Here is a 55,574-nt window from a genome sequence, read left to right as displayed (position 1 = left end):
CGTTTTTCACGCTGTTGGTCGGCTATCCGATTGCGTATGGAATGGCCCGGGCGCCGCAAGAATGGCGGCCGACATTGATGATGCTGGTGATTCTACCTTTTTGGACATCATTTCTGATCCGGGTTTATGCGTGGATGGGTATTCTCAGCAACGAAGGCTACCTGAACCAGTTGCTGCTTTGGACCGGTATCATCTCGACCCCATTGACCATTTTGAACACCAATACCGCGGTATATATCGGGATCGTCTACACCTATCTTCCATTTATGATCCTACCAATTTACTCGGCGCTCGAAAGGTTGGATGGGTCGTTGATCGAGGCTGCCGAAGATTTGGGGTGCTCTCGCATACAGGCGTTCTGGCTTATCACCGTGCCGCTTTCGCGACCCGGAATTATTGCAGGATGCTTTTTGGTGATGATCCCAGTCATTGGTGAATTTGTTATCCCGTCGCTGTTGGGTGGGTCCGGCACGCTGATGATAGGCAAAGTTTTATGGGAGGAGTTCTTCTCGAATCGAGACTGGCCAGTAGCCAGTGCTGTAGCAGTCGTCCTTCTGCTAATTCTGGTTATTCCGATCGTGTTGTTCCAGCGAAACCAGCAAAAGCAGACGGAGGCAGAACAATGACCAAGTTAAGCTGGTTCAATACTGTATCCCTGACGCTGGGGTTTGCTTTCTTATACATTCCGATGATCATCCTGATTATCTTCAGCTTCAACGAAAGTAAGTTGGTGACGGTTTGGGCTGGGTTCTCGACTAAATGGTACCGGGAACTGGCTCAGAACGAGGCTTTTTTGGATGCCGCTTGGGTCACTTTGCGAGTCGCGGTATTTTCCTCGACCTTGGCGACAGCCCTTGGCACAGCCGCAGCATACGTCCTGGTGCGCGGGGGTCGATTTTTTGGTCGCACCTTGTTTTCAGGTATGATCTACGCGCCATTGGTGATGCCCGAAGTGATAACTGGCCTTTCGCTTTTGCTGCTTTTTATCGGCATTGGTTTGGATCGGGGTATCTTGACCATTGTACTAGCACATACGACATTTTCGATGTGTTTTGTTTCCGTGGTCGTATCTTCGCGATTGGTTACATTCGATCGCTCGTTGGAAGAGGCAGCTTTGGATCTGGGGTGTTCACCCGCTCAGGCTTTTCGGCTGGTTACGCTTCCAATCATAGCGCCAGCGGTGATATCGGGATGGTTGCTTGCCTTTACGCTTTCGCTGGACGATTTGGTGATCGCTTCATTCACTTCGGGCCCGTCAGCAACGACGCTTCCAATTAAAATATTCTCGGCAGTACGCCTCGGTGTAAGCCCCGAGATCAACGCGCTTTCAACGCTTATGATTGCCGTTGTCACTATTGGGGTAGTTACAGCTTCACTTGTGACGAAACGTGCGATGATGCGGCAACGGCAGGATGAATTGGCTGCCGCGCGTGTGGAATGAAGCGCATCTTCCCAAACTATAGCTATGGTCCTGGACCAAGACAAAACTGTTGGTGGGATGAGACGACTCAAGCACCGGATTGGCCCATCCAAAGTGGCGAATTAGACGCTGAAGTCGCAGTCATCGGCGGCGGATTCACAGGTCTGTCCGCAGCCTTGCATCTGGCCGAAGAAGGCAAATCCGTTGTTGTGCTTGAGGCCGAGACACCCGGTTGGGGCGCCTCCGGTCGAAATGGAGGGTTTTGTTGTCTGGGGGGGTCCAAGCTGAAGCCCGAGACTTTGGTAAAACGGTACGGAGAGGTTGCGGCGCAGGCATATGAGCAGGCGGAAGTCGATGCAGTCGACCTGGTTGCCGAGTTGCTGGCGCGGTATCGGATTGAAGCCGACACCCATTCCAAAGGTGAAACGGTGCTTGCCCATTCTGCGAAGGCAATGAAAAAGCTGCGGCAGAAAGGTGAAGCAGGCGGTGTATTGCATGAAGCAGACGATTTGCCGGCGCTAGGGCTGGGTGGCACTTTTTTTGGGGGGTATACCACTCCGGTCGGGTTTGGGCTGAACCCCAGAAAGTACCTTTTTGGTTTGGCGGCGGCGGCGCGTGATCAGGGTGCGGAACTATTTCAACGCAGTGCTGCGTTGGACGTTCGAAAGACTGCCGTCGGGTATCAACTTTCCACACCATTGGGCAGCGTGCGTGCGGAGAAGGTTTTGTTTTGCACAAACGGTTATTCCAGTGAAGACTTTCCACTTTGGATGGCGGGCCGATACATGCCTGCGCAATCAACGGTTCTCGTAACGCGTCCTCTGACGGACGTTGAATTACAGGCACAGGGCTGGTCTTCGAACCAGATATGCTATGACACACGGCACCTTCTGCACTACTTTCGCCTGATGCCAGACAAACGATTTCTCTTTGGTATGCGAGGCGGGCTGATATCTTCCCCAAAGGCCGAGGCGAAAATTCGCAAAAAGGTGCTCCGGAATTTTCATGTTATGTTTCCGGCTTGGTCGCAGGTAGAAGTCACGAATGTCTGGTCGGGGTTCGTATGTCTTGCCTGGGACTTGTTACCATTTGTGGGCGCCGTTCCTGATCAACCCGGATGCTTTGCGGGTTTTGCTTACCACGGCAACGGCGTTGCGATGGGGTCGTATTGCGGTCAGGCACTCGCCCGATTAGCTATGCAGCAACCAGCGGAAATTCCCCTGCCGATTTCCACCCCTCCTCGGCGGTTTCCACTGGGTCGTTGGCGCCGCGCTTTGATGCCGCCAGCCTACGCGTTGATGGCGTTGGCTGATCTCTGAAAGATTAGAGTGTCGCTATTTCCAGATCGAATCCAGCCGAGTAATCCAAAGCTCCGTTTTCAATTCGCCAAAGGCAATAGGCCGCCATGCGCCAAGCAAACCAAGCACGCAGTGCGTTGTAGCGCTCGGTAATTTTTGGCTGTCCGTAAGCAGTTAGGAACCTGTCTGTTTCTGCCGTGGTTAGTGGTGCGCCACGGTAGATGTATTGCATGGCAGGGGATAAAAAAATTGCCAAATCCTCGCAAGGGTCGCCCCAGGCCGGGCATTGCCAATCGATTAGAGTCAATCCTGATGAAGATACCAGAATATTGCCCGGAACCGGATCGCCGTGAATCAAGCGAGTATCACGGGTCGGGGCAATATAAGTTTTGGGTTTGTAACGGTCCATGCGGCTTTTGGAGTTCGTTCGACATTTCGCCAAGATACGCAAAGCGTTCGCTTCAAGATCACCAGTGCCGTTACACCCTGCAGGCGCATCTAATTTTATCTTGGATTCGTGTAGTGTACGTAGAAGTTGAGCAACTTTCTGAACACCTTCTTGCCAAGGTGTACCAGGTGCATGGTCGTAGAGCACCCAATTGGAACTCTCGAATGCTCCTGTCGCCCTTATTTTGGGGACAAACCCAGTACACTTGAGTGCCTGTAAAGTTTTTGCCTCAGATTCTGCGTCGTTCCGGAAAAGTGGATTGTCAAAAGGGGCGCGGTACAGTTTCAGAACCGCATTATTGTCACCGCCCAAAACTTTCCAAACCCGATTAGTGCGTCCGCCGAAAAGTGTTTCGAATCTTACCAGCGATGAGACAAGCCCTTGTGCCTCCAATTGCGCCACCAAGTTGGCCGGGGGGAAAAGTGGATCAGTCAGGTTGGTACCAGGTCATTGGGCGAGTCGCGGATACCCAAGCAATGGACCGCCCAGACCGCCAGATCAAGCGCCCTTGCGAATGCTCGTGATCGAGTCCGCTAAAACAATCGCACCGCTGTCCAGTTTTAAAGCGACCTCGCCATCATGCATTTGTGCTTCCACTACCCTATTGTAAACCGCTGCCGGATTGTTCGAAATTTTGTCGCGACCCTTGTAGCTTTCCAACGTTGCCGAATAGACACCTTGGGGCAACTCCTCACCTTCACTGTCTTCGCCTGCCCAAGAATACTCGACATCTTCTACGGGTACAGGAACGCGAGCGACCACAACGCCGTCAGCGTCACGGAAAATCAGTTCCGCCCTGTCAGCATGTGGTTCTGCGTGCGTTTCAATTGCCACTGGTTCACCATCGTATCGAAAGGCGGTTGCTGCATGTACTTCAGTGCCGACCCAGTTGGACATCTTATCCAACTGGCTTCCACTAAGGGCGACAGCAAGCCCGGATAACAGCTCGTTAGCTTGCACCTGTTGTTCGACCATTGAAAACTGGGCCAACTGCGACGCATATTCTGCGGAATCCAATGGTTTTAATGGGTCCTGATAGCGCGCCTGAGTGGTCAACATCTTTATGAAAGTCTCGAAATCAGAGGTCAGTATCGATGCGCGCGGCTTGGAGTTGTTTTCTACAGCCGGTGTGGATTGAGACGGGAAATTTACTGATGTAGTCATGGATCAAAGCCTTAGATCAAGGCCGCGTTCAAGGCCTGCTGGTGTGGGTCGCGGTGCGGGTTCGGCCAAGTCTTCTGAATCGGCGGCATCAAAAAGAGCCTGCTGAGGTGAATCATTTGCATCTTGGTGAGAGCCCCAGGCCATGCTGAGGTCAAAGGAAAGGTCACCCAATCCCAGTTTCTGAAACTCGGCCGACAGAACGCCAATATGCCGTCGCATCAAGTCCAGCGTTTCCGGCCTTTCTGCCGAGATCATCAGATAAAAGCCGTCCTCCCGACCGCCCATGGATATCGAGACACGTCCCAACTCTTCGGGATTGAGGGCGATTTCGACGTTTCCAGAGCCGGGTTTTGTTGTCACGACAGCGGCTATTTGTCCCGCGACGGCCCGCGCCGTTTCAGGACGCGTAAATACGGTCGCAGGTAGGGTTGAGCTATCGCGGATAACCGAAGAACTTGGCCCGTCTCGAACCGTGGAAACAGTGCCGAGGTCACTGTCGAACATCGACTCGCCCAACTCTGTTGTCGGGTCCTGCGTAGGCGTAAATATCAAAGGCGTGGTGTTAACAGCAGGGGCTGAGAATGGGGCCACGTAATTGACCGCGCGGGCTTGAGGGTTCGAATTCATCGGCGCCTGATCGAGCTTTTCCGGAATGTCCGTCGGAAATTTGTCCTGTTTTGGGATTTCACCCGTCTCGCGCAAAATGGCGGCCTTGTGCGCAATCTCAATGGTGTTGATTCGATGGACATTCGGTGCGCTGTTGTTCTGAACAGGCAATTCGGCAGACCGATTAATACTTCTGAACTGAGGATCGTTGGCTCTACCGCCCGAAGCAATGGCTTCCGTCTCTGGATTATTCTCAAACAGTTCAGTCGTCTTAGACGTCACTTGTTCGATTGCGACGGCACTGTGCGTTGGTACCTTGGTGCCAGATTCTGCCGAAGGCTCCTGCGTTTCGGCCGAGGCTGTTGGACGAATCGGTTCTGCGTCGATTGCCAACGGCGCTCCGACCATCGGCACCTCGCCATCCAGATCGGGCAGCTCCGCTTCGACGTTTTCGGCTTCGATTTCTTCAGCCGTCGATGCCGAAATCTCAGTTTCGTCTTGGGTGGCTTGGTCCACCGGGGCGAACAGGTTCAATATCTCGAGGAAATCGGAACCTTCCTGTCCTTCCGGTTGGTCAGCCTGGGGTGCGCCAGCAGAAGTGCCAGCCGGGATTGAGGCCATAATGTTCATCAGCGGGTTGGGCATTTTGCTCCGGGCTCCGTTTGTATGCCGGATATCTGCCCCCAAGGAGGTTACATTTTTTTTAACCGCTTTCAGGTCTGCTTGAGAAAGTTAGAAACAAATTTCGGAGAACCCGATGAATATTCTTCCAATTGGCTCTGAGGGGCAGGTCCCTGCGAAAGCCTCACGCATTGCCGTCGTCGATTGCGCAGCTTGACCTCGACCGGCAGGTAGCCATTTTTCAGGATAGGCTATCACGGGTCACAGGTTCCGACGAAATGTCTCAATTTACGGATCCTGAAGTGGTTGCCAAACTTACTGACACATATTTGGCGCGAAATCAGATTGCGCAGATTCAAGCGACTATTTCACCAGCGCAAACTGCCCTCATTCTATTGGGTGGTTGAAATCTTGTAATTCCGCGGCGCTTTTCAATCTCAAGTGTCTAGAAAAAAACCATGTTTGGAGACGCCTGAGATTGAAATCTAGCTGCTAAGCTATCGTCTGGTTGGCTGAGCAAAATCAAGCCGCTGAGGTTCAGCGGCGTGCGATAGGGTCTTCGACGGCCTGCAATGCGTAAGCAGTTACTGGTTGCGATACGTTGTGAAGCTTGATTTGCCCTAGCGGGATCGCTTGATTGCAGACCGGCTCGATATCGTTTGAAACGACAATTTTGTGCCCCGTGGACTTGCTGAATTCGCCCAATCTGGCAGCGATATTGGCGGCCTGACCTATAACAGTGAAGTCCAGGCGTTCGCGGGATCCGACATTACCATATGTTACGCGGCCATAAGCAATGCCGATTGAGCAATCGCAGTCACCGGACATATCTGATTGGCGGTTTTCAGCTAGCTTTTCAACGATTTCAACGGCGCTGCGTTGCGCGTTCTCGCGGGCGGTGGCCGGATTGTCACTGGCCGGGAAAACAGCCAAAACAGCATCACCGATGAACTTCAGAACTTCACCGTCGTTTTGGTGCACTATGCCAGATACTGTCTCGAAGAATTCATTCAATAGGTTGATGTAGGCGCCCCGCCCAAGTTTTTCCTCAAGAATGGTCGAGTTTCGCAAGTCACAAAACATAATAGCCGCGTCGATGTCGTCACCGTCGCCGCGGCGAATCTCTCCACCCAAAACACGCGTTCCCGTCCGCTTGCCGACGTATGTTTCCAGCAGAACCTTTGCGTTTTCGCGCTGCATAAACACTTCGTAGAACCGAGCGATAACAGCTGAGCATTCAAACACTAGCCCCAGATTTTCAGTGGTAAAACCCTTGGGATGGTCGCTGGTCAATGTAAGTACATTGATGCGACCATCCGAGAATGGCAGCGGCATCGCTACGTAATCAGTACCGCCCTTGGCGCGTAAGTCTTCCATGATTGGAAAGCTGTTGTTGGGATGCTCGACATTGAGACGTTGTCGTACTCCACCCAAACCATTCGAGACATGCCGCAACGGGCTGTTAATAAACGCAGGATGGTCATGAATTTCGTATGTTGGGACATTGGTCGAAATCTCGGCCGTATCCTTTTCCCAAATATGGTGTTTGCCGGCGATCAATGGGTGCAACGACCAAACCAAGACGCTAAGTCGTTGGAGAGCGATTCCATGTTCCAACATTTTTTCCGATAAAGCTTTGGTGAACTCTTCCGCTGTTTTTATGTCGGACGCACCGCGCATTAACCAATCGATCAATGGACCGCTAATGTTTCCATCTTCCGGATCGCGCAGGGTATTGTCGCCCAAATCAATGTGTGTGTAGGCACTCGGCAGGAACCCAATATGGCCCTGTATGGCTGCGCTCTCTGGCAGGGCGTCCTCGTAAGCCCAAATCGAGTTAGTAAGCCGTTCCCCCGATAAGTTGATATCGTGATAGGTGGCAGTGCCTTTGAACGGACAAAAAGTCTGTAAATCGGTTTCAGCACTTAGTTCAACACAAAGGTCTGAGCGCGGGACATAGATCGCGGGTGGTAATCTAGTTTCGTACATTACTTTGGCATTGCTGCTTTCCGCCAGCAACACGTCTCCGCGATAGATCGCAATACGATCTGGCAGAGTTTCAACGGAAATCCCGTAGCCTTTAGTCCTTGGCGTGGCATGGACGTTCATCATCAGCCTCCACTGCTAGGGCATTATTAGGATGGGTTCTTTCAGGACCAATTCCAAGGGGCGTGACGTGGAATTTACCGTTTCAGGCAAGCTCAGATCATCTGGATCACATCTTTTTCGATCGACAGCATGTAGCCCCTCTTTGCGATGTTCTTCACCAGCAACTCGCTGACCATTTGGTTTCCCAACGCATCGCGCAGGCGTTTTATTCGTGTGGCTCCAGCGGCTTCGTCACAATCTGCAGCGTCCCGGCCTGAAATAACGGCTTCGATTTGTGCGCCGGAAAGTACTTCGTCGTCCATACGAGACTCCGCCAAAACCGAGAGCGTTTCCATCGCCGCGGGGGTAAGGCGAAAATCCATGTTGTTCAGGTAAACCGTGTTTTCCTCGCGGCTAATTAACAACGATGTCACCTGAATACCGGTGCGTTCTATCTGCGCCATGCGACGGTTCAACAGAACCAGCATAACAAGGAACACCAATGCAGTAATCAGCATGGCGCTGGCAAAGACCAACAGAACAAAAATCACCATCCGATAACTGGACAGAGTGTCCGCAAATGCGGTTCCGGACTGCGCAAGTATCTCCAATAGGCGGATTTCGGCCTGCGCAGTCAGGTCGCTTTCTACAAACAGTCGTTCAACCCGTGCGTTAAAGGCATTGGCGTCAGGTAGCGTCCAAAATAAGAAGGCTGCCGCAGTGATCAGGATTAAAACGATCGCGGCGATACCTACCCCGACCAGTCTCACACCTGACCTGCGCGCCTCAGTAACGGAGATAGTATTTTCCGGCATTTTCCTTCCTTTGATCCAAACTTTCCGCTCCGAAAACGGACATCACGTTCAGCAGGGTCCAACCAGAAGACTTGAGCCGCTTGGAAACTTCCTTTGTCGCTTGTCCCTTGTCGCACGCTGACACTTTCATAATGCCATAGTGCAGGCGCAGAGGATCGTCCTGTTTGGCTTTGTAATCCGCGTAGCAGTCGGCGGCAGAAGCCGCGGTGCTCAGCGTTACCAAGGCCAAGGCGGCCAGAGAAGAGAGGATGTGTTTCATAGGCTGCATCCTGCGCATGGGCCCGGTCGATATTCAATATCCTCAATGACTTTTAGCTACCGCTATCCGATATCAATCAGCTGTTATTGTGTGTCCAAAGGGGCCGGCCACAGAGTCAGAGCATCATTTACACGGCCCGTTGCGGGTCACTGGAACATCCGAAAGGACATGCACCATGCATCGTAAATTCATCGCTCTGATCGTCGCTACAGCCGTCATCGTCACGGGCATCTCAGCCTCCAAGGCACGGGCTGCCGACGCCAAGGATATTTTGGGTGGATTAGCAGCCATTGCCATCGTAGGAGCAGCCTTGCACCATTATTCCAAGCAGGAACGGCGGGAACGCAAACAAGCGATAACCCGCGCCCCGCGTCTTGAATACAATAAGCCCAGTAGAAGATATCCAAGTGTACGCCCATTACCGGATCGTGTGGCGCGATACGACCTACCTCGGCGCTGCTTACGCACGTATGACAATTATTCGAATTCCCGGCCTTTGCTGGGGCCAAATTGCCTGAGCAAATACTACAAGCATGCAAAAAAATTGCCGAGCCAATGCGAGGTTGGCTTCTGGAACGGGAAAAAGGTAAAACGAGCCTACGAACCCGCCTGCTTGCGCCAATACGGTTATCGCGTCGTTTATTGATTGCGAATATCGAGCAGGAGCGACACCGCAGAAGCGTCGCGTCGGGAGGGGGTGGCTGTTGTCATCCCCTCTTTCGCCTTGCAGGTTTTGTTAAAACGCGATTTGCCTAGGTGGATGATGAAACCGAATTACGAGCTGGAACAAGCACTACTGGCGGGTGGGCGTGTCAGGATCGCTGGTGTTGATGAAGTAGGTCGGGGCCCTTTGGCCGGCCCGGTTGTAGCTGCGGCCGTAATTTTGAATCCGGTGGACATCCCCGAAGGTTTGAATGATTCAAAGAAGCTGACTGCCAAGCGTCGGGCCGCATTGGACGCAGAGCTTCACAACCGTGCCCAAATTTCCATAGCCGAGGCATCTGTGACCGAGATTGATGAGTTGAACATCTTGCAAGCGTCACATCTTGCGATGGTGCGTGCTGTGAAAGCGTTGACCCCGACGCCAGATTTTCTGCTGATCGACGGAAACATGATTCCGCGTGACATTCGCGTTCCGTCTCAGGCGGTGGTTAAAGGGGATGCGCAATCACTCTCGATTGCGGCCGCTTCAATTGTCGCAAAGAACTGGCGTGACAAGCTGATGGTGGATTTGGCGCAACAGCATCCGGGTTATGGATGGGAGGCGAACGCGGGTTATCCGACAAAACAGCATCGCGAAGCGCTGCGAAATCTTGGTGCGACCCCACATCATAGAGTTTCTTTCAAGCCGGTCCACAATATATTGTATCAAGAGTAAATTGTAAGTCTCTGATTCAAAAAAGAAATTGACGGCGAATCGACTTTGACTCATCCTTGTCTCAACCAAATGAGCGCAAAAGCGCCGTGGAACTGAGGCAGTGAAATGACAACGACCAAGACAAAGGGCGCATCCGCGCTCCCTTTAAACTCGATTCTATCCGGCGACTGCATCGAAGCGATGAACAGTCTGCCCGCAGCATCGATTGACCTGATATTTGCGGACCCGCCCTATAACCTGCAACTCAAAGGTCAGTTGCATAGACCAGACAACAGCCAGGTGGATGCGGTTGACGATCATTGGGACCAATTTTCGAGCTTTGCCGTTTACGATCAATTCACGCGAGAATGGCTGAAGGCTGCTCATCGACTACTCAAACCCGACGGCGCGATCTGGGTGATCGGATCATATCACAATATTTTCCGTGTCGGTGCGGCCCTTCAAGACGCGGGGTACTGGATATTAAACGATGTCGTGTGGCGCAAATCGAATCCTATGCCCAATTTTCGAGGCAAGCGGTTTACTAACGCCCATGAAACCATGATCTGGGCTTCCAAGCGCGAGGGAGCCAAGTACACGTTCAACTATGAGGCGCTAAAAGCACTTAACGAAGGTGTGCAAATGCGTAGTGATTGGGTGTTGCCAATCTGTACTGGGCATGAGCGGCTTAAGGATGAAAATGGTGACAAGGCGCACCCAACGCAAAAGCCCGAATCTTTGTTGCACCGTGTTTTGATCGGTTCGACAAACCCGGGAGATGTTGTCCTGGACCCGTTTTTTGGAACTGGAACGACCGGAGCAGTCGCCAAGATGCTGGGCCGCGAGTTTATCGGGATCGAGCGGGAAGAAAGTTATCGTAAGGTTGCGGAAAAGCGCATCGCCAAGGTTCGCAAATTTGACCGAGAAGCGCTTGAAGTCAGCGCCAGCAAACGTGCTGAGCCACGTGTACCCTTTGGTCAACTGGTCGAACGCGGCATGCTTCGCCCGGGCGAAGAGCTTTATTCCATGAACCAGCGCCACAAGGCCAAGGTCAGGGCCGACGGCACGCTTGTTGGCGACAACGTAAAGGGTTCGATCCATCAGGTGGGCGCGCATCTGGAAAATGCGCCTTCCTGCAACGGCTGGACTTATTGGTGTTTCAAGCGAGATGGCAAAACTGTGCCGATCGATGTGTTGCGCCAACAAATCCGAGCTGAGATGCACAACTGATTTCACCAATACCGCCGGTGCCTGTGGCCTGACACATGGCACTAAGCCTTGCCCCGCCGGCTACGGCGGGGTCTTTTGTTTTTGCGCCAGTGGTGGTTGCATAGTGTAGAAACTGAAAGCCCGTATGGGAGATTAAGGCAATGACCGACATAAGCGCCCGCCAATCCCGTATCGATAGGATATTTCTTACCCAGCCAGACAAGTTTGATCTGGACAACAAATATACCGAGGCCGCGCTGGAACGGCATAAGCAGGAAGGGCTGGAACTGGCGGTGCGGGCCAGATGGATTGCAATGGGTCTGACCGGTGTTTTGCTGATCTTTCTAAACCCGCATTGGGAAGTGTTGTGGTATCACTTCATTCTTCTGTTGATTTGCGCGAATGGATGGTTGATCCGCCGCGCTGGTCGAGTTGGACAATCAAGAACAGAGTTGCTGTTGATCTTTCTGGACCTTCTGATCATGACAACGGCCATGATCGTTCCCAACCCGTTCAGCGATGATGTTCGGCCCTTGGCCATGCAGTACAGGTTCGACAATTTCCAGTACTTCTTTATAATCTTGGCGGCTGGAACGCTGGCTTATTCCTGGCGAACGGTAGTGGCCATCGGAACCTGGACTGCAGGAATGTGGACGATTGGCTGGGTCATTGCCTGGTGGGTTGCGTCGCCAATTCCTGGAATCAGCGAGCGAGTGGCCGAAGCTTTGCAAGGATATCCTGACGTGGCAGAGATGCTTGACCCCAACAGCTTTATGGTGCCGCAGCGGGTTCAACAGGTCATAGTCTTTGTGATGGTGGCCGTGACGCTGGGCGTTTCGATGCAACGTCTCAATCGGCTATTGATGAGCAATGCCGGTCTGGAACGCGAACGGGCCAACCTTTCCCGATATTTTTCACCCAACGTGGTTGATGCGCTGAGTCAGAATGACGAACCGCTAAAGCAGGTTCGGAAAGAAAACGTCGCTGTATTGTTCATCGATATCGTCGGGTTCACAAACTTTGCGGCTGGTCGCGATCCTTACGACGTGATCGAAGTTCTGCGCGGATTTCACGCAAGAATGGAGACCGAGGTTTTTCGTCACCACGGTACGTTGGACAAATATTTGGGGGATGGTTTAATGGCGACTTTCGGGACGCCGGTTCCAACGCCTTTGGATGCCAGTAACGCTCTGGCCTGTGCAAAAGCTATGGTAGGGGTCATTGATCGCTGGAACCTGGAGCGCGTCCGCGCCGGGGAGCCTGAAATTGCCGTTGGAATTGGTGTCCACTATGGCTCCGTAGTATTGGGCGATATTGGCGCAAACCGTTTGGAATTTGCTGTAATTGGCGATGCGGTCAATGTTGCAGCCAAGCTGGAGGCGATGACGCGCGAGTACAGCGCCCGTGTCGTCATAAGCGACGCGGTTAGATTGCAATCATCTAAGGAAACTCCCAGTACACAACAAACAATGTCTGGTTTTGTCGCCTTGAATCAACAAACAGTCCGTGGCGTTAGCCTGCCGATGGATATCTGGGTTTTACGATCCGCTGACAATCCATCTGGGTGAAACGGGCTTGACCTAAGTCCTAGGTGCCGGGTTTTGAGCATTGTTGTAAGGGCGCCAGTTCGTGATCTCAGGGTAATATTGTTGCCTCCAGGCTTGTACCCTGGGGTTCATGACACGTCTCCAAAGTGGTGGGATCATAGCAGCGACTGTCATGACGGGATAACCGTAAGGGAGCTGCGGTGCTGCGTCCTGTGAATGGTGTTGCAACAAAGGAAATCTGCGGTTCGGCTTGTAGTGGTGGTCAGAATGGCGCTGAAGATTGATCAGTAGCCAGTTTGAGGCTTTTTGGGAAGAATTCCAGGAATGCCGCGGGCGTACATGTTCGTACTTTCCGTCGCCCAAATATTTACGAGTTAACCCGTAATGTTCGACGTAGTTAACCAATTCCAGTTGCCAGATTGCAGTGCCAGCCTGGACCAGAAACAGGCCTAGTCCGGCCCAGCCACCGACAGCAAGCGCCAACAAAAGCATGCTGCCCTGCAGAATCCAGTATCGCCAGAATGGATTAGTCTTGTCGGTCCAAGGCAAATCTTTCCGGGCCAGTTTTTGTTGCTCGGCTCGGAACGCGGAAACAAGGCTTTGCCTCAAGACACGAGGGTAAAAGCGGTGAAACCCTTCGTTGTAACGCGCAGTTACTGGGTCGTGTGGAGTTCCAACATAGCGATGATGAACCAAAAGGTGCTCGGACCGGAAATGAGAATAGAGTACCATGGCGAGCAGAATATCCGCCAGCCATCGTTCAAGCTTGTCCGATTGATGCATCAACTCGTGGCTGTAATTGATCCCAATTGTGCCTGAAATCACGCCCATGCCGAAAAACACACCGATCTTTTCCAGCGATGACAGTGTTTGCGACCCGCTCACATACCAGATTAGCCCGTACAGAGTGATGAATTGAACAGGTGCCCAGGCGTTGGTTAAAAGGATGTACCAGCGTAGCTGACCATCAGGTGTTTCAGGGATAGCGTTATCCAGATTCAGGCCAACAAAATGGTCCAGCACGGCATAGGCCCACCAAGTGGACAGTGGAACCAAAAGAATCCACCATCCCCCAGCAATTGCCGAAATCCAGATGACAGGAATCAGAAGGAACGAGGCCCAGAAAGGCAATGCAGTTCGCCAGCGTGACAATTTGTTTGGCTCGATCATCCTGGTGCTCCGTACCTGGAGTGGGCAGTCTAGTTCGCCCCAATTAATTCGCAGTGACCTATTGCCCGCGCCAAAGGGAATGGGCTTTGCGCATCACGGTAGGAAGATCATTCGGGCGAAAATTGTGTTTGTCCAGAATGATCAAACCTTCTGGAATGGTTCCGTCAGGTAAGTTTGCGGTCCAAATGCGCAGTATCAAATGAAAGTGCGTGAAAGTGTGGCGGACCTCGCCCCTCAACTCGGTCCAATCTGCCGGAAAGGGTGGCGCAGGCACAGGGGTTTCGGACCAGTCTGATCCAGGCCATCCCAGCATGCCACCGAGCAAACCTTTTTCCGGCCTGCGTTCCAAAAGCAATGCACCATCGTTTCGCCGTGCAATGTACAGGTGGCCGTGCCGGGTCGGTTTTGGTTTTTTAGGGGACTTTTTGGGCAACTCGAATTGTGAGCCAGCAGACTGGGCACGGCACCATGTTCGAACTGGGCAAACGCCACAAGCTGGCGACTTAGGTGAGCAAATGGTGGCGCCCAAATCCATGACGGCCTGGGCATAATCACCCGGACGTTCATCCGGTGTAAGCTCGGCAGCCCTTTTCTTCAGTTTGGGCTTTGAACCTGGTAAAGGGTCATGAATGTCAAACAGCCTGGCCATAACGCGCTCAACGTTGCCATCCATTACGGTTTCAGGCCGATCAAATGCTATCGCGGCAATCGCTGCAGCGGTGTACGGGCCTATGCCCGGTAGTTTCGTCAAGGCTTCATAGCTGCTTGGAAATTTCCCGTCGTAGACAGTTGCTATTACCCGTGCGCATTTTAACAAGTTGCGGGCGCGGGCGTAGTAACCCAAACCGGCCCATTCAGCCATGACCTGATCGTCGGGAGCAGCCGCCAGAGCCTTTACGTCTGGCCAGCGCGTTGTAAAGCGGACGAAATATTCGCGAACGGCGGCAACGGTTGTCTGTTGTAGCATGACTTCGGATAGCCAGACCCGGTAAGGGTCGGGTACACATCCTGCGACACGATCCATTGGCGCAACACGCCATGGCATGGCTCTGGCATGGTAGTCGTACCACCTCAGCAAAGCGGTACTAACGTCTGATTCAGCGGGGTCACGCAAGTTTTATCTATCTTCCTGTCGAGTTTCGCTGGCGCCGTGGCCATCACCCATTACAATAGGCGCGGAAAAGTTGGAAACCAGATGCAAAGCAGACGTTCTTCTACCCGCGGGTTCAAGCGCACCGCAACCTTGCTGAACGATCAAATTCGGCGCGCTGGCGAGAGCCGCGGGTTTGCCGTTTCGCGTTTGCTTACCCATTGGGCTGAAATTGTGGGCCAAGACATTGCCGCGATCGCCCGACCGGTGAAAGTAGGGTATGGCAATGGCAATTTTGGGGCTACTCTGACCGTGCTTACGACCGGACCTCAGGGCCCGATACTGGATATGCAAAAGGAACAAATTCGAGAACGCGTGAATGCGGTCTATGGGTTTAGTGCAATAACCAATATCCGAATTACCCAGACCGCTCCGACGGGATTCGCAGATGGGCAGGCCAGCTTCGACCACAAACCGAAACAGGAAAATCCTGAAATCGCACCTGAAATCGCAGTTGAGGCTGATAAAGTGTCGCGTGACGTAAATGATGTGGATTTACGCGCGGCCCTTGAACGTCTTGGCCGGAACGTTTTATCCAAACAGAAACACTAAGAAAGGGCTTAGAATGAGCCGTATTGCAACTGTAATCTGTGCGGTCGTAGCCGTAGCCGCGGGCGGCTATTGGTTAACTTTGCCGAATTCGACACCAGCGCCCACGTTAATTGGCAGTGCTGAAGCACAAGAGGCTGATCTGGATACTTCGACTATTGTCGAAATGGTTCAGGGGGCCGCTGACGCGCCCGTCGAGATAATCGAATATGCGTCCTATACCTGTCCGCACTGCGCGAATTTCCACCAAGGGGCGTACAAGAAGCTCAAGAAGGATTTTATTGACACCGGAAAGGTCAAGTTCACTTATCGTGAGGTTTACTTCGACCGCTATGGTTTGTGGGCCTCGATGGTAGCGCGCTGTGCCGGGCCTGAAAAATTCTTTGGCATCACAGACTTGATTTACGAAGGGCAGTCGGAATGGACGCGCGCAGGTGGACCGACCGAAATCGTGGATGAGCTTCGCAAAATTGGCCGCCTAGCTGGAATCGACAACAAGCAACTTGACGCTTGTTTGCAAGACGGTACGCGCGCTCAAACGTTGGTTGCATGGTATCAGGAAAACGCTGAGCGTGATGACATTCGGGCAACGCCGTCATTCATCGTCAACGGCAAAAAAGTTGACAACCAATCCTACGAAGAATTCAAAAAGCTGATCGAAAGCGAACTGGGCAGCTGAGTTCAAAAGTGGCTGCCCTTACCTAAGGGTCGCCACCCGACCTAAGACATCGTTACGGCGGCGGTGCAACACCCAGCAACATTTCCTTAACCTGTTCGGCTTCGTCTACCTGTAGCCGGACAGGAAGCGTTACGACTTTACTGCGAAAAGCGGCGGGCAGGCGTACCGCATCTTTTTCAGTTGTCACTAATTGCGCGCCGATTTCTCGAGCGTCATTCTCCAGCCGCCCCATCAAGGCCGGAGTTAGAAGTTGATGGTCATCAAGCGCTTCGGCTCGTAACAACTGCGCACCTTGCTGGCGCAAGGTCTGAAAGAATTTCTCGGGATATCCGATACCTGCAAAGGCAAGAACAGGAGTATCGGCCCAATCCATGCCGGTTTGCAACGGAGTCAACTGTCCGGTAGCGCGTGGAACTTTCACTTTAGCGTCCCATTGAGCAGAAAACTTATCCTGAGCATTTGCCCCGCCCAACGACAGTAAGAGGTCCGCTCTTTTAAGCCCGACACTCACGGGTTCTCTCAAAGGTCCGGCGGGAAGGCACAGCCCGTTACCGAAACCACGTTCGGCGTCGACCACAATGATCGAGAAATCCTTTTTCACAGATGGGTTTTGAAAACCGTCGTCCAATACGATGACCGAAGCACCGGATTCTGCGGCTGCACGAGCGCCGGCAGCACGGTCTTTGGCGACCCAAACGTCGGCAAAGGACGCAAGCAACAGCGGCTCGTCGCCGACCTCAGCGACGCTGTGACGAGCTGGATCGACTTGAACGGGACCTTTCAATGAACCGCCGTAGCCGCGGGTGACAACATGGGGGTTGTGCCAGGCATCGCGTAATTGTTCCAGTACCCAGATCGCAGTCGGTGTCTTGCCTGTCCCGCCAGCATGCAAGTTGCCAATGCAGATTACTGGAACGCCTGGGGTTAGCCCTTGCTCAGACGCAATCCGGCGCGCTGTTGCTGCAGCATAAACTCGCCCAATTGGGGCTAGAAGACGGGCGCGCACGTCAAGCTTGTCGGGGCTGGTATTCCAAAAATTAGGTGCGCGCATCTTGGGTTCTCTGCGAGTCCAGTTCATTTTGAACGAATTCTGTCAACTGGTCGACCTGTGGCGCCCCCTCCGTTACAACCGCCCAACCGGCCAGCGCCATTTCCGCCGCACGATCCGGTGCCATTAACGCGACGATACCGTCACCCAGCTCAGAGGCAGACGCGATCTTCAAAGCTGCGCCAGCCTTGTCCAACCTGTCATAAGCATCCTGATGTCTTTCCACATGGGGCCCGTGGATGACAGTGGATCCCAGAGCGACCGAGATCAACGGATCATGTCCTCCCATGCCCCGCTCAAGCGAGTTTGCCATAAAGGTCAACGACGATATCCGATGCCACAAGCCAAGGTCTTCGGGGTCCGAAAACAGGATGACTTGCGTGCTGTCTTCGATCAATTGTCCATCATCCCAATTGGCGCAACGCAGGTCCATAGATGATAGTCTGTCCGTAAGCTGGACCATTTCGGACCCGTCGGCGACATGAAGAACCAACGCCAAACGCGGGAGCATTCGCATTGCCTGACGGTGCGCAGTGAGAACGGAGATGAATTCATTGTCTTGAACCCAAGCTGCCAGCCAAACTGGGCGACCCGCCAATGCGTGGTTGGTTTCGATTAACTCGTCTTCAGGCCATGGTCGTGGGTTCGGGTTGATCCGAAGGGGTGGTGAGACAGCGATCTTGCTGTTTTGAATACCTAGCCGGCGAATTTGCCGTGCAGTTTTTTCGGAAGTCGCCAAAATTTTTGAAAAGCAGTTGAGAGTATATCGACTGATATCCGGTAACCAGCGCCCACCCGGCGCGACTTTCACGTCCACGCTCGCCTCGACAAGGATGAGTGGGACTTCACGTTCATTGGCCTGGGTAACGATATTGGGCGTCACGCCGCCACCGATCCAGATGCCCATATCAGGACGCCAATGGTCCAAAAAGGCACGAGCAGCCCCAGTCTGATCCGTGGGTAAATTAATCGGCGAAGCTATACAATCTTCCCAAGTGGACACGTCGACGCCGGATGGAGCTGTCAGTAACAAAGATAACTCCGGCCGCAGCAACAATAACCTGCGACAAAAATCATCGACAACGCGAATCCTGCCGGGATCGTTCACGTGAACCCACAACAATTCACCATCGGGTCGAGGTGTTTGGGTCCCTGCAGTTTTAGTTGGCACACCCCAGGACAGGACACGATAGGCCGCAAGGCTGAGAGAGCGCGGTTTGCTCATCCCGGCAATCCCGGTCCCCTTGGGTCAAGATGGATGAAAATCTGACCATGCAGGTTAGGTCCCGCCGCGACTACTCCGTTTAGGCGGGGATGGGCGTTGTTGAAGCGCAGGTCTTGGCCAAGCCGGTCGGTGCAAAGGCCACCTGCTTCGCGTAGAATAAGGTCTCCGGCTGCAATATCCCACTCCCAACTTGGACGAAGGGTCAACATCCCGTCAAACCTGCCCTGAGCGACCAGTGCCATGCGATAGGCAAGCGAAGGGCGGTACGCTTTGACGAATACCGGAACGTTGCCGGATTGCCAGTGGCGTGGATCTAGATTGGGTTTCGCGGCCAGAATTTCTGCTTCATGCATAATGCCTGGGTCCGAGGTCTGTATCGGTTCCCCATTCAGGGTAGCGCCTTGACCTTTGGCTGCAGCATAAATCAGATTGCGCATTGGCAGATAAATAACGGCAGCGGTGACTTCGCCGTGCTCGGCCACGGCAATGGAATGCGCCCAGGTTCGGGAACCTTCGACGAAGTTTCGCGTGCCGTCGATTGGATCGATGATAAATACCTTTTCGCGGTTCAGTCTATCGGACGAATCCTCAGTCTCTTCACTTAACCAGCCATAGTCGGGCCGATTTGATGACAGATCGCGTTTCAGCATCTCATTCACCGCAAGATCTGCCTCGGTCACTGGCCCCGCACCTCCGGGCTTATCCCAGCGCTTCGCGCGAGGTCCGGTATATCGCGTAGCGATTTTTCCTGCTTCATACGCCGCTTCAATCAGCAAGGACAAATCAGTTGCCGGCAAGAGTCATCCCTTCGATCAGAATAGAAGGCACAACCCGCGACAGGTAGCATCGTGCATCGTTGGCCGGAATGATGCGCATTAGCATTTCCCGAAGATTACCAGCAATAGTACATTCGTTGATTGGGTGACTAATTTCCCCGTTTTCGACCCAAAAACCAGACGCACCGCGGGAGTAATCGCCTGTATTAGGGTTGATCGTCGATCCAATCATGGAGGTCACCAAAAGACCGGTTTCCATGTCTCTCATCAAATCCGATCGGCTCTGGGTTCCCTGTGTCAGATTCAGGTTCCAGTTGCTGGGCGATGGAGGTCCGGATACACCGCGTGCTGCGTTTCCCGTTGAGTCCATGCCCAGTTTGCGTGCGCTGGACAGATCAAGTGTCCAGCCCGTTAAAATGCCATTCTCAACGATGGCCCGCTGTTGGGTTGGCAATCCTTCAGCGTCGAACGGGCGCGAGCCGGAAATGCGTGGGCGGTGGGGGTCTTCGACCAGCGACAGATGTTCTGGCAGGACCTGTTGTCCCAAACAGTCTTTCAACCATGATGCCCCACGCGCAATCGCGGCACCATTGCAGGCAGCCAAAAGATGTCCGATTAGTGAAGATGAAATGCGTTCATCGAATAAAACTGGAAAGCAACCCGTTTCGGGTTTTCGCGCGCCGGTTCTTTCGACAGCCCGTTGACCAGCGGTGCGACCGATTTCGGCAGGATCGCGCAGGTCTGATTGGAAGCTTCGACTGTCACCGTCATAGTCCCGCTCCATCCCCGTGCCCTCGCCCGAGATAGCAACACAGGAGGTCGAGCGACTGCTGCGCATGTAACCACCGGAGAACCCGTTTGTAGCGGCCAGATGAACGCGGTGCGTCCCATAAGCCGCAGCGGCGTCTGATACTTGTGTCACTCCTGAAACTGCGCGAGCAGCGGCTTCGGCTGCCAATGCGTCCTTCAACAGAGATTCGGCGCTGGGTTCAGGAGTTGGATCAAACAGCTCCAGAGCGTTCAAATCCCAATTTGAAGTCAGCTGTGAAGGGTCTGCCAAGCCGGAAAACGGATCCTCGGGGGCTTCGCGGGCCATAGCCACAGCACGTTCTGCCATCGCAGCAATTGTTTCTGGACGGCTATCAGAACTGGATACAATGGCTTGTCGGTTACCCAGAAAAACCCTCAATCCCAAATCTGTGCCTTCCGAACGCTCAGCATGTTCCAACGCACCTTCGCGCACATCGACTGAAACGGAAGACCCATCAATAACAATCGCGTCCGCGGCTTCGGCTCCGGCTTTACGGGCTGCATCCAGCAGATTAATGCTGATCTCTTCTGGTGTTTGGGTCATAAGGCCTCCGGGTGTGGTGCCATTGGACCTAGCCTTGGACTGACCAGCCTGCAAGACCTGCAAGCTAATTGTAGTTGGTGTCAGTGGCAGGAACCCTTTTTGATTTGCGTCAGTGTTAGTGAAATTGGACTCCAAAGAAAAAGCCGCGCACAGGATAGGCACGGCCTGTCACGAAGGGCTGTGTTTTCAGTCCTTCCAAAGCCGAAAATCACTTGATACGCTGACCGTTAGCCAAGATTTGACCGTTTTCGGTGAATTCGATCTTTGAGTTCAGCGTATCCGGTTCCTCACCTGGAACAGCCATGAGTCCCATCATCATTCGGGCGCCCATTGCATCGCTCTCGGACACAAAGCCCATCGCGATAAGCTTATCGATCAAAGCGTTGGCGCCCACTAGTTGCAGGTTCAACTCTCCTGTCGGCGCAGGCATCCCACCGAATTCCTGGGTATTGGTGTTATCGAAGGTAAAATCCCCATCCCCGGTGAGATTTGCGCCCACCATTGAGATCAAAAGCTCTTTGATTTTCAGCGAATGCAGTTCTGCAGGCTCTAGCTGTCCTGATTCAATCTGTTCGCTGACTTCCGGGTCCATGAAGTCGATCAAAATCTTAGCAGTACCCAAGGTATTTAAGGCGATGGTCGCCGGGTCCCGTGGTAGAGCGCCGGTAGGATCAAACATGCCCCAAAGAACGTCCGACATTGTAAAATCATTCAAGTTCAGACTAAAAGCGAAAGGTTGAACTTCTTCCGTTGCCAAAACAGGTACTTCGATTACCATCGCTGTGTTGGCGGCATTGATTTCGACGGGCACAGGCAATTCCGACATGGTCATCGCGAGTTTCGTGCCTGTTTGCGACACTTCATAAGCAAGACGCTTGGCGTCTATACTGCCGGAAAAGCGACCGCCTTTCGAAGAGCTGCTCATAGAGAAGGTCTCATCTTCGGAGACACCTTCAATATCCGTACTTCCGGAGGTGTACGAAAACGCTCCATTTACCGCAAAGCCGGCCTCGTAAATGGCTTTGATGTCCGCAGCGTCGAATATTGCTGGAATTATCGTCGTTCCGTCAAATGCCAACTGCTCTAACCTGCCGTTTATGTTGATATCGTGGCCGGTTTCCGGGTCTTGTACGACAAGTTTGTAAGCCAAGCCGGCAGCAGTAATGCTTTGTACAATGTCACGATTTTCGCCGATCTGCATGCGGGCATTGCCCGATACGTCAGTGATCTCAAGGCTTGCATCGACTGAGTCCTCAGGAATATCTTCTCCCTCGAGGTCCAAGGCATTCACAACAAATCCCATACTGGCGGCAGAATAGTTGTAAGCCATGTCATCGGGCGAGCCAGAAACGACTATGTTCAGGTCCTTGTTCGTGTAAAGCAAATCACCCGAAAAACTATCGCCTTCGCCACCACCAGAGATTGTAACGGGAAAGCTCTCTGGGTAAACGATTTGAACGGTGCCATCACCATTTTCGGTTAATGTCACTTCGGGAATGGTCATTTGCACCGAATCGGAAGACTCGGGAACAGCCAAGCTGATGATGAAATCTGTGATGGTTGTGACATTACCGGAAACGCTTTGATCACCTGTCACGGTGTAGCCCATTCCGCCCAAATAAGCCTGCCAGTCGGACCAGACATCATTAGCGGTTAAATCAGCGAATGCGCTTTGGGTCGTAATGGCATAAGCCAAAGCGGCGCCGCAACTGCGGCGAAGAAAAACAGACATAGGGGGTCCTTCATTTTTTAAATTTGCTGCATGGTCGTGCCTGTAATGGGGATCGTCAAGGGGCAAGGGGTGGACCCTTTCCCCATTTGCGCGGTAGGACTTTATGCAATTTCAAAGGATTGGGATTAGACGATGCAAATGCAAGGGAAAACCGTACTTATTACCGGTGCTAGCCGAGGGATCGGAGCAGAAGCTGGACGCGTTTTTGCTGCAGCCGGAGCCAACGTGGCGCTTGTTGCGCGCAGTCACGATCAGATTGATGCTTTGGCCTCGGCTTTGGGTGACAATACCATAGCTCTGTCTTGCGATGTCAGTGACTTTTCGCAGGTGGAACAAGCCGTTGCAGATTGCGTGGACCGATTCGGGCGTCTTGACGTTCTGGTTGGAAATGCAGGTGTCATCGACCCCATATTCCATTTGTCTAACGCAGATGTCGCGGCGTGGGGACAGGCCATTGATATCAACTTAAAGGGTATCTTTTACGGAATGCGCGCAGTTTTGCCGCTTATGCGAGCTGCCGGTGGGGGTACAGTACTGACTATATCATCAGGAGCTGCTTCGAACCCGGTGGAAGCATGGAGCCACTATTGCGCATCGAAAGCTGGGGCAAAGATGTTGACGGAATGCCTTCATCTTGAAGAGTCGCAGCACGGCATCCGTGCTATGGGCTTATCGCCGGGTACTGTTGCTACGGACATGCAGCGCATAATCAAGGCAAGTGGGATCAACCCGGTCAGCCAGTTAGACTGGGATGTACACATTCCGGCGGATTGGCCGGCGCGTGCATTGCTATGGATGTGTTCCACGGACGCAGATGAATTTCTTGGAACGGAAATCTCTCTTCGGGAGGAGGAAATTCGCAAGCGGGTTGGTTTGACGTGATTGACTTGCAACAAGACGACGGGCTTTGGACCGTTACGCTGAATAACCCCGGAAAAGCGAATGCGCTGACGGGCTCAATGCTCGAAGAATTGTTGCGCATTGCCGAAGCTGCACAAGAAGCTCGTGCCCTTATCCTGACAGGAGCAGGCCGCGTCTTTAGCGCGGGAGCGGACATTGAAGAGGCGCGGGCAGGACTTACGACATCAGATTTGTGGGAACGCCTGTCCGGAACCATTGCAGACTTGCCTTGCCTGACAGTTGCAGCATTGAACGGAACTCTTGCCGGCGGGGCAAACGGCATGGTTTTAGCCTGCGATTTAAGGATAGCAGTGCCTGCAGCCAAAATCTTCTATCCGGTGATGAAGTTGGGTTTTCTGCCCCAGCCTTCGGACCCGAAGCGCATGGCTGCCCTGATCGGACCGGCTCGGACTAAGTTGATATTGATGGCCGGACAAAAAATAACGGCGGTCGAGGCATATGAATTCGGTTTGGTAGATCGGGTTGTCGACCCCGAAAACCTTTTGCCAACTGCTCGTGACCTAGTGGCCGACAGGTTAGTGGCTGACCCCATTGTCGCTTCGGGAATTGCCAGGTTGTGCCAATGAGGATTGCAGCATTGTGCCTGCGGGTGGCCGACCCGGTGAAACTGGCGGAGTTCTACCAGAATGCATTGGGCATGACCGTCAAGGCCGAGGGCGCCAATCGGCGAGTCGGCTATACCGGCCAAGACGCTGATTTATTACTGATACCCGGCGGTGGTGGATATAATCATGATAGGGGTCAAAGATACTGGAAGATTGGGATAACGGTGCCGGACGTGGACTTGGCGCAGGCTCAATTACGTGATCAGGGCTTTCAAGTTGGATCGCCACATCAGTTTCTGGACATTGGTTACATGTGCCATTTGAGCGACCCAGAAGGGTTTTCGATTGAGCTGTTGCAGCATGATTTCAAGGACAATCGACTGCAGGTGGCGGCTGATCCCTCTGCGCCTTTTGAAAAGGCGTGTATTGGTCAGGTAACTCTACGCACCGGGGATATTGGTGCTGAGGATGCATTTTGCCGGGAAATGGGAATGCGTTTGTTGTCAATTCAAGACGTGGAACCTTATGGGTTTGACCTGCATTTCTATGCCTTCTCATCTGACAACCCGCCTGAACCCGATATCTGGTCAGTAAAAAACCGCGAGTGGTTGTGGAAACGTCCGTATACAACAATCGAGTTTCAGCACATACCGGGTGTTCAGTTTTCAAATGTGCCAGATTATTTGGGCATTGAAGTCGCTGGGTTGATGCAACCGACCAAAGATGCGTTTGGTGACCCGGTTTTGCCAGGTTGATCAACGCCCCCGTCGTTTTCCAGGTACTTTTGATCGGAACCCAGGTGGGCGTTTGCGAACCCAATTCAAGAATTTCGCCAAACGTGGATGGGCACGCAATGTTTCGACCGAGCTGAAGTCGCGTGCCAGTTCACCTTCGGTCAATGTGGCGTGAATCTCTTTGTGGCAGATCACATGTAACAGAACTGTGGGCCCGCCCTTGCCACCTTTGAGTTTTGGGATCAGATGGTGCAGGCTTCCGCCTCCGTCTGGTATTGGGCGGTCGCAAAGCGGGCAGATCGGATCGCTGTCATTCATGATGGAAAAATTGCGCTGATCCGAACAGATGGCAAGAGGGTTACAATGGCGCAAACAGTGGTGATCGGGGCGGGCCCTGCTGGATTGATGGCAGCCGAGCAACTTAGTCTTGCCGGTCACAATGTTCTGGTAGCCGAGGCAATGCCGTCTGTGGGCCGTAAGTTTCTTATGGCCGGTAAGTCTGGGCTGAACCTGACCAAGGACGAGCCATTTGAGAAACTAATGGAAGCCTACGGAGATTCTGCGGCATGGCTATGGCCTGTAATTTCCGAGATGGACGCCCTGGCCGTGCAGAATTGGGCGAAAGAGTTGGGACAAGACCTGTTCACAGGTTCGACCGGGCGCGTCTTTCCCAAGGTTATGAAGGCCTCTCCCTTGCTTCGCAGCTGGCTGTCCCGATTGGACGCAGCCGGCGTTCAGATTAGAACGCGTTGCCGTTGGACGGGTTGGGACGGTGAGAATTTGATTTTCGAAACACCTAAAGGGGTTCTTTACCTAAACGCCGACGCAACGGTTCTAGCCCTAGGAGGGGCAAGTTGGTCGCGGCTGGGATCCGATGGAAAATGGACCAGCCTGCTTGCCGGAAAAGATGTCTCGCTCAACCCGTTTACCCCATCTAATTCGGCCTTGTCGGTTGATTGGAGCCACCACATGCAACCGCATTTTGGCACAGCGTTGAAATCTGTACTCTGGTCGGCAGGCGAACTGCAAAGCCGGGGTGAAGCAATACTTTCCAACAAAGGCCTTGAGGGTGGCGGCCTGTATCCGCTTACGCCAGCCTTACGAAAAGGGGCGCCGTTGCGCGTCGATCTTCTTCCCGATTTCGATCCTAACGCTATCCAAGCACGTATTTCGGTCAGCAGGTCCAAGGCGACACTGACGCATTTGTTAAAATCCAAACTGCGGTTGCCTGCTCAAAAAATCGCCCTGTTCTATGAAATGACAAAAGCGGATGCACGGCAGCCTGATCGTCTTGTTGAAAGTCTAAAAAAACTGCAAATTCATTACACTGCCCTTCGCCCAATGGACGAGGCGATCTCGACAGCAGGAGGGGTGAGTCGGGACGCAGTTAACGACGACCTAATGCTTAGGGGCCAGCCAGGGGTTTTTTGCGCAGGCGAAATGTTGGATTGGGAGGCCCCGACAGGAGGTTATCTGCTGACCGGGTGCTTGGCGACCGGACGCTGGGCAGGGCGCGCTGCTGCCGATTGGTTGAACCAGACCGACCGGAATTAACTCGAACGGGCCAGCATCGCCAGACGGATCATAGCGCGCTCGACCAGCGCCATGGCAGGTGCAGTCTGACCTGCCGATCGCAGCGACAAGTCCGTGTCCGTCAACACAGTCAAAGCCGTTTGCAACCTGGGCGCTCCCCAACCCAGCGCCTGACGTAAAATGCGATCACGCCGCTTTCCGTAAACAGGAGGACGCAATTTGCTGATACCCTGCGCAGCGCCTCCGGGGTGGGATACGCAAGCGTAAAGCGTCCTGAAATGCCGAGTCGCGCCGATGCATAGCGTCACTCCGTTTGTACCCTGTGCCTGCAATTTTCTGATAAGAGGCCCAATCTCTGCTGCCCTGCCTTCGGCAACAACGTTTAGTACGTCATCAAGTGCCGCCTCTGTGGAGCTTGGGGAACATGCTTCGATGTCTTCGATGGAAAGACTGCCATCATCACCCCGTTTATAAAGCGACAATTTTTCAACGGTTTGGGCGAAATCTCCCGGGCTGAGTGCGGCGGCAAGTTCGGACAGAACCGACATCGAATCGCGTGGGATGTTCTGCAAACCAGCCTGCATCAACACCCTCTCGACCTCTGCGCGGGACGGCGGGTCGTCATATATACCGATGGCATAGGTTTCCGGGTGTGCTTCGAACGCTTTGCGGATTTTCGAACTGGGCTTGAGCTGTCCGGCAGTGACAACAATCTGCGCGTCCCCTGCAGACCAATCTTCTAGCGCTGCGAGAATTGCGGCGGCTGCGGTATCAGTTGCGTCCTCTACAAAAACAGCGCGAACACCTGGAAAAAAGCCAACAGCTTTGACCGCATCGAGCAACATAGCTGGGTCACCACGCAGTTCTGCAGCAGGCATCCGGGTCAAACGCATTTCCTCTTCGGCACCCGGTCCTAGTAGTGCCGCCAGAACCTGCTGACGTTTCAGGGCAACCCGCATTGCATCGGCCCCATATATCAACAAACCCAGCTTATCCACGTCCGGTTTGGTGAAATAGCCGTCGGCCTCACGCGGGCTAAGCTTCATGCGGTGATATCCGGACTGGTGTACAGGCGAGTTACGATATGATCCGACAGAATCTCCATCAGCCGTTCGGTTGCATCACGCTCATCTGCCAACGTGGAAACAGTCGATCCGGCAGCTGAATAGGCAACGAAATCAATCACCTGACCAGATGCCACTACTTGGCCGGATTCTTCAGAAGTCAGAGAGTAATTTGCCCGGCCATCAATTGTGTAACGGTTGGTCTCGTTCGAGGTTGAGATAGACGCGGCACGTGTGGTTGTGGACACGCTTACAGCTAGCTTGTATTCGCTGCCGGAGGTCGCGCTGCGGCCGAGTTTCTGCTCAAGGTTCTGGACAAGCAAAAAACTTTTCACGTCGCTCGGAGCTGAGACAGCGACCCTGCCGTTTAGAGTCGCGCCAGTACCACCTGGTGCATAAACAGGCTGAAAGCCGCAAGCGGTCAGCGCAAGCGGTATAAGCAAAAAGGTTCTGCGATCAAACGACGACATTTACGATCCGGCCAGGTACGACAATGACTTTCTTCGGAACGGCGCCATCCAGCGCCCTTTGAACAGCTTCGGTGCTGAGCGCAAGTTTTTCAACCTCGACCTTGTCCAGGTCTTTCGCCACGCTGATTTCCGCGCGGCGTTTGCCGTTGATTTGAATCGGCAGGGTGATCGTATCGTCGATAAGCATCGCCTCATCCGCTTTCGGCCAGGGCGCTGTAGCGACCAAACCCTCACCACCCAGCATTTGCCACAACTCCTCGGACAAGTGCGGGGTCATTGGCGACATCAACTGGGCCAGAGTTTTGGCGGCTTCGCGTTTTGCCGCAGTGCCCGCTTTGGATTTGGACAAAGTATTGGTAAAGGCATAAAGCTTGGCGATTGAAGCATTGAAGCCAAAGGACTCGACGCCGCCGGTAACATCATGGATCGCTTTATGCATTTCGCGCAGTAGAGTTTCGTCATCCGAATTGGCCGGGACATTTGACTCCGAGATCTCGGACGCGATGCGATGCACACGGCTGAGGTGCTTGAACGCGGCCTCAGCCCCTGCCGCAGTCCATTCTACGTCGCGCTCGGGCGGCGAATCGGACAGTACGAACCAGCGCGCGGTGTCGGCGCCAAAGGCTGATATGATACTGACTGGGTCAACTACGTTTTTCTTTGATTTCGACATTTTAGCCGAAGGTATGATCTCGACCGCTTCGCCCGTTGTCTTGAGTTTGCCATCCTCGACATCCTCGGGCAGGTGATAGACTGGGCGGTCCTTTTCGTCTCGCGTCTGGTAAATTTCGTGTGTGACCATCCCCTGAGTAAACAGCGCATCGAAAGGTTCAATTGCCTTCTTCGGCAGGTGGCCGGTGATCTGCATCGCCCGAGCAAAGAACCTTGAGTAAAGCAGGTGCAGAATCGCATGTTCGATACCGCCGATATACTGGTCGACATTCATCCAGTACTCGGCCTCGGCCAGATCGGTGGGGGTGTTGGCATGTGGCGCAGTGAACCGCGCGAAGTACCATGACGAATCGACGAAGGTGTCCATCGTATCGGTTTCGCGTTTGGCTGGACCACCACAAGACGGGCATTCGCAATCACGCCAAGTCGGGTGGCGGTCCAGCGGGTTGCCAGGCTTGTCGAAAGTAACGTCGTCAGGCAAACGGATCGGCAAGTTTTCTTTCTTTTCGGGAACTACACCGCAGGAATCGCAGTGCACAACTGGGATCGGGCAACCCCAATACCGCTGACGAGACAGCCCCCAGTCGCGCAGGCGATATTTTGTAACCCCTTCGCCCCAACCTGCTTTTTCGGCGAAATCAACGGTGGCGTTGATTGCTTCTTCACCTGTTGCCTCGGTGAGACCGGCGAAGTGATTCACCCAGCGGACTTTCTCGGTTTTCGGAGGAACGAAAGCAATCTTGTCAACAGGTGTGTCATCGTCCAGCGCGAAAAAGGTATCGATAACCGGAAGGCCATATTTGCGGCAGAAATCCAGATCGCGTTGATCGTGAGCTGGGCATGCAAAAATTGCACCAGTGCCGTAATCCATAAGGATAAAGTTTGCGATCCATACAGGCAGTTTCCAGCTGGGATCCAGCGGGTGCTTGACCTTTATGCCTGTGTCATAGCCCAGCTTTTCAGCGGTCTCGATTGCTTCTTCAGTTGTTCCACCCTTGCGGCATTCTGCAACGAAATCAGCTATTTTCGGGTCTTTAGCCTCCAGCTGTTTTGCAATCGGATGGTCAGGAGAGATTCCGACGAATGATGCGCCAAGCAGGGTGTCGGGCCGCGTCGTATAGACAGTAATCGGCTCACCTTCGTCTGTTCGTTCAAATGAAAATTGCAGACCCCGTGATTTGCCAATCCAGTTTTCTTGCATCAGGCGGACTTTGGCAGGCCAGTTGTCCAGCGTATCGAGGGCATCCAGCAATTCCTCGGAATAATCTGAGATCTTGAAGAACCACTGCGTCAGTTCGCGTCGCTCAACCAAAGCGCCCGATCGCCAACCACGACCGTTCTCAACTTGTTCGTTGGCGAGCACGGTCATGTCGACCGGGTCCCAGTTCACGACTGCATTTTTCCGATAGACCAGCCCAGCTTCGAGCATATCAAGAAACAGCGCCTGCTGCTGGCCATAGTATTCCGGGTCGCAGGTTGCAAACTCACGCGACCAGTCGATGGACAAGCCCAACGGTTTCATCTGCGCGCGCATGTCAGCGATATTGCCATAGGTCCAGTCTTTGGGGTGCCCTCCTATCGCCATCGCAGCGTTTTCGGCAGGCATTCCAAATGCATCCCAGCCCATTGGGTGCAAAACGTTGTGACCGGTCGCCAGTTTATGCCGCGCAATAACGTCGCCCATCGTATAGTTGCGCACATGTCCCATATGGATGCGGCCTGATGGGTAAGGGAACATCTCGAGCACATAGTATTTCGGCCCGTCCGCCTTGTGGTTGGCATAAAAAATCCCGGCACTGTCCCAGGCTTTTTGCCACTTAGCTTCGATTTCGTTTGCCGAATAGCGCGACATGTTGCGGTCCTTCGTGAATGAAAACGCCGGGTAGGAACCCGGCGTGGTAATATTGTGATTTTCGGCGGGTTGCTAGAACTTGTTGTCTTCAATGCGCAGCTGTCGGGCGCGCGATAGAATCGCATCTTCGACTGCACGGGTGGTTGAGGCACTGACCGGAGCACCGCCGCTGGACTGTAAAGCCAACGACAATGAGCGCGCGGCCAGAGCAGGATCGCTGATGTGGACGGTGGCGCGATAGGATCGGCCTCCGCCGGGCGGTCTGCCGTAACCTGTTATTATGACACCAGTAAAAGGATCTACCTCTTGCACCGGCAGAAAACTAAGGACGTCGAGCGATGCGGCCCAGAGATAGCGATTGACGTTGGTTGTTTGTTCGGCGCTTCCCCGGTCGAACAAGTCCCAGATCGTGGAACGATCAGGGTCGTTCAGTTCGCGCTCATCCGTGGTTCCACCCACAAGATTGGGGTTGGCCGTCGAAGTGCTTTGATTCTGCCCGCATGCCGAAATGGCAGCGGTCAGCAAAATCAAAGACAAAATCCTTGGCAGGCGCATGGTAAGCGGGTCCTGTTATCACGTGTAAGGCATGTGCTGGGGCATACTCCTAGCCAAGGTCCCTGCCTGCAACAAGCCAATTCTTTCGAATTCTGCGCGTCTGGCCTGAAACTGGGGGCAAAACAGACTGTGGCATCCTTGCACCAATTTGGGCAGAATGACGGTTATTCGCCTATGCCAAGCTTGCACTTAGGGGGCAAAAAGAGCGACACGGTGTCCGTGCTGAGACGCATGTGTGCCATGTGTCGAGTAGAAAAACTTTGAAACCGAGGGAAACAAGATGAAAAAAGTTCTCTTCGCAACGGCAGCTACAATGGCGATCACCGCTGTTGCAGCTGAAGCCGCAGAAGTGAAACTGGGCGGTTATGGCCGCTTCGGTATTGGCTATTTGGAAGACCGTTCGACCGATGACAACGTAGACGACACCATCCTGGTATCGCGCTTCCGTCTGAACATCGACGGTATCACAGAAACAGACGGTGGCGTACGCTTTGAAGCTCGTGTTCGTATGCAGGCTGACGAAGATGCTTCGAACGGCGAAGCGGGATCAGCTGTCCTGAACGGACCACGCTTCTCGGTAATCTACGGCGGTCTGCGTGTTGACGCGGGTAACGTTGCGGGTGCGTTCGACAACTTGGCGAACTACTACGGTAACGAGCCTGGCCTGGAATCATTCATTGGTCAGTACTCTGGCGTTGACTATGGCTTCCTTGGCTATTCGTCGACCGGATCAGGCGCAAACGCTGTGTTCTTCCAGTATGCAGTTGGCGATTTCGCATTCGGTGCATCGTATGACACCGATGGTTTCGACGATCGTGATCGCTGGGACATCAGCGCAACGTACACCTTCAACAACATCACCGCAGCACTGGCCTATGGTCAGACTGACTCCGGCACTGACGTAGACGACGAGAGCCTTCTGGTTCTGACTCTGGGCGGTGAATGGGGTGACTTCGGTGGTACCCTGTTTGTTGCAGACGACGATGTTGATGACGATGACCTGGACGGTACTGCATATGGTCTGTCTCTGGCGTGGAACGTTGGCGCGGCAACAACCATCACCGCAGCTTACGGTGACGGTTCTGCTGACAACGATAACCAGCAGTATGGTATCGGCGCCATCTACGACCTCGGCGGCGGCGCATCGCTGCGTGGCGGTATCGGCCGCCAGAAGCGTGGTGACGAAGATGGCCAGGTCCGTGCTGACTTTGGTGCTCAGTTCAACTTCTAAGTTGGCCTGAACCACATGTTTAAGGGCAGGTCTTAGGGCCTGCCCTTTTCTTTTTGTGCAACATGGTGTTTTTCTGCGGCGAAAGCTGGATGAGAGGCCCCATGTCCCTGCAAGACATCAAAACCCGCATTGCGAACGCTGAAACCGCTGCTGGACGACCCCAGGGCTCGGTCAAGCTGATTGCAGTGTCCAAGGTGCAACCGAATGAACGGGTTGAGGCAGTTCTGCAACAAGGGCATCGCTGTTTTGGCGAAAACCGTGTGCAGGAGGCCGCTGGAAAGTGGCCTGCGTTAAAAGAACGCTATTCCGGCATCGATCTGCACTTGATCGGACCGCTTCAGACAAACAAGGCACGGCAGGCGATGGAACTGTGTAACGCCATACATTCCGTAGACCGCCCAAAGCTGGCAAAAACCTTGGCCCGGCTGACGCAAGAAATTGGAGCATGCCCAGACCTGTTCATTCAGGTGAATACTGGAGAAGAAGAGCAAAAGGCAGGTGTTTTGCCAAGCGGGGCGGACAGCTTCATTGCAGAATGCCGAGATCTGGAGCTGCCTGTACTGGGACTGATGTGCATTCCGCCCGTTGATGAGGAACCGTCGCTGCATTTCGCCCTGTTGGCTAAGATCGCCGACCGGAATGGGCTGGAAGGTCTGTCAATGGGTATGAGCGGCGACTTTGAGACGGCCGTTGCACTGGGCGCGACCCACGTTCGTGTCGGATCGGCCATTTTTGGGGAACGGGTCAAGTCGCAGGGATAATCAACCGGGTGCCCGGAACGATCTGCTGTGCAATCCAACGTAAGTGATCCCGGCGGAAGGCTACACAGCCCTCGGTCGGGTAACGTGGTCGCCGCCATTGGTGCAAGAAAATAGCGGACCCACGACCCGGTATGGCATTTGGCCAATTCCAATCGGTCACCAGCACGAGATCGTACAAGGGATCAGCGCGCCGCAACTTTTCGTGGCTGGAATTATACGGAGAGCGAACCAAGTGGTTATAAGCCTCATCGGTTTGATCGTCCGACCAAAGGTCATTGGGTCCAAGGGCCCGGGCCCAACGGGCAGGGCGCACCATGCGGTCAGGACGGTAAAACATACCTACAATGCAGTGTTCTCCGACAGGTGTCGCTCCGTCGCCTTCTCGCTTGTCGCGGCTCAGGCCGCCCTTGCCGATTGCGCAGGGAAAAACGCGACCAAGAAAACGAACGCCCTTCGGGGTTAGAACTAAATCTCCGGGAGTCACAACAAGTGGCCCGACTTGGCAGCTTTGGTCGCCAAGTACCCCCGGTTATGCGCTGTTTCACCGACTTTCAGCGGAACACGTTCCGTTACAGCTATTCCAGTGCGTTCCATCATTGCAATCTTTGCTGGGTTATTCGTCAGTAGCCGCACTGAACCAAATCCCAGCGACTTAAGAATGTCAGAACCCACGCGAAAATCGCGCTCGTCATCCTCAAAGCCCAAGCGGTGGTTGGCCTCGACGGTATCAAACCCCTGATCTTGCAGGAAATACGCACGCATCTTATTTGCTAGACCAATTCCGCGCCCTTCTTGATTTAAATAGAGAAGCACGCCCGCACCCTCGGCTCCCATCTGCGCCAGCGCCCCTCGCAGTTGTGGGCCGCAGTCACATTTGAGGCTGCCCATCAAATCTCCGGTGAAACACGCCGAATGCAATCGGGCCAACACTGGTTTGTCGCGGTCAGGGCGCCCGATTTCGATGGCATAATGCTCCTCGCCCCCATCTTCAGGGCGAAATACATGCAGCCGCCCGGCCTCGGAAACCTCCATTGGGAGGCGTGCAGCAACCACTTCGTGCAAAGTGCTGCGATCCGCCAAATGAGGCGCGGCGCGCGTGTGGTCTATGCATGTCAGGCCATGCGCAGTGGCGAACTCTCGGCCTTTGTCGATTGGGACAACAACGGCTGCCGGCAATAGTCGGGCGGATTTCGTCAATGCGATAGCGATTCGGTGCAGGTTGGCATTGCCATTGCGCTCGGTCATCAGCGGACCCTTCATCGGCGCACTTAGGTCCGACGAAGGATCGGCGACAGACTGAACCCAGCTGTGATCGGCGTCTGCCGGGATCACAACACGGGCGAGATCGCCATCATAAGCACGGGCCTTGAGCGTTTCGGCCCGACGAACAGTTACGGCAATTGCCGGGTTTGCATCTATCCCACGCAGATCGGCCAGACGCTGAGGTGTCATTGTTTCGCATGCCATAGCCAAAACGCTAGCCCCGCCATCATCGATCATAACCACGGGCAGACCCATGCGTAAATCTGCTCGCGCGCGGGCCAAAAGCTCCGTGATATCAGGAATGAGGCTCATTTATGTTACCCTATAACTTTTCGCCCTTCTCCTACTCCCATCCTGACGAAATGTGAAACATTTCCTCCGCATCAGACACGAGGGCGTGAGTCGGTTGCAGCAAATCTTGTTGATTGTAACTTTTGAACGCAAGTGATGGAAAAGGTTTAGGAGGACCGGCGATGGCTCAGCTCAAGAAAATCCTGCTTGTAGATGACGACGAGGACTTGCGCGAAGCACTAAGTGAGCAATTGGTTATGACCGAGGACTTCGATGTTTTCGAAGCTTCTGATGGCCAATCCGCAATGGAGCGTGCGCGTGAGGCTATTTATGACCTGATCATTCTGGACGTTGGGTTGCCGGATACGGATGGACGTGAGCTGTGTCGCCTGTTGCGTAAACAGGGTGTCAAAAGCCCCGTCCTGATGCTGACTGGTCATGACAGCGATGCCGATACGATTCTGGGCTTGGATGCTGGTGCGAATGATTATGTGAGTAAACCCTTCAAGTTCCCCGTTTTATTGGCCCGGATCCGCGCTCAGCTGCGTCAACATGAACAATCAGAGGATGCAGTCTTTGTTTTGGGCCCGTACACGTTCAAGCCTGCCATGAAGATGTTGATAACCGAGGATGACCGCAAGATTCGTCTCACCGAAAAAGAGACGAATATTTTGAAGTTCCTCTATAGATCGACTGATGGCGTTGTTGCCCGCGATGTATTGTTGCACGAAGTATGGGGATACAATGCGGGCGTAACCACACATACACTGGAAACCCATATTTACCGGTTGCGCCAGAAAATTGAGCCTGATCCATCCAATGCTCGCCTTTTAGTCACAGAATCTGGCGGATATCGTTTGGTTTCTTGACTCGTGCTGGATTGGTTCGGATCAAAGTGATACTCTTGATGCAAAAGTGGGTTTTTCCCAACCCGCGCATGTCCGGGTTATGACATGCACCTCCCTGTTGGACTGCCGGGCCGTTTGGCCCGGCTCTTTTTTTTCACCGCACTAATCTGAACCTTCCGCAGACCATCGAGAGCTATTGTGCCTTGCTAAATGTTCTTGTAATGTTCCTCAAGATTAAAATTGGAGTTCTTGAAATGATTGATGGAAGCTGTTGTTGCGGAGCCGTTAAGTTCAATTTGAAGACCAAACCTTCTGTAATGGGTACATGCCATTGTTCTCGTTGCCGAAAAGCCGGGGCCAGTACAATTGTTTTTGTCAAAAAAGAGGATTTGAACTGGGTTGCCGGAAAAGACAAGGTTGCGACATATCAACCGGGCGCACCTTACAAGTATGGGAGATGTTTCTGTACAATTTGCGGATCTTCCTTGGGTGAAATTCTGTCAAGCGAAGACAGTTTTCCCATAGCTGCCAACGCGCTGGACAGCGACATCAGTTTGACAGTTCAGTTTCACGAATTCGTTTCGGAAAAACCCTGTTGGTATGAAATTTGTGATGATGCGCCCCAATCCACTGGGCACCCTTCATAGAAGAGCTTTTCCGATAGCACCTGATAATCTACCGCGTTAGTCTGTGCTAACTGCGACAGAGGAATCCCCCTAATGCCTTTCACACTTGCTACCTGGAACATTAACTCCGTGCGGCTGCGCGAGCCTATCGCTTTGAAATTGTTGCAAGAAGAAGCGCCAGATGTTCTGTGTTTGCAAGAATGTAAATCTCCGGTGGAAAAGATTCCTACGGAAGGATTTGCTGCGCTAGGTTATACCCACATGATTGCCCGTGGCCAAAAGGGATACAACGGCGTTGCTATCCTGTCGCGGATTCCGATGGAAGAGGTGGGCGACAAGGATTTCGCTGGTCTTGGCCATGCGCGCCATATCGCTGGTAAATTAGAGAATGGCGTAACGATACATAATTTTTACGTTCCAGCTGGTGGTGACGTCCCGGATCGGGAAGTCAATGAGAAATTTGGCCAGAAGCTGGATTACCTGACCGACATGCGCGATTGGTTCCACGCGGAAAAGCCGGAAAAATCCATACTTGTCGGCGATCTTAATATTGCTCCGCGTGAAGATGATGTTTGGTCACACAAACAACTGCTGAAGGTCGTTTCGCATACACCAATCGAGGTGGAATATCTGGCTGAGACCCAGGATGCGGGCGGATGGGTCGACATAACCCGGCAGGACATCCCCGAGGGACAACTGTTCAGTTGGTGGTCCTACCGAGCGCGTGATTGGGATGCGGCGGACAAGGGACGACGGCTTGACCACATCTGGGCCACGCCTGACATCTCTAATTCGGGTCACTCCAGCCGCGTGCTTCGGGACGCGCGTGGATGGGACAAGCCCAGCGACCATGCACCGGTTTTTGCAACGTTTGACCTTTAGACGATCAATAATCCTGCAATTCTGCCCTTGGTTTCTAGGTCTGGCGGTTGCATATAAGGCCCAAATCGAATCCAAAGAGTGATTGCCATGGATCTTCTGAACGGCGCGGACAGTACCGCAGCAACCGACCTGATTAAGGACGGAACTGAGACCACCTTTATGGCCGATGTGGTCGAAGCTTCGCAGGAAGCTCCGGTAATTGTCGATTTCTGGGCGCCTTGGTGCGGTCCCTGCAAAACGCTGGGTCCGCTGCTTGAGGAGGCCGTAATTGCCGCCAAAGGTGCGGTGAAAATGGTCAAGATCAATGTTGATGAGGCTCAGATGATTGCCTCGCAAATGCGTGTTCAATCCATCCCAACGGTTTATGCTTTCTACAAGGGTCAGCCGGTTGACGGCTTTCAAGGTGCCGTGCCAGGGTCAGAGATCAAGGCGTTTGTAGACCGCGTTATCGAGGCCGCAGGTGGCGAAAGCCCTGGCGGACAGTTAGACGAGGCGATTCAGGCTGCAGAAGAGATGCTGACGGACGGTGCAGCGGTCGACGCGGCTCAAACATTTGCAGCAATTTTGGGTGAAGACCCAAACCATTCCGGGGCATATGGCGGATTGGTCCGCGCGCATATCGCGCTTGGTGACCTAGAACAGGCCGAGGCCATCTTGAATGGCGCGCCAGCAGAAATCTCGAGTTCACCGGAAATCGAGGCCGCGCATGCGCAACTGGAACTCGCTAAACAAGCCGCTGACGCCGGACCGGTTGGTGAACTCACCGCTGTGGTAGAAGCAGACCCGGATAACCATCAGGCCCGATTCGACTTAGCCCAGGCGCTACATGCAAGTGGTGAAGTCGAAGAAGCGGTCGCACAATTGTTGGAACTGTTTCGGCGCGATCGTGAATGGAATGATGGTGCTGCCAAATCTCAGCTATTCACCATATTTGACGCACTCAAACCCAATGACCCGATCGTGTTGAACGGCCGCCGCAAACTCAGTTCGTTGATATTTGCCTAAACGCCATTCAGAGCTAGACTCGGGTTATGATGCATCCCGCCGATTTGCCGGATACCGTTTCCATTTTTCCACTGCCCGGGGCACTCCTGCTGCCGCGGGCCAGATTGCCTTTGCATATTTTCGAACCGCGTTATCTGCAGATGCTGGACGACGCTTTGAAAACAAAGGAACGTCTGATTGGAATGGTGCAGCCGAACACCTGCCAAGGTGACGAAACCAAACTTCACCAAATCGGTTGTGCCGGACGTGTGACGCAGTTTTCTGAGACTGAAGACGGACGGTATTTAATTACCCTCACAGGCATCTCGCGGTTTCGGGTTTCTTCAGAGTTGGACAGTTTTACGCCGTACCGTCGTTGTGCTGTTTCCTGGCGCGGCTTTGATCGTGATCTTGGGAAGTCAGAAACAGACGATGGATTCGACCGGACGGCATTCTTGTCTTTGTTGGAGCGTTTTTTTTCGTCCAGACAATTATCGACGGACTGGGAGACAATGAAAGACGCAGATGACGAACTGCTGGTCAATTCCCTTTCGATGCTCTTGGACTTCGACCCGGAAGATAAGCAGGCTTTGCTTGAGGCCCCCTGTTTAAGAACGCGGCGAGAAACATTAGTTACACTGATTGAGTTCGCAATGCGCGGTGGTTCCAATGAGGAAAAGCTGCAATGACCAAACCTGAGCACGCCTTTGATCGCCATATGCTTGAAGCGTTGATTTGCCCGAAAACCCATACGACCTTGCATTATGACGCAGAAAGCCAGGAACTAGTGTCAAAAGCCGCGGGTCTTGCATTTCCAATCCGTAATGGCATCCCGGTAATGCTGGTCGACGAAGCGCGTGAGCTGGATTAAATTGCCCGGCCCTGTAACAGTTTAGGAAGATCCCCGGTCAATCCAGCAGCTTCCCGCACAAAACCACGGCGCAATCCCGGCAACGATCCCACGATACCCATGCCGATGTCGCGTCCAATTCGAAGTAACGAGTTATCGTTGGAAAACAGCCTGTTGAATGCGTCAGTCGCCATTGCCAATGTGGTTGTATCGAACCTCCGCCATTCCTGATAGCGTTCCAACACCAAGGCTGAACCGATGTCTTCACCGCGCCGCCCGGCCAAAGTCAGCACCTCGGCCAAAGCGCCAACATCGCGCAGACCCGCGTTCAAACCCTGACCGGCAATCGGATGCAGGCCGTGGGCAGCGTCGCCTACAAGTGCCAATTTTTTGTCAATAAATGAGTTGGCGACAGACAAGTTGAGCGGATAGGTGAAACGATCACCTTGCAGGCGGATATCGCCAAGAAAATCGCCAAATCGCGGGCGCAACACCTGGAGGTACTCAGCTTTAGGTAAATCGTTAATTCGTTTGGCGGTTTCCGTGCGCTCGCTCCACACAATCGAACTGCGGTTCCCAGTCAGCGGTAATATGGCCAAAGGTCCGGGCGGCATAAAAAATTGATGAGCGATGCCGTAGTGGGGCAACTCATGCTCTATGGCACATACCAACGCAGTTTGATCATAACCCCAACCCGTTCTCTTAATGCCCGCCCGAGACGCTGTTCCGCTATTGCGACCATCGCAGCCAATCAATAATTTACCTTGGATAACTGCATCATCATCCAATGTTATGGCCACGCCGGCATCTGAATGGCCTTGAGCGGTGACAGACCTGCCGCTTATCCGGGTGATTGCCGCGAACCCTTGCATGGACTCCAAAAAGGCGCGTCGCAGATGCCGGTCCTCGATCATAAAACCCATCGGGCCCTCTTCGATCTCGGCATGATCAAAATGCATAAAGAATGGCGACGGGCCGAAACCTGCTTGCCCATCTGTCACTTTGATCTCAAGCATCGGTTGGGCATTCGCGACGACTTCTTCCCAAACACCTATGGCTGCCAAAAGTCGTTGCGATGCCAAGGCCAACGCGTAGGACCGGCCATCAAAGGCGGCATTCTTGCGAGTTGTCTCGGCTAAAGAGTCTATGATGGTGACCGAGTGTCCGGTTTGAGCCAACGCGAGAGCCAGGGCAGCGCCGTTCAGTCCACCACCTACGATTAAGATATCTGATGCCTCTGTCATGATCCGCAATATGCGTGCCCTTTCGGGATTGTCCATGTGCGGTCCTGTCGCTACCGTCCCGAGAAAGCGTGATTTTGGGAGTTGCAGGATGCAAGACTGGTTAACCATGACGGCATGTGATCTGGGTCGCGGAATTGGTATGGGGCAGATTGATCCACGGGACCTGACTGAAACCTATCTGGCTGCGATTGACGATCACCCACACCGAGATGCGATCTATGCGCGGGTGACCCATGATCGGGCAAGGGCCGAAGCTAAGGCTGCAAAAGAACGCGTCAAATCCGGGTTGCGGCGATCACTTTTGGATGGTGTGCCGATCAGCTGGAAAGATCTGTTCGATACGGCCGGGACTGAAACCGAAGCCGGTTCGGCCCTCTTGAAAGGACGGGTTCCTGAAGCAGACGCGCAAGTTGTGCGCAACGCAACGGCCATGGGCACGGTCTGTCTGGGGAAAACCCATATGAGCGAGCTGGCCTTTTCGGGACTCGGATTAAACCCGATTACGGGAACGCCACCCTGCGTCCACGACGAAGATGCTGTTCCCGGCGGATCATCATCTGGGGCGGCGGCTTCGGTCGCGTGGGGCTTGGCGGCAATTGGAATCGGGTCCGACACGGGCGGGTCCGTGCGTGTTCCAGCGGCCTGGAATGATTTGGTTGGTCTAAAAACAACTTCGGGACGGTTAAGTCTCGAAGGAGTTGTACCTTTGTGTCTTCGGTTCGACACCGTAGGCCCGCTGAGCAGATCCGTCGAGGATGCCGCGCAAATGCTGGCCCTGATGGAAGGCATCAATCCGACTGACCTGCGCGGCGCGTCACTGAAGGGTCGCCGATTTGCAGATCTTCAGACGGTTGCTCAGGATGATGTACGTGAGGCTCCAAGCCGAGCATACGCGGAAGCCTTGGACAAGATAAAATCTACCGGTGCTGAAATCGTGCCCTTGGAAGTGCCCGAATTAGAGGAAGCAATGGGTCTAGCTGGCGTTTTGTATACGACGCAAGCCTACGGCTTGTGGCGCGACGTCATCGAGGCGAATCCCGACGCCATGTATCCCGAAATTCTGGAACGGTTTCGAACAGGGGCCTCTTTTTCAGGACCTGATTACATTGCGGCTTGGTCAAAGCTGAAAGCATGTCGCAGTGCTTGGGATTCGGCGACAGCCAGTTTTGACGCCGTGCTTGCGCCGACGGCGCCGATTTTGCCGCCGAATCTGGAACGGTTGATGAATGATCACGAATATTACGTTACCGAGAATCTTCTGGCACTGAGAAACGCTCGGATCGGAAATCTAATGGGGTTGGCGGCCCTTACGTTGCCTACTGGAACGGCCAGCTGTGGGCTTATGCTGTTGGGTTATCCGGGTTCCGAGGAGGCCCTGTTGAGGCTTGGCGCGGCTGCGGAATTGGTGCTGGCTTGAATGCCACAATCCCCTGATTCGGAACCTCTTTGTCTGGACGAGGGCCGGTTCGATCTGTAACCTGCTAGAAAACGGGGCGAAAATGACCCCGGCATTGAGGCACTTGGCATGAATTTCCCCGAGCGGTTTTCGAACCTACCGGCATATGCATTTCCGCGTCTTCGCGCTCTGTTGGATCATCATCAGCCGGGCGGTGAGATAATTCATATGACAATCGGTGCTCCCACCCATGATTTTCCATCTTGGGTTACCGATGTCGTGATGAAAAACGCGGCTGGTTTTCAGGGATATCCGCCGAACGAGGGATCGCCTGAGTTGCGCGAATCCATCGCTGACTGGATCGGTCGCCGCTATGGGGTGACGATGGATCCCGAGGCCAATGTGATGGCTTTGAACGGCACCCGAGAGGGCTTGTACAACGCTGCTATGGCCTTGTGTCCTGAACAAAAAAACGGTCAGCAACCTATCATTTTGTGCCCCAACCCATTTTACCAAGTCTATATGGTGGCTTCGATCTCGGTGGGTGCTCAACCATATTTCGTTTCTGCAACGGCTGCGACGGGTCATTTGCCTGACTATGCCAGCCTGCCTGAAGATGTGCTGAATCGAACCGCTGTGGCCTATATTTGTTCTCCCGCAAACCCTCAGGGTGCGGTCGCGTCGCGTGATTATTGGGCTACTCTGATCAGCCTGGCCGAGAAATACGATTTTCGCATTTTTGCAGACGAATGTTATTCTGAAATCTACCGTGACAAGGCACCAGTCGGGATTCTGACTGTCGCGCAAGAGCTGGACGCAGACCCGGAACGGATCACACTGTTCAACTCGTTGTCAAAAAGGTCAAATTTGGCTGGTTTGCGGTCTGGATTGATCGCTGGCGGCGCAGAAACGATTAAGCACGTAAAAAAATTGCGCACTTATGCCGGTGCGCCTTTGCCCTTACCCCTTCAGGCTGCCGCCGCAAAGGTGTGGGCGGATGAGGAACACGTCAGGGAAAACCGGGCTCAGTACCAGGAAAAGTACGCGATCGCGGATGAAATATTTGCAGGTGTGCAAGGCTATATGTCTCCCAAAGCCGGCTTCTTCCTATGGCTTCCGGTCGATAGCGGAGAAGAAACCGCTTTGAAGGTGTGGAAGGAAACTGGGGTCCGGGTTTTACCTGGCGCATACCTTTCACAAGGTGATCCGGGGCAAAACCCGGGCGAGTCCTTTATTCGGGTCGCATTGGTGGCCCCAAAAGCAGAGTTGCAGCGCGGGCTGACCACATTACGCGACTGCATCTATACGTGAGGTACGAGGGCAAAATGGCATCATTGAACGCGCGCAATCGCGACCCCTTATTGGACAGCACCACGCAGGCTGCGATCGAACGGCGTAGCAAGGAGTTGATCGGGATTGCCTTGGTCTTGCTGGGCATGGCCGCGGCCGCGATGATCTGGTCCTATACGCCTGATGACCCAAATTGGATGGTGTCCACCGATGCGCCGGTGCAAAATTGGATGGGCCGCATTGGTGCTTCTATCGCCGCGCCATTGTTCATGATCGTCGGATGGGGCAGCTGGGGTATTGCGTTGGTGTTGATTGGATGGGGGGTTCGCTTCACCGGTCATTTTTCCGAAGAACGCGCGATTGCCCGGCTGATATTTGCGCCGATTTGGATCGCAATCGTTTCGGTCTATGCGGCAACGCTTGTACCCGGCGATGCTTGGCGTGCAACGCATAGCTATGGGTTGGGCGGGTTGTTTGGTGACACCGTCATGGGCGCATTGCTGACACTTTTGCCGATATCGTCTCAGCTAATGGTCAAAATGATGTCCTTGGCAATGGCTATCGGAATGCTGGCGTTGGGCGTATTCGTGTTGGGTTTCACCAAAGCCGATGTCAAACGCGGTTTCCGTGCCTTTTTGCTGGGTCTGGTTATGTCCTACGACCTTTTGATGAACATGCTGGGTCGTGGGGCATCGGCTACGGCACAGGCGGCTCGCGACCGCAGAGCTCAATGGGCTGAACGCAAGACCGATCGGGTGGAACCAGCACTGGCCGATTTCGAAGATGATCTTGCTTATGCGGATCCGAGTTTTGATGAACCCATGCCTGAAACATTGGAACCCACGCGGAAAACTGGATTACTGGCCCGTATGCCCGCATTGATCCGCCGCCCGGATCCGATGCCAGAGCCAGAACTTCTGGCCCAAGAACCAGTGCAAGGTTACGAAGATATGCCAGGGGAGGACCGGATCAGGTCCAAAATTTCGGCCGCAGTGCGTAGCCGCAAAGTGGCAGCAGGAGAAATGAGGCCGGAGCCAGATCCGAGTTTGCCTTTGACAAAAGGGCGCGGTCGGGGACCTGACCCTTTGATCCTGAATGCTGAGCGCGCAGGGGACTTGCCGCCAGAACCTTCATTGACATCAACTGGGCTGCCTCCTGAGCCGCCGATGACTGGTTACACTCAAGACGACTGGCAAGACCCGCACGGTGATGAATTTGGGCACGATGAAGACGATTCAGTTTTTGAAGATGATTCTGCGGCGAACCCTTCACCACGTCAGTCTATGAAAATCCCCGTTGCCGAACCGCGCAAGCCCGTGGTGGCGCAACCGGTCCGCCGCACACCCATGCCGTCGCGCCGTGCGCAGGCCGAGGCACAACCGGCTTTGTCGTTTGAAGAAAAGCACTCTGATTTTGAGCTTCCGCCCCTGGGTTTGTTGTCCAACCCTGCCAACATTCTGCGTCACCATCTGAGTGATGAGGCATTGGAGGAAAATGCTCGGATGCTGGAAAACGTCTTGGATGATTATGGCGTCAAAGGTGAGATTGTCAGCGTTCGTCCGGGACCCGTGGTTACGATGTATGAACTCGAACCCGCCCCTGGTTTGAAGGCCAGTCGTGTGATCGGCTTGGCGGACGATATCGCCCGTTCGATGTCGGCCTTGTCTGCGCGTGTTTCGACCCTACCCGGACGATCGGTTATTGGTATCGAACTGCCCAATGAGAACCGAGAGATGGTTGTGCTCCGTGAAATCCTCTCAAGCCGCGACTTTGGTGACGGGAACCAAGCCCTGCCGTTGGCGCTGGGCAAGGACATTGGTGGCGAGGCCGTGGTGGCAAATCTCGCTAAAATGCCCCACCTCTTGATTGCAGGTACCACTGGTTCCGGTAAATCAGTCGCTATCAACACCATGATCCTGTCATTGCTGTACAAGCTGACTCCGGACGAGTGTCGCCTGATAATGATTGATCCCAAAATGCTGGAACTGTCAGTTTACGATGGTATTCCGCATCTTCTGTCACCCGTGGTGACCGACCCTAAGAAAGCGGTCGTAGCTCTGAAGTGGGTGGTAGGAGAAATGGAAGACCGTTACCGCAAGATGTCCAAGATGGGTGTTCGCAACATTGCCGGTTACAACGGTCGGGTTAAGGACGCGCTGGCAAAAGGTGAGTTGTTCAGCCGGACTGTTCAAACCGGGTTCGATGACGAAACCGGTGAGCCAGTTTTCGAAACCGAAGAATTCGCGCCTGAGGCGATGCCTTATATCGTCGTAATTGTGGACGAAATGGCCGACCTTATGATGGTTGCTGGCAAGGAAATCGAAGCTTGCATCCAGCGTCTGGCGCAGATGGCGCGGGCCTCTGGTATTCACCTGATTATGGCGACGCAGCGCCCGTCGGTTGATGTAATCACCGGTACGATCAAGGCAAACTTCCCGACCCGGATTTCATTTCAGGTGACCTCAAAGGTCGATAGCCGCACCATCCTTGGCGAAATGGGTGCCGAACAACTATTGGGTCAGGGTGACATGTTATACATGGCCGGTGGTGCCAAGATCACCCGTTGCCACGGCCCGTTTGTCTCGGACGAAGAAGTCGAGGAAATCGTCAACCACCTAAAACAATACGGTCCGCCGGATTACGTCGGTGGAGTCGTGGATGGTCCGACGGAAGAAAAGGCTGACAACATTGACGCCGTTCTTGGGCTGAATACAGGTGGAAATACGGGTGGAGAAGATGCCCTTTATGATCAAGCGGTGGCCATTGTGATCAAGGATCGCAAATGCTCGACCTCTTACATTCAGCGAAAACTCGCCATTGGTTACAACAAGGCAGCGCGGCTAGTAGAGCAAATGGAAGACGAAGGTGTTGTTTCCTCGGCAAATCATGTCGGTAAACGCGAAATCCTCGTACCCGAGCAATAAGATATTCCATATCAAGGGTAGAGCGCCTATCTGTTAGAGCATGAAACAGATAGCCTTTGCCTTAGCTTTGACGCTGGCCGCACCGACAGCCTGGGCTGCTGATAAGCTGCCGCTGTCGCAGATATCCAATTACCTGAACAGTCTGAATACCGTTCAGACGACTTTTACTCAGGTGAATGACGACGGAACGCTGAGTACCGGAAAGCTGTGGCTGCAGCGGCCAGGTAAGATGAGATTCGAGTATGATGCGCCGAACGATGCGGTTGTTCTGGCACGTTCCGGATCGGTTTTAATTTATGATGCAAAGTCCAACCAGCCGCCGGAGCAATATCCGCTGCGGCGCACTCCTTTGTCCTTAGTTTTGGCAAGGAACGTTAACCTAGGACAAGCAAACATGGTGGTCGGTCATGAATTCGATGGGACAGCCACCGTGGTGACAGCGCAAGACCCCAAAAACCCGGAAAACGGTCGAATCGAACTGATGTTTACGAGTGATCCGATTGAGCTGCGCAAATGGGTGATACACGACAATGCCGGTACCCAAACCACAGTTCTATTGGGTCCGCTTACAGAAGGTGGCAGACTGGATCAAAGCCTGTTTTCTGACAACAAAAAACGCGGATCAGACGATCGCTGATCCGCGCGAATTCAGTAGCGGCAACCTGCTAGTTGCGACTGATAGAGCTGCGCACGCGCGTCCACGTCACTTGCCACGTTCAACAACCAGGACTTCTGATTGTAGCTGCCGCGTGAAAATCCGTTGTGGCCTTCGTGGTATGCTAAGTATTGGTTACGCGTGTCGCTGGGGTGGATACCGTTCCGCTCATAGCTTTTGTTCATGTACCAGCCGATGAAATCTGAAGCATCGCGAATACGGTCACGTTTTGCGCGGCGCTTGCCAGTTTCTTGCCTGTATTCATCCCAAGTGCCGTCCAGGGCCTGACTGAAACCATAGGCACTGCTTTGACGTCCCATTGGTATGACGCCCAGTACGTATTTATGCGGTGTTCGCGCATCGTGTTTGTAGCGGCTTTCCTGATAGATCGTCGCCATCTGAACGTGAACGGGCACGCCCCATTTGCGTTCCGTTTTTTCAAATGCTTTGATATAGTCCGGCCGCTCACGTGCAATACTGCACGCGTCGTTCAATCTGCTGGGCGGCTTGTTCGACCCGCCCCCACAGGATGCCAAAAAAAGCACCCCAAAGAGTACGAAAAGAATTCTGCTCATGTGCCTCGTGCCTTTTTTCTTTATTCTAGCAAAGATTGAAGGCCGAGGAAATCACAATCGTTACAGAATAACCGCCAGAATAATAGGCAATGCCGCGACGGACAGGGCTGTCGATACCATGACCAGCCCGGCGACGGCGTCTGCGTCCGCCTTAAACCGTTCGGCGAGAAGATACGATGTCACGGCAACTGGGGTGGAGGCTTGTAAAACCAAAACACCGAACGCAATCGGTTCCAAATTGAAAACTTCGGCCAGAACCCAGCCGAGGACAAAACAAACCATCAGCTTCAAACCCGAAATCCAGATTGCTTGTCGCAACTTCTTCGTTGTCAGGCGTGCCACAGCTACGCCTAAGGTAATAAGCATTAGTGGGATCGCCATTTGCCCCAGCAGATCAAGCGTGTTCGTCAGAAATAACGGAGTTTCCCAGTCGCGCCAGAGAAACACAGCACCAAGCAGTGTGGCCCAAACCATCGGCTCGCGCACCGCTTTGCCAAAGGCACCTTGTCCCGCCACCAGATAAATTCCGTATGTGAAGGAAAGCAAAACGGTAACTGCCAGAAAAATAACCGCGTACCCCAGACCGGCTTGACCGAATGCAAATATGCACAAGGGCAGCCCAAGGTTTCCGGTGTTCCCAAAAATCAGGGGGGCGAGGTAAGTGCGTTTTTCAAGACCACTTATCCTTACAAAAACCCAAAACACAGCAGCTAATGCTACATGTATGGCGATTGAAGCGAGCGTAAACACGGTCAGATCCCCGCTGGGGATGTTTGTCTGCATCAATGCGACAAAGACAAGACTTGGTAGCGCAAGCGTAATTCCCAAGCGCGTTACAAACTCCAGACGATATTCGAATCCCAGTTTGACCCACGCAAATCCGATCCCCGCCAACAAGAAGACAGGGGCCACAATTTCGAAGACTGTAGTTAAGAGGTTCACAGACTGTTTCCCGGAAAATGTGATCAAGGATTGGCATTTCAGTTCGGAAAGTTGTAGTAAATACTTTGGGGGCTGAAACAATGTTAAAGACACAAGCTAAGTACCGCCTGGGCCAGGTGGTTCGACATCGCAGACATCCTTTTAGAGGGGTGATTTTTGACGTGGATCCGGAATTCGCGAACTCGGAGGAATGGTATGAGGCCATCCCCGAGGACAGCAGGCCTGTGAAAGATCAGCCGTTCTACCACTTGCTGGCGGAAAACGATCAATCCTTCTATGTTGCTTATGTTTCAGAACAAAATTTGATCGAAGACCAGTCCGGTGAACCTGTGGACCACCCCGATATTCCAAATATGTTTGGCCCTTTTCAGGACGGATCTTATCCGCTGCACTTTCAATTAAATTGATCTTTGAGCTTTAATGGCCGAAGGGCCTAAGCTGTCAAAATCCAAGGGCGCAACCGTCCTTTCGCGGGTCGCTTGCGCCTTCCAGAACCCCGTCGTCGCGAATTCGTATCGCCTGGGCGCCCCCAAGCGGTGTTTTGGGAACTTCAACATTGTGGCCCATGTCCGTCAATTGTAGCCGAACACTGTCAGGGTAGCCTCGCTCGACTTTCAGAATGTTTCCATCGGCAAAGGCACGCGGTGCGTCCACGCTGTGCTGAACGTCAAAGTCAAAATCGGTGAGGTTCGATAGAAAGCGCGCATGACCCGTTGGCTGGTAAGCGCCTCCCATAACACCAAAGGGCATCAAAACCTTGTCGTCGTTGCGCACCATACCGGGAATGATCGTATGCATCGGTCGCTTTCCACCGCTAAGTTCGTTTGGGTGTCCGGGTGTCAGAGTAAACCCTGCGCCTCGGTTCTGAAATAAGATACCGAATTTCTCGGATGCGATCCCCGAGCCAAAACTGTGGTAGATTGAATAGATCAGCGACACCGCCATGCGGTCCCGGTCGACCACGGTGATATAGACTGTATCTTTATGTATCGCCTCGGTAAGCAGGGCCGGGGCCGGCATGGCACGTTTGGGATCGATTAGTGCTGCCAGTCGCGCTGCAGTTTCAGGGGCCAAAAAATGCTCGATTCTCGCTGAATAGTCGGGATCGGCGATAAATCGATTACGTGCATCAAAGGCAAGTTTGGTGGCTTCAGCCTCCAGGTGCAGGCGTTCTGTGCCCCATGGGTCCATCATTGACACATCGAAGTGGCTCAGAATGTTCAACAGCAAAAGCGCTGTGGCTCCTTGACCATTCGGGGGATGTTCTAACAGTTCGAACCCACCATATTCGGTGCTGACCGGTACAGTTTCATCGCATTGAACAGAGACAAAGTCTTGGACCTGGTGTTTGCCACCTCGCGCGACTAGCGCGTCAACCATATCCTCGGCAACTTCTCCGGAATAAAACGCATCGCGCCCATCGCGGGCGATTCGGCGCAAAACCTCTGCCTGCTTTGGTGCACGAAATAACTGACCAACCTTTGGAACGACGCCGTCCAGAAGATAGTATTTGCGAGCGACGCCCTGCAAAGTTGTTTCGGCTTGGGTCCAATCGAAGGCGACGCGTGGGGCTACGGGCACGCCTGTTTCGGCGTAGTGAATGGCTGGTTGAAGGATTTCATCCAAGCCAAGCCGCCCTTCGGTCTTGGATAGGTGGCAAAATGCATCCACAGCTCCGGGGATAGTTACGGCATCGGGTTTCGACAAAGGAACCGAAGTCATTCCGCTAACCCGCAAAGTCTCAGCATTTGCACCCGCAGGTGCCCGGCCTGAACCATTTAACCCGCGTACCGTGTTTTCGCCTGCACGGTTGAACAGAACAAAGCAATCCCCACCTAGGCCAGTCATCTGCGGTTCACAGATGCCCAACAAAACGGCGCCGGCGATTGCGGCGTCCATCGCATTCCCGCCACGAGCCAGAATGTCCAATGCCACTTTGGCCGCCAACGGATGCGATGTGGCACACATCCCCTCAGTCGCCAGAACTGAGGATCGGCCCGGCAAATGCAAGTCACGCATGAAGTCATTCCCTTTCGTATCGGGCACACACTAAGACCGCGAAGAGGATTTTCCAATGATGTCGGGGGAGAGAGGTCCTCGGCGCCGTTCACTGGGTGGGGGCTGTGACGCTTGGCGCCGAGGGAAGCTATCTGAGCTACACCTTATTAATCGCGTTCGTTTGCGGCGCGACAATGGTGCGATCTGGGCGTTATTGTGACCATTTGAGGCCATTCAGGCTGATTTTGGGAAGTCGAACCAAAGGCTCAGCCGATTGTATCCTTTATGCCTTTCGTATTTGATTTTACTGGCCAGCTGGTGAATCAGGAACCAACCGAACCCACCTTCAGGCAAATCCTGCCGAATGTTCCCAATCACAGGTGGTTTTCCGTCAGGTGGTTTCAGTCCTGGCATCGGATGACCAGTGTCCTCGATACGAACCTCCAGCGTTTCCCGGCACATCATGCAATTAATATGTACTGTTTCTGGTGGCATGCCGGCATAGGCATGTTCCACTACGTTGTTAATTGCCTCTGCCAGAGCGATTTTGACATCGTCGGCGCGCGCCGCAGGCAATCCATGTGCCGTCAGTTGGTTACGTAGCTTTGCGATGCCAACACTGGCTTCGACCTCGGTCGCCGGGAAGCTTAGTTCCATGCTGTCTTGTTCGCAGTTATGCTTCACGACTCCCCACTCCTGACAGAGGTCAGTTTGAACCTGCCGACAGAGCTTCGTCCAAAGAATTAAAGAGTTTGAACACGGTATCCATGCGGGTCAATCTGAAGACTTTTTCAACAACAGGGTGCAGGCCTGCCAGATCAAGCCGACGTTCGTCACCCAATTGCTTCATCGACGCTACGATGGCCCCGAGTCCGCTGGAATCAATAAATTCCATATTGGATAAGTCCAAAATAACGCGTCGGGTGTCATTTTCGGTTTCCGCGCGCATGTCTTCTTTGAACTGGATGGCCATGGCGGCATCGATGCGGTCGCATTGGACAGTGATGATCTGCGTGCCTTCGGTCGTTCTGCTGCTGAGCCCCATGGATACCTGCCCTTTTGTTGGTAGCGGATCGTAGAAATACGCTAGACGGCAATTCTTACCATTCGGTATCCAAGAAGTGAAAATCGGAGGGAGGCATCAAATGAAAGACGTAGTGATTGCAGGAGCCGCGCGAACACCAATGGGTGGGTTTCAGGGCATGTTCGAAGGTGTCCCTGCGGCTGAACTGGGCGGGACTGCGATCCGCGCAGCGCTGGACGATGCTGGCGCACAGGTCGTTGACGAAGTTCTGATGGGTTGTGTTCTGCCTGCCGGGCAGGGTCAAGCCCCAGCTCGTCAGGCTGGGTTTGCAGCTGGTCTGACGGAAGAAGTCCCCGCGACGACACTGAATAAAATGTGTGGTTCAGGAATGAAGGCGGCCATGATCGCGTTTGACCAGATCGCGCTGGGACAGGTCAAAACGATTGTCGCCGGCGGAATGGAAAGCATGACGAATGCACCCTACCTCCTGCCCAAAATGCGCGGCGGTGCGAGGATCGGTCATGGTCAGGTCGTTGACCACATGTTTCTTGACGGACTGGAAGATGCATATGACAAGGGCCGGTTGATGGGAACCTTTGCCGAAGACTGTGCCGAGTCCTATCAGTTCACGCGCGAGGCGCAGGATGAATATGCCTTACGTTCCCTTTCAAACGCATTGGCCGCGCAAGAAAGTGGTGCCTTCGACCGTGAAATTTCCCCAGTGACCGTACGCTCAAGAAAGGGTGACGTCACGATAGATTCGGACGAACAACCCAAATCAGCACGGCCTGAGAAAATTCCCACGCTGAAGCCGGCTTTTCGCAAAGACGGAACGGTGACGGCGGCCAATTCCTCGTCAATCTCTGATGGTGCCGCAGCGTTGGTTCTAACCTCGGCGGAGACGGCAGAAACCAGTGGGCTAAGTGTTCGCGCACGTGTTCTTGGACATGCCAGCCATGCGCAGGCACCAGGTCTATTCACCACGGCACCAGTTCCGGCAGCAAAAAAACTTCTGGATCGCATTGGCTGGGACAAAGAGGACGTGGATCTATGGGAAGTCAACGAAGCCTTCGCTGTCGTCCCAATGGCCTTTATGCACGAAATGGGCCTGCCTCGTGACATAGTTAATGTGAACGGAGGTGCTTGTGCACTGGGTCACCCGATCGGAGCGTCCGGAGCCCGGATTATGGTAACCCTGCTGAATGCCTTGGAGTCGCACAACCTCAAGCGAGGCGTTGCCGCCATCTGCATCGGTGGAGGAGAGGGCACAGCAATTGCAATCGAACGCGTTTGACGCGTTAGGGGATACAAAATAATGCGGTACGATTGGCGCAGCACAATCGGAGCACTGCGTCCCGGATTTTTGAAACTGAGTGCAATATGATAGTTGACTACGACACTTTGGCTAAGACCATAGCCGCTCTGACGGATGGTGAGTCCGACCAGATCGCCTTGATGGCAACGATCTCATGCGAAGTGCATCACTCTGATGACCGTTTCGACTGGACTGGGTTCTATCGCGTCACTGAACCGGAACTGCTGAAAATCGGCCCTTATCAGGGTGGGCATGGATGTTTGGTAATACCGTTTGATCGGGGTGTCTGTGGTGCGGCGGCACGAACTGGAAAGGTGCAACTTGTAGCGGACGTAGAGGCCTTTCCGGGACACATCGCATGTGCATCGTCGACGCGATCCGAGTTGGTTATACCTGTGCAGAATTCAGAAGGGGACATCATCGCCGTGTTCGACATAGACAGCGACCAACCAGATGCTTTCACTGAGCAGGATGCCCGGTCACTGGATTTGATTCTCAAAGATGTCTTCGCAAGGTGAAATCCGGCAGCGCAATTGCCCTGCCGGTTTTCGTTTGTTTATCCCAAAATTTTGGCTTTTTGAGAGGCGAACTCTTCTTCGGTCAGGACGCCCTTTTCCTTTAACGCCGAAAGGCGTTCAAGTTCGTCGGCCGCTGAAACTGAAGCCACAGAGCGGATGTAATCCTTTTGCGCCTGTTCGATGTCATTCATTGCTTGCACATTGTGTTCATGCATCTTGTCGCCGCGTACGATCAGGTACGCCAGGACACCGAGCCACGGGATCAGAATCACAAAAGCGATCCAGACGGCCTTGGCAAATCCACTAAGGTCTTTGGAGCGAAACACATCCGCGACCACGCTTATCATTACCCAGAACCAAGCGACCATCAGGAACAGCCAGAAGATCGACCAAACTATGTCAAAAAACCCGATACCATTGTCCATTTTTCATCCACCCCTCTATTGAGCATTGAAATCCCTGAAAACACAGAGATCACGCCATTGTAACAGCCGCTGCGCGCGATGGGGAAAAATACGGCAATCAACTGATTTGGGGCACGCCCTGAGTAATTAGTAGGAAGACCGCCGCGCCTTGAAGGACAACTATCATTAACAGAATCGCGGAGAATCCGCGTTTTCGTGTTTTGTGGGAGAAAATCCAACTTCCCAACAAAGCGGCCAAACTTCCTCCGACGGCTGCCAACAATAACAAACGTTTTTCGGAAACTCGCCGTTTGCGGCGAAGGGCACGTAATTTATCAAAGCCGAAAGCTAATAATGTCAGGCAGTTGATCGCCCACAGATAGGTTATCATAATCCACATACGCGACGCTTAGCTGCGGCAACCCGCGACTGCAAATGAAAAAAAGCTTGGATTTTTCAGCATTTCGCGCCATCGTGAAATTAAGCACAGTTTTTTCATGAGATTCGGAAAGCCGGTGAATAGTCAAGCGCCTCAAAAAGCGACACTCGGGGCTGACATCCGCGCCCTGCGAAAGGCGCGTGGTTTGACGCTGACCGAGATTTCGACGCGCTTGGAACGGTCGGTTGGTTGGTTCAGTCAAGTAGAACGAGATTTGTCAGATCCTTCGATTTCGGATCTGCGCCAGATCGCGGAATGCCTAGATGTCCCAATGTCGATGCTTTTTGCCCATTCGGCTGCGCCAGCAAACGAGCAGGGTTATGTCGTTCGGTCAGGTACGCGTCGGCCAATGGGTTCGGGAAAAGAAGGACTAATCGAAGAATTGCTCTCTCCGGACCTAACTGACGATTTTGAAATGGTGCATTCTACCTTTGAGCCACATTCCAGAATGCAGACCCCGGCTGACAGGCCGACGCAGGAAGTGGGATACATGGTGTCCGGCCGTCTTGATTTGACTATCGGACAGCATCGCTTCACCGTTGGGAGCGGCGACAGTTTTCGAATAAAAAATGAACCTTATCGATGGGAAAACCCTTATGATGAGCCCGCTGTCGCAGTCTGGGTTATCGCGCCCCCGGTGTATTAATGAGTTTTGATGCCTGGACGATATTTGCGCTGTTCTGGGTGGTATTTGTTACGACCCCCGGGCCGAATGCAGTAAATTGTATATCGAATGGGATGAGCTTGCCCTTTTCAAAGGCCATGCTTGGGGTACTGGCGATCCTGACACAGGCTAGCGCGTTTTTGGTCCTGTCGGCGGTGGGTATTACCGCCCTGATTGCGGCCTCCCCAACTGGTTTTTTTATCGCCAAACTTGTTGGAGCGGGATTTTTGATCTGGGTCGGCATACGCGGTTGGATGAACGCGACTAAGCCCGCACCAGCCAGCGAACGACCCGCACGGCATGTCTATCTGCACGCGTTGGCGGTGGCGACGATAAACCCCAAAAGCGTTGCAGGATATCTTGCCGCCTTTTCGCAGTTTGTGCAGCCGGACGTCCCAATCTGGCAGCAGATGGTGGTGATCATGCCCACCGCTCTGGTCATTACAACGCTCAGCTACACGGGGTTTACTTTGCTGGGCGCTTTGATGGGCAAGGCAGCACTAGGAGCGGTGTTCAACGTCTGGGTCCGCCGGATAATGGCGGCCTGCTTTATTTCATACGGCGTGTTGCTGGGTGCCAGTTCCGCGCCAGCAACAAGGGGGTAGCTTCATGCACAATGGATCTTGCCTGTGCGGCGCGGTTGCGTTCACGATTGACGGAAATCTATCGCCACCGTCAGTTTGCCATTGTGGTCAATGCCGCAAGCAATCTGGTCATGTCTGGGCCTCGACCTGGACTGATCAAAACAACCTGAACTTTACCGCCAATGACACGCTGCAGTGGTTTTGCGCATCAGACAGCGCTAGACGCGGTTTTTGCAACGCTTGTGGCTCGTTCCTGTTTTGGCAGCACAATGACGAGGACACGATTTCAATTTCCATGGGCGCGCTTAGCGCGCCTACGGGCCTAATGCTCTCAAAGCACATCTTTGTCGCCGATAAGGGCGATTATTACGACATCACGGACGACTTGCCCCAACGGGCACATTAACAGGGATCAAAAGCAATGAGTGATTTTCCGACAAAAGCCCGCGTGGTTATCATAGGTGGCGGAGTAGTGGGGACTTCTTCGCTGTACCATCTGGCCAAGAAGGGTTGGACAGATTGCGTTCTGCTGGAAAAGAATGAGTTGACCGCAGGCTCAACCTGGCACGCGGCTGGCAATGTGCCGACTTTCTCGACCTCATGGGCGATCATGAACATGCAGCGGTATTCGACCGAGCTGTATTCACGTTTGGCTGAAGAGGTCGATTACCCTATGAACTACCACGTTTCGGGTTCGATCCGACTGGCGCACAGTAAAGAACGGATGCAAGAATTCGAGCGCGCCATGTCCATGGGCCGTTATCAGGGAATCCCAATGGAGATGTGGACGCCGGAAGAGGCCAAGGAGCGTTATCCGTTTCTTGAAACTCACGACCTTGAGGGCGTATTGTACGATCCCACCGACGGTGACATCGACCCCGCGCAGTTGACCCAGGCACTTGCCAAGGGTGCGAGGGATTTAGGCCAGAAAATTATTCGCTTTTGCCCGGCGACTGGCGTGACGCAGCATGACGATGGCACATGGACTGTTCACACGGACAAGGG

61 protein-coding genes (1 of these 61 running past the window's edge) are annotated in these 55,574 nt (G+C 53.6%); 33 read left to right on the top strand and 28 right to left on the bottom strand.

From position 1 onward, the window contains the following. The 3 genes in view from AC2FNV_RS11260 to AC2FNV_RS11250 are tightly spaced (each overlapping or abutting the next) and all read left to right on the top strand, a layout consistent with a single transcriptional unit that may run on beyond the window. Nucleotides 1–626, top strand: the 3' portion of a protein-coding gene (locus AC2FNV_RS11260) for an ABC transporter permease subunit (protein ID WP_170479309.1). The gene continues 265 nt to the left of window position 1, outside the view; the window shows 626 of its 891 coding nt (coding positions 266–891); its start codon lies beyond the left edge, outside the window; its stop codon occupies nt 624–626. Next, on the top strand, nt 623–1,441 hold the full coding sequence (locus AC2FNV_RS11255) for an ABC transporter permease (RefSeq protein WP_496773322.1): 819 nt from the start codon (nt 623–625) through the stop codon (nt 1,439–1,441). Before AC2FNV_RS11260 ends, AC2FNV_RS11255 begins: the two co-directional genes overlap by 4 nt. Then, nucleotides 1,438–2,739, top strand: a complete 1,302-nt coding sequence (locus AC2FNV_RS11250; RefSeq protein WP_170603180.1) for an NAD(P)/FAD-dependent oxidoreductase — start codon at nt 1,438–1,440, stop codon at nt 2,737–2,739. The genes AC2FNV_RS11255 and AC2FNV_RS11250 overlap by 4 nt, the downstream gene beginning before the upstream one ends. 4 nt (nt 2,740–2,743) lie before the next feature. Here AC2FNV_RS11250 and AC2FNV_RS11245 read toward each other — a convergent pair whose 3' ends face one another. From AC2FNV_RS11245 to AC2FNV_RS11235, 3 genes are all read right to left on the bottom strand, one after another. After that, nucleotides 2,744–3,568 carry a phosphotransferase family protein gene (locus AC2FNV_RS11245; RefSeq protein WP_367648128.1) on the bottom strand — a complete coding sequence of 275 codons (825 nt, stop codon included), beginning with the start codon at nt 3,566–3,568 and terminating at the stop codon, nt 2,744–2,746. A gap of 96 nt (nt 3,569–3,664) precedes the next feature. Then, nucleotides 3,665–4,330 carry a flagellar hook capping FlgD N-terminal domain-containing protein gene (locus AC2FNV_RS11240; RefSeq protein WP_170603182.1) on the bottom strand — a complete coding sequence of 222 codons (666 nt, stop codon included), beginning with the start codon at nt 4,328–4,330 and terminating at the stop codon, nt 3,665–3,667. 3 nt (nt 4,331–4,333) lie between these two features. Beyond that, entirely contained in the window at nt 4,334–5,581 is a 1,248-nt protein-coding gene (locus tag AC2FNV_RS11235; RefSeq protein WP_170603184.1) for a flagellar hook-length control protein FliK, read from the bottom strand. A 128-nt stretch (nt 5,582–5,709) separates the two neighbouring features. On the opposite strand from AC2FNV_RS11235, the gene AC2FNV_RS11230 reads away from it, so the two are divergent. Continuing rightward, the gene (locus AC2FNV_RS11230; RefSeq protein ID WP_437436815.1) at nt 5,710–5,964 is read left to right on the top strand and encodes a DUF1217 domain-containing protein; all 255 of its coding nucleotides are present in this window, start codon (nt 5,710–5,712) and stop codon (nt 5,962–5,964) included. A 130-nt stretch (nt 5,965–6,094) separates the two neighbouring features. Here AC2FNV_RS11230 and AC2FNV_RS11225 read toward each other — a convergent pair whose 3' ends face one another. The 3 genes from AC2FNV_RS11225 to AC2FNV_RS11215 all read right to left on the bottom strand — a co-directional run bounded on the left by AC2FNV_RS11225 (nt 6,095) and on the right by AC2FNV_RS11215 (nt 8,719). Further along, nucleotides 6,095–7,666, bottom strand: a complete 1,572-nt coding sequence (locus tag AC2FNV_RS11225; protein WP_170603186.1) for a DUF427 domain-containing protein — start codon at nt 7,664–7,666, stop codon at nt 6,095–6,097. A 92-nt stretch (nt 7,667–7,758) separates the two neighbouring features. Then, nucleotides 7,759–8,460: a winged helix-turn-helix domain-containing protein gene (locus tag AC2FNV_RS11220; RefSeq protein WP_170603188.1), complete on the bottom strand. Its 702-nt coding sequence runs from the start codon at nt 8,458–8,460 to the stop codon at nt 7,759–7,761. Then, nucleotides 8,432–8,719, bottom strand: a complete 288-nt coding sequence (locus AC2FNV_RS11215) for a hypothetical protein (RefSeq protein WP_496773318.1) — start codon at nt 8,717–8,719, stop codon at nt 8,432–8,434. Before AC2FNV_RS11215 ends, AC2FNV_RS11220 begins: the two co-directional genes overlap by 29 nt. 175 nt (nt 8,720–8,894) lie before the next feature. Here AC2FNV_RS11215 and AC2FNV_RS11210 point away from each other — a divergent pair, with 175 nt between their 5' ends. The 4 genes from AC2FNV_RS11210 (at nt 8,895) to AC2FNV_RS11195 (ending at nt 12,853) form a co-directional block, all read left to right on the top strand. Then, nucleotides 8,895–9,365: a hypothetical protein gene (locus AC2FNV_RS11210; RefSeq protein ID WP_170603192.1), complete on the top strand. Its 471-nt coding sequence runs from the start codon at nt 8,895–8,897 to the stop codon at nt 9,363–9,365. Further along, the gene (gene rnhB, locus AC2FNV_RS11205; protein ID WP_174823092.1) at nt 9,366–10,097 is read left to right on the top strand and encodes a ribonuclease HII; all 732 of its coding nucleotides are present in this window, start codon (nt 9,366–9,368) and stop codon (nt 10,095–10,097) included. It begins immediately after the preceding gene. 105 nt (nt 10,098–10,202) lie between these two features. Then, nucleotides 10,203–11,306, top strand: coding sequence for a site-specific DNA-methyltransferase (locus AC2FNV_RS11200; RefSeq protein WP_170479279.1), 1,104 nt, complete (start codon nt 10,203–10,205; stop codon nt 11,304–11,306). A 140-nt stretch (nt 11,307–11,446) separates the two neighbouring features. Continuing rightward, nucleotides 11,447–12,853 (top strand): adenylate/guanylate cyclase domain-containing protein, encoded by a 1,407-nt coding sequence (locus AC2FNV_RS11195; protein ID WP_170603196.1) that lies wholly within the window; start codon nt 11,447–11,449, stop codon nt 12,851–12,853. 12 nt (nt 12,854–12,865) lie between these two features. Here AC2FNV_RS11195 and AC2FNV_RS11190 read toward each other — a convergent pair whose 3' ends face one another. Continuing rightward, nucleotides 12,866–14,002, bottom strand: a complete 1,137-nt coding sequence (locus tag AC2FNV_RS11190; RefSeq protein ID WP_170603198.1) for an alkane 1-monooxygenase — start codon at nt 14,000–14,002, stop codon at nt 12,866–12,868. Nucleotides 14,003–14,060: 58 nt separating this feature from the next. Then, complete coding sequence (gene mutY, locus AC2FNV_RS11185) at nt 14,061–15,116, bottom strand: A/G-specific adenine glycosylase (protein WP_170603200.1); 1,056 nt, start codon at nt 15,114–15,116, stop codon at nt 14,061–14,063. Nucleotides 15,117–15,197: 81 nt separating this feature from the next. On the opposite strand from mutY, the gene AC2FNV_RS11180 reads away from it, so the two are divergent. Then, a complete protein-coding gene (locus AC2FNV_RS11180; RefSeq protein WP_496773315.1) occupies nt 15,198–15,704 on the top strand; it encodes a DUF721 domain-containing protein in 507 nt (168 codons plus the stop codon). Nucleotides 15,705–15,717: 13 nt separating this feature from the next. Next, nucleotides 15,718–16,380 (top strand): DsbA family protein, encoded by a 663-nt coding sequence (locus AC2FNV_RS11175; protein ID WP_170479270.1) that lies wholly within the window; start codon nt 15,718–15,720, stop codon nt 16,378–16,380. A gap of 52 nt (nt 16,381–16,432) precedes the next feature. Here the strand turns inward: AC2FNV_RS11175 and lpxK are convergent, their stop codons facing one another. From lpxK to AC2FNV_RS11150, 5 genes are all read right to left on the bottom strand, one after another. After that, nucleotides 16,433–17,431, bottom strand: coding sequence for a tetraacyldisaccharide 4'-kinase (lpxK, locus tag AC2FNV_RS11170; protein ID WP_170603206.1), 999 nt, complete (start codon nt 17,429–17,431; stop codon nt 16,433–16,435). After that, the gene (locus AC2FNV_RS11165; RefSeq protein ID WP_170479266.1) at nt 17,418–18,653 is read right to left on the bottom strand and encodes a 3-deoxy-D-manno-octulosonic acid transferase; all 1,236 of its coding nucleotides are present in this window, start codon (nt 18,651–18,653) and stop codon (nt 17,418–17,420) included. Before AC2FNV_RS11165 ends, lpxK begins: the two co-directional genes overlap by 14 nt. Further along, complete coding sequence (locus tag AC2FNV_RS11160; RefSeq protein WP_170603208.1) at nt 18,650–19,450, bottom strand: inositol monophosphatase family protein; 801 nt, start codon at nt 19,448–19,450, stop codon at nt 18,650–18,652. Before AC2FNV_RS11160 ends, AC2FNV_RS11165 begins: the two co-directional genes overlap by 4 nt. Then, nucleotides 19,437–20,783, bottom strand: a complete 1,347-nt coding sequence (locus tag AC2FNV_RS11155) for a TldD/PmbA family protein (RefSeq protein ID WP_170603210.1) — start codon at nt 20,781–20,783, stop codon at nt 19,437–19,439. Before AC2FNV_RS11155 ends, AC2FNV_RS11160 begins: the two co-directional genes overlap by 14 nt. 208 nt (nt 20,784–20,991) lie before the next feature. After that, a complete protein-coding gene (locus AC2FNV_RS11150) occupies nt 20,992–22,515 on the bottom strand; it encodes a DUF2125 domain-containing protein (RefSeq protein WP_496773311.1) in 1,524 nt (507 codons plus the stop codon). A 132-nt stretch (nt 22,516–22,647) separates the two neighbouring features. Here AC2FNV_RS11150 and AC2FNV_RS11145 point away from each other — a divergent pair, with 132 nt between their 5' ends. From AC2FNV_RS11145 to AC2FNV_RS11135, 3 genes are read left to right on the top strand one after another with little or no spacing between them, the layout of a single operon-like run. Continuing rightward, entirely contained in the window at nt 22,648–23,397 is a 750-nt protein-coding gene (locus AC2FNV_RS11145; protein WP_170603214.1) for an SDR family oxidoreductase, read from the top strand. Beyond that, nucleotides 23,394–24,002 carry an enoyl-CoA hydratase/isomerase family protein gene (locus tag AC2FNV_RS11140; RefSeq protein ID WP_170479256.1) on the top strand — a complete coding sequence of 203 codons (609 nt, stop codon included), beginning with the start codon at nt 23,394–23,396 and terminating at the stop codon, nt 24,000–24,002. The genes AC2FNV_RS11145 and AC2FNV_RS11140 overlap by 4 nt, the downstream gene beginning before the upstream one ends. Further along, on the top strand, nt 23,999–24,736 hold the full coding sequence (locus AC2FNV_RS11135; protein ID WP_170479253.1) for a VOC family protein: 738 nt from the start codon (nt 23,999–24,001) through the stop codon (nt 24,734–24,736). Before AC2FNV_RS11140 ends, AC2FNV_RS11135 begins: the two co-directional genes overlap by 4 nt. Here AC2FNV_RS11135 and AC2FNV_RS11130 read toward each other — a convergent pair whose 3' ends face one another. Further along, nucleotides 24,737–25,033, bottom strand: a complete 297-nt coding sequence (locus AC2FNV_RS11130; RefSeq protein WP_170479252.1) for an HNH endonuclease — start codon at nt 25,031–25,033, stop codon at nt 24,737–24,739. Between the two features lie 45 nt (nt 25,034–25,078). Between AC2FNV_RS11130 and AC2FNV_RS11125 the strand changes: the two genes are divergently transcribed. Next, nucleotides 25,079–26,269 (top strand): TIGR03862 family flavoprotein, encoded by a 1,191-nt coding sequence (locus AC2FNV_RS11125; RefSeq protein ID WP_496773308.1) that lies wholly within the window; start codon nt 25,079–25,081, stop codon nt 26,267–26,269. Here AC2FNV_RS11125 and holA read toward each other — a convergent pair. From holA to AC2FNV_RS11105, 4 genes are all read right to left on the bottom strand, one after another. Continuing rightward, nucleotides 26,266–27,294 carry a DNA polymerase III subunit delta gene (gene holA / locus AC2FNV_RS11120; protein WP_170603220.1) on the bottom strand — a complete coding sequence of 343 codons (1,029 nt, stop codon included), beginning with the start codon at nt 27,292–27,294 and terminating at the stop codon, nt 26,266–26,268. The genes AC2FNV_RS11125 and holA overlap by 4 nt on opposite strands. After that, nucleotides 27,291–27,782 (bottom strand): LPS assembly lipoprotein LptE, encoded by a 492-nt coding sequence (gene lptE / locus AC2FNV_RS11115; protein ID WP_170603222.1) that lies wholly within the window; start codon nt 27,780–27,782, stop codon nt 27,291–27,293. Before lptE ends, holA begins: the two co-directional genes overlap by 4 nt. Then, nucleotides 27,769–30,306 carry a leucine--tRNA ligase gene (gene leuS, locus AC2FNV_RS11110; protein WP_496773306.1) on the bottom strand — a complete coding sequence of 846 codons (2,538 nt, stop codon included), beginning with the start codon at nt 30,304–30,306 and terminating at the stop codon, nt 27,769–27,771. The genes lptE and leuS overlap by 14 nt, the downstream gene beginning before the upstream one ends. Nucleotides 30,307–30,378: 72 nt before the next feature. Further along, nucleotides 30,379–30,861, bottom strand: a complete 483-nt coding sequence (locus AC2FNV_RS11105) for a DUF3576 domain-containing protein (protein WP_170479240.1) — start codon at nt 30,859–30,861, stop codon at nt 30,379–30,381. A 280-nt stretch (nt 30,862–31,141) separates the two neighbouring features. On the opposite strand from AC2FNV_RS11105, the gene AC2FNV_RS11100 reads away from it, so the two are divergent. Together AC2FNV_RS11100 and AC2FNV_RS11095 are read left to right on the top strand one after the other, a co-directional pair. Beyond that, nucleotides 31,142–32,092, top strand: a complete 951-nt coding sequence (locus AC2FNV_RS11100) for a porin (RefSeq protein ID WP_496773304.1) — start codon at nt 31,142–31,144, stop codon at nt 32,090–32,092. A 101-nt stretch (nt 32,093–32,193) separates the two neighbouring features. Continuing rightward, nucleotides 32,194–32,853, top strand: a complete 660-nt coding sequence (locus AC2FNV_RS11095) for a YggS family pyridoxal phosphate-dependent enzyme (protein WP_170479237.1) — start codon at nt 32,194–32,196, stop codon at nt 32,851–32,853. Here AC2FNV_RS11095 and AC2FNV_RS11090 read toward each other — a convergent pair. Beyond that, complete coding sequence (locus tag AC2FNV_RS11090) at nt 32,837–33,337, bottom strand: L,D-transpeptidase family protein (RefSeq protein WP_496773302.1); 501 nt, start codon at nt 33,335–33,337, stop codon at nt 32,837–32,839. The genes AC2FNV_RS11095 and AC2FNV_RS11090 overlap by 17 nt on opposite strands. Continuing rightward, nucleotides 33,334–34,428 (bottom strand): GTP cyclohydrolase II, encoded by a 1,095-nt coding sequence (gene ribA / locus AC2FNV_RS11085; RefSeq protein WP_170603232.1) that lies wholly within the window; start codon nt 34,426–34,428, stop codon nt 33,334–33,336. Before ribA ends, AC2FNV_RS11090 begins: the two co-directional genes overlap by 4 nt. 161 nt (nt 34,429–34,589) lie before the next feature. Here ribA and AC2FNV_RS11080 point away from each other — a divergent pair, with 161 nt between their 5' ends. The 6 genes from AC2FNV_RS11080 (at nt 34,590) to AC2FNV_RS11055 (ending at nt 38,618) form a co-directional block, all read left to right on the top strand. Beyond that, nucleotides 34,590–35,276: a response regulator transcription factor gene (locus tag AC2FNV_RS11080; protein ID WP_170479230.1), complete on the top strand. Its 687-nt coding sequence runs from the start codon at nt 34,590–34,592 to the stop codon at nt 35,274–35,276. 200 nt (nt 35,277–35,476) lie between these two features. Continuing rightward, the gene (locus tag AC2FNV_RS11075; protein WP_496773299.1) at nt 35,477–35,902 is read left to right on the top strand and encodes a GFA family protein; all 426 of its coding nucleotides are present in this window, start codon (nt 35,477–35,479) and stop codon (nt 35,900–35,902) included. A 72-nt stretch (nt 35,903–35,974) separates the two neighbouring features. Beyond that, the gene (locus AC2FNV_RS11070; RefSeq protein ID WP_496773297.1) at nt 35,975–36,763 is read left to right on the top strand and encodes an exodeoxyribonuclease III; all 789 of its coding nucleotides are present in this window, start codon (nt 35,975–35,977) and stop codon (nt 36,761–36,763) included. A gap of 87 nt (nt 36,764–36,850) precedes the next feature. Next, the gene (gene trxA / locus AC2FNV_RS11065) at nt 36,851–37,768 is read left to right on the top strand and encodes a thioredoxin (protein WP_496773296.1); all 918 of its coding nucleotides are present in this window, start codon (nt 36,851–36,853) and stop codon (nt 37,766–37,768) included. 26 nt (nt 37,769–37,794) lie between these two features. Then, nucleotides 37,795–38,436 (top strand): LON peptidase substrate-binding domain-containing protein, encoded by a 642-nt coding sequence (locus tag AC2FNV_RS11060; RefSeq protein WP_170603240.1) that lies wholly within the window; start codon nt 37,795–37,797, stop codon nt 38,434–38,436. After that, the gene (locus tag AC2FNV_RS11055; RefSeq protein WP_170479214.1) at nt 38,433–38,618 is read left to right on the top strand and encodes a Trm112 family protein; all 186 of its coding nucleotides are present in this window, start codon (nt 38,433–38,435) and stop codon (nt 38,616–38,618) included. The genes AC2FNV_RS11060 and AC2FNV_RS11055 overlap by 4 nt, the downstream gene beginning before the upstream one ends. Here AC2FNV_RS11055 and AC2FNV_RS11050 read toward each other — a convergent pair. Beyond that, nucleotides 38,615–39,877: an FAD-dependent oxidoreductase gene (locus AC2FNV_RS11050; RefSeq protein ID WP_496773293.1), complete on the bottom strand. Its 1,263-nt coding sequence runs from the start codon at nt 39,875–39,877 to the stop codon at nt 38,615–38,617. The two genes, AC2FNV_RS11055 and AC2FNV_RS11050, sit on opposite strands and share 4 nt — an antisense overlap. 52 nt (nt 39,878–39,929) lie before the next feature. Between AC2FNV_RS11050 and AC2FNV_RS11045 the strand changes: the two genes are divergently transcribed. From AC2FNV_RS11045 to AC2FNV_RS11030, 4 genes are all read left to right on the top strand, one after another. Further along, nucleotides 39,930–41,258, top strand: coding sequence for an amidase (locus tag AC2FNV_RS11045; protein ID WP_170603242.1), 1,329 nt, complete (start codon nt 39,930–39,932; stop codon nt 41,256–41,258). Nucleotides 41,259–41,366: 108 nt separating this feature from the next. Next, entirely contained in the window at nt 41,367–42,548 is a 1,182-nt protein-coding gene (locus tag AC2FNV_RS11040) for an aminotransferase class I/II-fold pyridoxal phosphate-dependent enzyme (protein WP_170603244.1), read from the top strand. A gap of 14 nt (nt 42,549–42,562) precedes the next feature. Beyond that, on the top strand, nt 42,563–45,451 hold the full coding sequence (locus AC2FNV_RS11035) for a DNA translocase FtsK (RefSeq protein ID WP_496773291.1): 2,889 nt from the start codon (nt 42,563–42,565) through the stop codon (nt 45,449–45,451). 40 nt (nt 45,452–45,491) lie between these two features. Next, on the top strand, nt 45,492–46,088 hold the full coding sequence (locus tag AC2FNV_RS11030; RefSeq protein ID WP_170603251.1) for a LolA family protein: 597 nt from the start codon (nt 45,492–45,494) through the stop codon (nt 46,086–46,088). Nucleotides 46,089–46,099: 11 nt separating this feature from the next. Here the strand turns inward: AC2FNV_RS11030 and AC2FNV_RS11025 are convergent, their stop codons facing one another. Both AC2FNV_RS11025 and AC2FNV_RS11020 read right to left on the bottom strand, forming a co-directional pair. Next, a complete protein-coding gene (locus tag AC2FNV_RS11025; protein ID WP_170479204.1) occupies nt 46,100–46,681 on the bottom strand; it encodes a transglycosylase SLT domain-containing protein in 582 nt (193 codons plus the stop codon). A gap of 60 nt (nt 46,682–46,741) precedes the next feature. Beyond that, on the bottom strand, nt 46,742–47,623 hold the full coding sequence (locus tag AC2FNV_RS11020) for an AEC family transporter (RefSeq protein ID WP_170603254.1): 882 nt from the start codon (nt 47,621–47,623) through the stop codon (nt 46,742–46,744). An 80-nt stretch (nt 47,624–47,703) separates the two neighbouring features. Here AC2FNV_RS11020 and hspQ point away from each other — a divergent pair, with 80 nt between their 5' ends. Beyond that, on the top strand, nt 47,704–48,030 hold the full coding sequence (hspQ, locus tag AC2FNV_RS11015; RefSeq protein WP_170479681.1) for a heat shock protein HspQ: 327 nt from the start codon (nt 47,704–47,706) through the stop codon (nt 48,028–48,030). A 34-nt stretch (nt 48,031–48,064) separates the two neighbouring features. On the opposite strand, the gene AC2FNV_RS11010 is transcribed toward hspQ, so the two are convergent. The 3 genes from AC2FNV_RS11010 to AC2FNV_RS11000 all read right to left on the bottom strand — a co-directional run bounded on the left by AC2FNV_RS11010 (nt 48,065) and on the right by AC2FNV_RS11000 (nt 50,666). After that, the gene (locus AC2FNV_RS11010) at nt 48,065–49,642 is read right to left on the bottom strand and encodes a gamma-glutamyltransferase family protein (protein ID WP_170603256.1); all 1,578 of its coding nucleotides are present in this window, start codon (nt 49,640–49,642) and stop codon (nt 48,065–48,067) included. A gap of 213 nt (nt 49,643–49,855) precedes the next feature. Continuing rightward, nucleotides 49,856–50,305, bottom strand: a complete 450-nt coding sequence (locus AC2FNV_RS11005) for an ATP-binding protein (protein ID WP_367648126.1) — start codon at nt 50,303–50,305, stop codon at nt 49,856–49,858. A gap of 22 nt (nt 50,306–50,327) precedes the next feature. After that, a complete protein-coding gene (locus AC2FNV_RS11000; RefSeq protein ID WP_496773287.1) occupies nt 50,328–50,666 on the bottom strand; it encodes an STAS domain-containing protein in 339 nt (112 codons plus the stop codon). A gap of 100 nt (nt 50,667–50,766) precedes the next feature. Between AC2FNV_RS11000 and AC2FNV_RS10995 the strand changes: the two genes are divergently transcribed. Then, nucleotides 50,767–51,939 (top strand): acetyl-CoA C-acyltransferase, encoded by a 1,173-nt coding sequence (locus tag AC2FNV_RS10995; protein ID WP_496773285.1) that lies wholly within the window; start codon nt 50,767–50,769, stop codon nt 51,937–51,939. A gap of 86 nt (nt 51,940–52,025) precedes the next feature. Beyond that, nucleotides 52,026–52,478, top strand: coding sequence for a GAF domain-containing protein (locus AC2FNV_RS10990; RefSeq protein WP_170603262.1), 453 nt, complete (start codon nt 52,026–52,028; stop codon nt 52,476–52,478). Between the two features lie 38 nt (nt 52,479–52,516). On the opposite strand, the gene AC2FNV_RS10985 is transcribed toward AC2FNV_RS10990, so the two are convergent. Next, on the bottom strand, nt 52,517–52,903 hold the full coding sequence (locus AC2FNV_RS10985) for an SHOCT domain-containing protein (protein ID WP_170603264.1): 387 nt from the start codon (nt 52,901–52,903) through the stop codon (nt 52,517–52,519). A 97-nt stretch (nt 52,904–53,000) separates the two neighbouring features. Next, a complete protein-coding gene (locus AC2FNV_RS10980; protein ID WP_254442521.1) occupies nt 53,001–53,273 on the bottom strand; it encodes a DUF1294 domain-containing protein in 273 nt (90 codons plus the stop codon). A gap of 106 nt (nt 53,274–53,379) precedes the next feature. On the opposite strand from AC2FNV_RS10980, the gene AC2FNV_RS10975 reads away from it, so the two are divergent. The 4 genes from AC2FNV_RS10975 to AC2FNV_RS10960 form a co-directional block, all read left to right on the top strand. Beyond that, the gene (locus AC2FNV_RS10975; protein WP_170603268.1) at nt 53,380–53,967 is read left to right on the top strand and encodes a helix-turn-helix domain-containing protein; all 588 of its coding nucleotides are present in this window, start codon (nt 53,380–53,382) and stop codon (nt 53,965–53,967) included. Continuing rightward, on the top strand, nt 53,967–54,590 hold the full coding sequence (locus AC2FNV_RS10970; protein WP_170603270.1) for a LysE family translocator: 624 nt from the start codon (nt 53,967–53,969) through the stop codon (nt 54,588–54,590). Before AC2FNV_RS10975 ends, AC2FNV_RS10970 begins: the two co-directional genes overlap by 1 nt. 4 nt (nt 54,591–54,594) lie before the next feature. Continuing rightward, a complete protein-coding gene (locus tag AC2FNV_RS10965; RefSeq protein WP_170603272.1) occupies nt 54,595–54,975 on the top strand; it encodes a GFA family protein in 381 nt (126 codons plus the stop codon). A 15-nt stretch (nt 54,976–54,990) separates the two neighbouring features. Next, nucleotides 54,991–55,574 (top strand): NAD(P)/FAD-dependent oxidoreductase (locus AC2FNV_RS10960; protein ID WP_496773281.1); only part of this gene is annotated, 584 nt, incomplete at its 3' end.

This window comes from Ruegeria sp. BHSA163 (genome assembly GCF_059613365.1).
This window is presented reverse-complemented; position numbering and strand designations above follow the sequence as displayed.

Coding starts and splice junctions, on each gene's coding strand:
- AC2FNV_RS11255 (WP_496773322.1), top strand. CDS start 623: ATGACCAAGTTAAGCTGGTTCAATACTGTATCCCTGACGCTGGGGTTT.
- AC2FNV_RS11250 (WP_170603180.1), top strand. CDS start 1,438: ATGAAGCGCATCTTCCCAAACTATAGCTATGGTCCTGGACCAAGACAA.
- AC2FNV_RS11240 (WP_170603182.1), bottom strand. CDS start 4,330: ATGACTACATCAGTAAATTTCCCGTCTCAATCCACACCGGCTGTAGAA.
- AC2FNV_RS11235 (WP_170603184.1), bottom strand. CDS start 5,581: ATGCCCAACCCGCTGATGAACATTATGGCCTCAATCCCGGCTGGCACT.
- AC2FNV_RS11225 (WP_170603186.1), bottom strand. CDS start 7,666: ATGAACGTCCATGCCACGCCAAGGACTAAAGGCTACGGGATTTCCGTT.
- AC2FNV_RS11220 (WP_170603188.1), bottom strand. CDS start 8,460: ATGCCGGAAAATACTATCTCCGTTACTGAGGCGCGCAGGTCAGGTGTG.
- AC2FNV_RS11215 (WP_496773318.1), bottom strand. CDS start 8,719: ATGAAACACATCCTCTCTTCTCTGGCCGCCTTGGCCTTGGTAACGCTG.
- AC2FNV_RS11210 (WP_170603192.1), top strand. CDS start 8,895: ATGCATCGTAAATTCATCGCTCTGATCGTCGCTACAGCCGTCATCGTC.
- AC2FNV_RS11200 (WP_170479279.1), top strand. CDS start 10,203: ATGACAACGACCAAGACAAAGGGCGCATCCGCGCTCCCTTTAAACTCG.
- AC2FNV_RS11195 (WP_170603196.1), top strand. CDS start 11,447: ATGACCGACATAAGCGCCCGCCAATCCCGTATCGATAGGATATTTCTT.
- AC2FNV_RS11190 (WP_170603198.1), bottom strand. CDS start 14,002: ATGATCGAGCCAAACAAATTGTCACGCTGGCGAACTGCATTGCCTTTC.
- AC2FNV_RS11180 (WP_496773315.1), top strand. CDS start 15,198: ATGCAAAGCAGACGTTCTTCTACCCGCGGGTTCAAGCGCACCGCAACC.
- AC2FNV_RS11175 (WP_170479270.1), top strand. CDS start 15,718: ATGAGCCGTATTGCAACTGTAATCTGTGCGGTCGTAGCCGTAGCCGCG.
- lpxK (WP_170603206.1), bottom strand. CDS start 17,431: ATGCGCGCACCTAATTTTTGGAATACCAGCCCCGACAAGCTTGACGTG.
- AC2FNV_RS11165 (WP_170479266.1), bottom strand. CDS start 18,653: ATGAGCAAACCGCGCTCTCTCAGCCTTGCGGCCTATCGTGTCCTGTCC.
- AC2FNV_RS11155 (WP_170603210.1), bottom strand. CDS start 20,783: ATGACCCAAACACCAGAAGAGATCAGCATTAATCTGCTGGATGCAGCC.
- AC2FNV_RS11150 (WP_496773311.1), bottom strand. CDS start 22,515: ATGTCTGTTTTTCTTCGCCGCAGTTGCGGCGCCGCTTTGGCTTATGCC.
- AC2FNV_RS11145 (WP_170603214.1), top strand. CDS start 22,648: ATGCAAATGCAAGGGAAAACCGTACTTATTACCGGTGCTAGCCGAGGG.
- AC2FNV_RS11135 (WP_170479253.1), top strand. CDS start 23,999: ATGAGGATTGCAGCATTGTGCCTGCGGGTGGCCGACCCGGTGAAACTG.
- AC2FNV_RS11130 (WP_170479252.1), bottom strand. CDS start 25,033: ATGAATGACAGCGATCCGATCTGCCCGCTTTGCGACCGCCCAATACCA.
- AC2FNV_RS11125 (WP_496773308.1), top strand. CDS start 25,079: ATGGCGCAAACAGTGGTGATCGGGGCGGGCCCTGCTGGATTGATGGCA.
- holA (WP_170603220.1), bottom strand. CDS start 27,294: ATGAAGCTTAGCCCGCGTGAGGCCGACGGCTATTTCACCAAACCGGAC.
- lptE (WP_170603222.1), bottom strand. CDS start 27,782: ATGTCGTCGTTTGATCGCAGAACCTTTTTGCTTATACCGCTTGCGCTG.
- leuS (WP_496773306.1), bottom strand. CDS start 30,306: ATGTCGCGCTATTCGGCAAACGAAATCGAAGCTAAGTGGCAAAAAGCC.
- AC2FNV_RS11105 (WP_170479240.1), bottom strand. CDS start 30,861: ATGCGCCTGCCAAGGATTTTGTCTTTGATTTTGCTGACCGCTGCCATT.
- AC2FNV_RS11100 (WP_496773304.1), top strand. CDS start 31,142: ATGAAAAAAGTTCTCTTCGCAACGGCAGCTACAATGGCGATCACCGCT.
- AC2FNV_RS11095 (WP_170479237.1), top strand. CDS start 32,194: ATGTCCCTGCAAGACATCAAAACCCGCATTGCGAACGCTGAAACCGCT.
- ribA (WP_170603232.1), bottom strand. CDS start 34,428: ATGAGCCTCATTCCTGATATCACGGAGCTTTTGGCCCGCGCGCGAGCA.
- AC2FNV_RS11080 (WP_170479230.1), top strand. CDS start 34,590: ATGGCTCAGCTCAAGAAAATCCTGCTTGTAGATGACGACGAGGACTTG.
- AC2FNV_RS11075 (WP_496773299.1), top strand. CDS start 35,477: ATGTTCCTCAAGATTAAAATTGGAGTTCTTGAAATGATTGATGGAAGC.
- AC2FNV_RS11070 (WP_496773297.1), top strand. CDS start 35,975: ATGCCTTTCACACTTGCTACCTGGAACATTAACTCCGTGCGGCTGCGC.
- trxA (WP_496773296.1), top strand. CDS start 36,851: ATGGATCTTCTGAACGGCGCGGACAGTACCGCAGCAACCGACCTGATT.
- AC2FNV_RS11060 (WP_170603240.1), top strand. CDS start 37,795: ATGATGCATCCCGCCGATTTGCCGGATACCGTTTCCATTTTTCCACTG.
- AC2FNV_RS11055 (WP_170479214.1), top strand. CDS start 38,433: ATGACCAAACCTGAGCACGCCTTTGATCGCCATATGCTTGAAGCGTTG.
- AC2FNV_RS11050 (WP_496773293.1), bottom strand. CDS start 39,877: ATGGACAATCCCGAAAGGGCACGCATATTGCGGATCATGACAGAGGCA.
- AC2FNV_RS11045 (WP_170603242.1), top strand. CDS start 39,930: ATGCAAGACTGGTTAACCATGACGGCATGTGATCTGGGTCGCGGAATT.
- AC2FNV_RS11040 (WP_170603244.1), top strand. CDS start 41,367: ATGAATTTCCCCGAGCGGTTTTCGAACCTACCGGCATATGCATTTCCG.
- AC2FNV_RS11035 (WP_496773291.1), top strand. CDS start 42,563: ATGGCATCATTGAACGCGCGCAATCGCGACCCCTTATTGGACAGCACC.
- AC2FNV_RS11030 (WP_170603251.1), top strand. CDS start 45,492: ATGAAACAGATAGCCTTTGCCTTAGCTTTGACGCTGGCCGCACCGACA.
- AC2FNV_RS11025 (WP_170479204.1), bottom strand. CDS start 46,681: ATGAGCAGAATTCTTTTCGTACTCTTTGGGGTGCTTTTTTTGGCATCC.
- hspQ (WP_170479681.1), top strand. CDS start 47,704: ATGTTAAAGACACAAGCTAAGTACCGCCTGGGCCAGGTGGTTCGACAT.
- AC2FNV_RS11010 (WP_170603256.1), bottom strand. CDS start 49,642: ATGCGTGACTTGCATTTGCCGGGCCGATCCTCAGTTCTGGCGACTGAG.
- AC2FNV_RS11000 (WP_496773287.1), bottom strand. CDS start 50,666: ATGGGGCTCAGCAGCAGAACGACCGAAGGCACGCAGATCATCACTGTC.
- AC2FNV_RS10995 (WP_496773285.1), top strand. CDS start 50,767: ATGAAAGACGTAGTGATTGCAGGAGCCGCGCGAACACCAATGGGTGGG.
- AC2FNV_RS10990 (WP_170603262.1), top strand. CDS start 52,026: ATGATAGTTGACTACGACACTTTGGCTAAGACCATAGCCGCTCTGACG.
- AC2FNV_RS10985 (WP_170603264.1), bottom strand. CDS start 52,903: ATGGACAATGGTATCGGGTTTTTTGACATAGTTTGGTCGATCTTCTGG.
- AC2FNV_RS10980 (WP_254442521.1), bottom strand. CDS start 53,273: ATGATAACCTATCTGTGGGCGATCAACTGCCTGACATTATTAGCTTTC.
- AC2FNV_RS10975 (WP_170603268.1), top strand. CDS start 53,380: ATGAGATTCGGAAAGCCGGTGAATAGTCAAGCGCCTCAAAAAGCGACA.
- AC2FNV_RS10970 (WP_170603270.1), top strand. CDS start 53,967: ATGAGTTTTGATGCCTGGACGATATTTGCGCTGTTCTGGGTGGTATTT.
- AC2FNV_RS10965 (WP_170603272.1), top strand. CDS start 54,595: ATGCACAATGGATCTTGCCTGTGCGGCGCGGTTGCGTTCACGATTGAC.